48 protein-coding genes and 3 pseudogenes are annotated in these 52,971 nt (G+C 72.9%); 23 read left to right on the top strand and 28 right to left on the bottom strand.

Annotated elements, in window-relative coordinates; all coding sequences use genetic code 11:
* Window positions 1–291 (top strand): annotated as a pseudogene (locus tag ACWGDE_RS05540) (1-acyl-sn-glycerol-3-phosphate acyltransferase); the annotation flags it as partial.
* Window positions 292–414: 123 nt separating this feature from the next.
* On the opposite strand, the gene ACWGDE_RS05535 reads toward ACWGDE_RS05540, so the two are convergent.
* Both ACWGDE_RS05535 and ACWGDE_RS05530 read right to left on the bottom strand, forming a co-directional pair.
* Window positions 415–1,143 (bottom strand): 4'-phosphopantetheinyl transferase family protein, encoded by a 729-nt coding sequence (locus tag ACWGDE_RS05535; RefSeq protein WP_453387667.1) that lies wholly within the window; start codon window positions 1,141–1,143, stop codon window positions 415–417.
* 26 nt (window positions 1,144–1,169) lie between these two features.
* Window positions 1,170–2,123 carry a LysR family transcriptional regulator gene (locus ACWGDE_RS05530; protein ID WP_453387666.1) on the bottom strand — a complete coding sequence of 318 codons (954 nt, stop codon included), beginning with the start codon at window positions 2,121–2,123 and terminating at the stop codon, window positions 1,170–1,172.
* 85 nt (window positions 2,124–2,208) lie between these two features.
* On the opposite strand from ACWGDE_RS05530, the gene ACWGDE_RS05525 reads away from it, so the two are divergent.
* Entirely contained in the window at window positions 2,209–2,838 is a 630-nt protein-coding gene (locus tag ACWGDE_RS05525; protein WP_453387665.1) for an RBBP9/YdeN family alpha/beta hydrolase, read from the top strand.
* Window positions 2,839–2,858: 20 nt separating this feature from the next.
* On the opposite strand, the gene ACWGDE_RS05520 is transcribed toward ACWGDE_RS05525, so the two are convergent.
* A complete protein-coding gene (locus ACWGDE_RS05520; protein ID WP_453387664.1) occupies window positions 2,859–3,074 on the bottom strand; it encodes a DUF6243 family protein in 216 nt (71 codons plus the stop codon).
* A gap of 178 nt (window positions 3,075–3,252) precedes the next feature.
* Between ACWGDE_RS05520 and ACWGDE_RS05515 the strand changes: the two genes are divergently transcribed.
* Window positions 3,253–4,482 carry a serine hydrolase domain-containing protein gene (locus ACWGDE_RS05515; protein ID WP_453387663.1) on the top strand — a complete coding sequence of 410 codons (1,230 nt, stop codon included), beginning with the start codon at window positions 3,253–3,255 and terminating at the stop codon, window positions 4,480–4,482.
* Between the two features lie 36 nt (window positions 4,483–4,518).
* Here ACWGDE_RS05515 and ACWGDE_RS05510 read toward each other — a convergent pair whose 3' ends face one another.
* The 3 genes from ACWGDE_RS05510 to ACWGDE_RS05500 form a co-directional block, all read right to left on the bottom strand.
* Window positions 4,519–4,722 (bottom strand): hypothetical protein, encoded by a 204-nt coding sequence (locus ACWGDE_RS05510; protein ID WP_453387662.1) that lies wholly within the window; start codon window positions 4,720–4,722, stop codon window positions 4,519–4,521.
* Window positions 4,723–4,766: 44 nt separating this feature from the next.
* Complete coding sequence (gene helR / locus ACWGDE_RS05505) at window positions 4,767–6,935, bottom strand: RNA polymerase recycling motor ATPase HelR (RefSeq protein ID WP_453387661.1); 2,169 nt, start codon at window positions 6,933–6,935, stop codon at window positions 4,767–4,769.
* Between the two features lie 264 nt (window positions 6,936–7,199).
* A complete protein-coding gene (locus ACWGDE_RS05500; RefSeq protein ID WP_453387660.1) occupies window positions 7,200–8,135 on the bottom strand; it encodes a LysR family transcriptional regulator in 936 nt (311 codons plus the stop codon).
* Window positions 8,136–8,299: 164 nt separating this feature from the next.
* Here ACWGDE_RS05500 and ACWGDE_RS05495 point away from each other — a divergent pair, with 164 nt between their 5' ends.
* Window positions 8,300–8,797, top strand: coding sequence for an anthrone oxygenase family protein (locus ACWGDE_RS05495; protein WP_453387659.1), 498 nt, complete (start codon window positions 8,300–8,302; stop codon window positions 8,795–8,797).
* A gap of 55 nt (window positions 8,798–8,852) precedes the next feature.
* On the opposite strand, the gene ACWGDE_RS05490 is transcribed toward ACWGDE_RS05495, so the two are convergent.
* Window positions 8,853–10,391: an MFS transporter gene (locus ACWGDE_RS05490; RefSeq protein ID WP_453387658.1), complete on the bottom strand. Its 1,539-nt coding sequence runs from the start codon at window positions 10,389–10,391 to the stop codon at window positions 8,853–8,855.
* Between the two features lie 115 nt (window positions 10,392–10,506).
* On the opposite strand from ACWGDE_RS05490, the gene ACWGDE_RS05485 reads away from it, so the two are divergent.
* The 3 genes and pseudogenes from ACWGDE_RS05485 (at window position 10,507) to ACWGDE_RS05475 (ending at window position 11,962) form a co-directional block, all read left to right on the top strand.
* Window positions 10,507–11,010 carry a MarR family winged helix-turn-helix transcriptional regulator gene (locus tag ACWGDE_RS05485; RefSeq protein ID WP_453387657.1) on the top strand — a complete coding sequence of 168 codons (504 nt, stop codon included), beginning with the start codon at window positions 10,507–10,509 and terminating at the stop codon, window positions 11,008–11,010.
* Window positions 11,007–11,327 (top strand): annotated as a pseudogene (locus ACWGDE_RS05480) (serine hydrolase domain-containing protein); the annotation flags it as partial. The gene ACWGDE_RS05485 and the pseudogene ACWGDE_RS05480, both read left to right, overlap by 4 nt.
* A 74-nt stretch (window positions 11,328–11,401) precedes the next feature.
* The gene (locus ACWGDE_RS05475; protein ID WP_453387656.1) at window positions 11,402–11,962 is read left to right on the top strand and encodes a hypothetical protein; all 561 of its coding nucleotides are present in this window, start codon (window positions 11,402–11,404) and stop codon (window positions 11,960–11,962) included.
* Here the strand turns inward: ACWGDE_RS05475 and ACWGDE_RS05470 are convergent.
* Window positions 11,932–12,342, bottom strand: a complete 411-nt coding sequence (locus ACWGDE_RS05470; protein ID WP_453387655.1) for a Fur family transcriptional regulator — start codon at window positions 12,340–12,342, stop codon at window positions 11,932–11,934. The two genes, ACWGDE_RS05475 and ACWGDE_RS05470, sit on opposite strands and share 31 nt — an antisense overlap.
* A 267-nt stretch (window positions 12,343–12,609) precedes the next feature.
* Between ACWGDE_RS05470 and katG the strand changes: the two genes are divergently transcribed.
* The gene (gene katG, locus ACWGDE_RS05465; protein WP_453387654.1) at window positions 12,610–14,823 is read left to right on the top strand and encodes a catalase/peroxidase HPI; all 2,214 of its coding nucleotides are present in this window, start codon (window positions 12,610–12,612) and stop codon (window positions 14,821–14,823) included.
* A 54-nt stretch (window positions 14,824–14,877) separates the two neighbouring features.
* Here the strand turns inward: katG and ACWGDE_RS05460 are convergent, their stop codons facing one another.
* Entirely contained in the window at window positions 14,878–15,276 is a 399-nt protein-coding gene (locus ACWGDE_RS05460) for a nuclear transport factor 2 family protein (RefSeq protein WP_453387653.1), read from the bottom strand.
* A gap of 90 nt (window positions 15,277–15,366) precedes the next feature.
* Window positions 15,367–15,738 (bottom strand): peptidoglycan-binding domain-containing protein, encoded by a 372-nt coding sequence (locus ACWGDE_RS05455; protein WP_453387652.1) that lies wholly within the window; start codon window positions 15,736–15,738, stop codon window positions 15,367–15,369.
* Window positions 15,739–15,994: 256 nt separating this feature from the next.
* On the opposite strand from ACWGDE_RS05455, the gene ACWGDE_RS05450 reads away from it, so the two are divergent.
* The 5 genes from ACWGDE_RS05450 to ACWGDE_RS05430 all read left to right on the top strand — a co-directional run bounded on the left by ACWGDE_RS05450 (window position 15,995) and on the right by ACWGDE_RS05430 (window position 20,713).
* Window positions 15,995–17,236, top strand: coding sequence for a sensor histidine kinase (locus ACWGDE_RS05450; protein ID WP_453387651.1), 1,242 nt, complete (start codon window positions 15,995–15,997; stop codon window positions 17,234–17,236).
* The gene (locus ACWGDE_RS05445; RefSeq protein ID WP_453387650.1) at window positions 17,233–17,943 is read left to right on the top strand and encodes a response regulator; all 711 of its coding nucleotides are present in this window, start codon (window positions 17,233–17,235) and stop codon (window positions 17,941–17,943) included. Before ACWGDE_RS05450 ends, ACWGDE_RS05445 begins: the two co-directional genes overlap by 4 nt.
* Before the next feature lie 92 nt (window positions 17,944–18,035).
* Window positions 18,036–18,239: a hypothetical protein gene (locus tag ACWGDE_RS05440; RefSeq protein ID WP_453387649.1), complete on the top strand. Its 204-nt coding sequence runs from the start codon at window positions 18,036–18,038 to the stop codon at window positions 18,237–18,239.
* A gap of 199 nt (window positions 18,240–18,438) precedes the next feature.
* Complete coding sequence (locus ACWGDE_RS05435) at window positions 18,439–19,716, top strand: sulfite oxidase (protein WP_453387648.1); 1,278 nt, start codon at window positions 18,439–18,441, stop codon at window positions 19,714–19,716.
* A gap of 139 nt (window positions 19,717–19,855) precedes the next feature.
* Window positions 19,856–20,713 (top strand): DMT family transporter, encoded by an 858-nt coding sequence (locus tag ACWGDE_RS05430; RefSeq protein WP_453387647.1) that lies wholly within the window; start codon window positions 19,856–19,858, stop codon window positions 20,711–20,713.
* Window positions 20,714–20,759: 46 nt separating this feature from the next.
* Here ACWGDE_RS05430 and ACWGDE_RS05425 read toward each other — a convergent pair whose 3' ends face one another.
* From ACWGDE_RS05425 to ACWGDE_RS05400, 6 genes are all read right to left on the bottom strand, one after another.
* A complete protein-coding gene (locus tag ACWGDE_RS05425; protein WP_453387646.1) occupies window positions 20,760–21,347 on the bottom strand; it encodes a MepB family protein in 588 nt (195 codons plus the stop codon).
* Window positions 21,348–21,474: 127 nt separating this feature from the next.
* Window positions 21,475–22,737 (bottom strand): ABC transporter substrate-binding protein, encoded by a 1,263-nt coding sequence (locus tag ACWGDE_RS05420; protein WP_453387645.1) that lies wholly within the window; start codon window positions 22,735–22,737, stop codon window positions 21,475–21,477.
* Window positions 22,734–23,873: a branched-chain amino acid ABC transporter permease gene (locus tag ACWGDE_RS05415; protein ID WP_453387644.1), complete on the bottom strand. Its 1,140-nt coding sequence runs from the start codon at window positions 23,871–23,873 to the stop codon at window positions 22,734–22,736. The genes ACWGDE_RS05420 and ACWGDE_RS05415 overlap by 4 nt, the downstream gene beginning before the upstream one ends.
* Window positions 23,866–24,756, bottom strand: a complete 891-nt coding sequence (locus tag ACWGDE_RS05410; protein ID WP_453387643.1) for a branched-chain amino acid ABC transporter permease — start codon at window positions 24,754–24,756, stop codon at window positions 23,866–23,868. The genes ACWGDE_RS05415 and ACWGDE_RS05410 overlap by 8 nt, the downstream gene beginning before the upstream one ends.
* A complete protein-coding gene (locus ACWGDE_RS05405) occupies window positions 24,753–25,556 on the bottom strand; it encodes an ABC transporter ATP-binding protein (protein WP_453387642.1) in 804 nt (267 codons plus the stop codon). Before ACWGDE_RS05405 ends, ACWGDE_RS05410 begins: the two co-directional genes overlap by 4 nt.
* Complete coding sequence (locus ACWGDE_RS05400) at window positions 25,544–26,341, bottom strand: ABC transporter ATP-binding protein (RefSeq protein WP_453387641.1); 798 nt, start codon at window positions 26,339–26,341, stop codon at window positions 25,544–25,546. The genes ACWGDE_RS05405 and ACWGDE_RS05400 overlap by 13 nt, the downstream gene beginning before the upstream one ends.
* Before the next feature lie 185 nt (window positions 26,342–26,526).
* Between ACWGDE_RS05400 and ACWGDE_RS05395 the strand changes: the two genes are divergently transcribed.
* Entirely contained in the window at window positions 26,527–27,714 is a 1,188-nt protein-coding gene (locus ACWGDE_RS05395; protein WP_453387640.1) for a PucR family transcriptional regulator, read from the top strand.
* Between the two features lie 121 nt (window positions 27,715–27,835).
* On the top strand, window positions 27,836–29,002 hold the full coding sequence (locus tag ACWGDE_RS05390) for a CopD family protein (protein WP_453387639.1): 1,167 nt from the start codon (window positions 27,836–27,838) through the stop codon (window positions 29,000–29,002).
* Between the two features lie 45 nt (window positions 29,003–29,047).
* Here ACWGDE_RS05390 and ACWGDE_RS05385 read toward each other — a convergent pair whose 3' ends face one another.
* The 3 genes from ACWGDE_RS05385 to ACWGDE_RS05375 all read right to left on the bottom strand — a co-directional run bounded on the left by ACWGDE_RS05385 (window position 29,048) and on the right by ACWGDE_RS05375 (window position 33,216).
* Entirely contained in the window at window positions 29,048–30,289 is a 1,242-nt protein-coding gene (locus ACWGDE_RS05385; protein ID WP_453387638.1) for a glycosyltransferase, read from the bottom strand.
* 109 nt (window positions 30,290–30,398) lie between these two features.
* Window positions 30,399–31,838 (bottom strand): rifampin monooxygenase, encoded by a 1,440-nt coding sequence (gene rox, locus ACWGDE_RS05380; protein ID WP_453387669.1) that lies wholly within the window; start codon window positions 31,836–31,838, stop codon window positions 30,399–30,401.
* A gap of 175 nt (window positions 31,839–32,013) precedes the next feature.
* A complete protein-coding gene (locus ACWGDE_RS05375; protein WP_453387637.1) occupies window positions 32,014–33,216 on the bottom strand; it encodes an erythromycin esterase family protein in 1,203 nt (400 codons plus the stop codon).
* A 58-nt stretch (window positions 33,217–33,274) separates the two neighbouring features.
* Between ACWGDE_RS05375 and ACWGDE_RS05370 the strand changes: the two genes are divergently transcribed.
* Entirely contained in the window at window positions 33,275–34,030 is a 756-nt protein-coding gene (locus ACWGDE_RS05370; RefSeq protein ID WP_453387636.1) for a TioE family transcriptional regulator, read from the top strand.
* A gap of 162 nt (window positions 34,031–34,192) precedes the next feature.
* A complete protein-coding gene (locus ACWGDE_RS05365) occupies window positions 34,193–35,083 on the top strand; it encodes a patatin-like phospholipase family protein (RefSeq protein ID WP_453387635.1) in 891 nt (296 codons plus the stop codon).
* 23 nt (window positions 35,084–35,106) lie between these two features.
* Here ACWGDE_RS05365 and ACWGDE_RS05360 read toward each other — a convergent pair whose 3' ends face one another.
* From ACWGDE_RS05360 to ACWGDE_RS05345, 4 genes are all read right to left on the bottom strand, one after another.
* Window positions 35,107–35,760 (bottom strand): GNAT family N-acetyltransferase, encoded by a 654-nt coding sequence (locus ACWGDE_RS05360; RefSeq protein ID WP_453387634.1) that lies wholly within the window; start codon window positions 35,758–35,760, stop codon window positions 35,107–35,109.
* Window positions 35,761–35,929: 169 nt separating this feature from the next.
* On the bottom strand, window positions 35,930–36,631 hold the full coding sequence (locus ACWGDE_RS05355; protein WP_453387668.1) for an aspartate/glutamate racemase family protein: 702 nt from the start codon (window positions 36,629–36,631) through the stop codon (window positions 35,930–35,932).
* 85 nt (window positions 36,632–36,716) lie between these two features.
* Window positions 36,717–37,799, bottom strand: coding sequence for an FUSC family protein (locus ACWGDE_RS05350; RefSeq protein ID WP_453387633.1), 1,083 nt, complete (start codon window positions 37,797–37,799; stop codon window positions 36,717–36,719).
* 204 nt (window positions 37,800–38,003) lie between these two features.
* Window positions 38,004–38,333 (bottom strand): DHCW motif cupin fold protein, encoded by a 330-nt coding sequence (locus ACWGDE_RS05345; protein ID WP_453387632.1) that lies wholly within the window; start codon window positions 38,331–38,333, stop codon window positions 38,004–38,006.
* Window positions 38,334–38,484: 151 nt separating this feature from the next.
* On the opposite strand from ACWGDE_RS05345, the gene ACWGDE_RS05340 reads away from it, so the two are divergent.
* The 3 genes from ACWGDE_RS05340 (at window position 38,485) to ACWGDE_RS05330 (ending at window position 41,992) form a co-directional block, all read left to right on the top strand.
* Window positions 38,485–39,441: a GlxA family transcriptional regulator gene (locus ACWGDE_RS05340; protein WP_453387631.1), complete on the top strand. Its 957-nt coding sequence runs from the start codon at window positions 38,485–38,487 to the stop codon at window positions 39,439–39,441.
* Between the two features lie 156 nt (window positions 39,442–39,597).
* Entirely contained in the window at window positions 39,598–40,596 is a 999-nt protein-coding gene (gene gap / locus ACWGDE_RS05335; protein ID WP_453387630.1) for a type I glyceraldehyde-3-phosphate dehydrogenase, read from the top strand.
* 154 nt (window positions 40,597–40,750) lie between these two features.
* Window positions 40,751–41,992 (top strand): hypothetical protein, encoded by a 1,242-nt coding sequence (locus ACWGDE_RS05330; protein WP_453387629.1) that lies wholly within the window; start codon window positions 40,751–40,753, stop codon window positions 41,990–41,992.
* 65 nt (window positions 41,993–42,057) lie between these two features.
* Here the strand turns inward: ACWGDE_RS05330 and ACWGDE_RS05325 are convergent, their stop codons facing one another.
* The 4 genes from ACWGDE_RS05325 to ACWGDE_RS05310 form a co-directional block, all read right to left on the bottom strand.
* Window positions 42,058–43,890, bottom strand: a complete 1,833-nt coding sequence (locus ACWGDE_RS05325; RefSeq protein WP_453387628.1) for an IPT/TIG domain-containing protein — start codon at window positions 43,888–43,890, stop codon at window positions 42,058–42,060.
* A gap of 378 nt (window positions 43,891–44,268) precedes the next feature.
* Window positions 44,269–45,003: an SOS response-associated peptidase gene (locus ACWGDE_RS05320; protein WP_453387627.1), complete on the bottom strand. Its 735-nt coding sequence runs from the start codon at window positions 45,001–45,003 to the stop codon at window positions 44,269–44,271.
* A 128-nt stretch (window positions 45,004–45,131) separates the two neighbouring features.
* A complete protein-coding gene (locus tag ACWGDE_RS05315) occupies window positions 45,132–48,140 on the bottom strand; it encodes an SGNH hydrolase domain-containing protein (RefSeq protein ID WP_453387626.1) in 3,009 nt (1,002 codons plus the stop codon).
* A 14-nt stretch (window positions 48,141–48,154) separates the two neighbouring features.
* Window positions 48,155–49,882, bottom strand: a complete 1,728-nt coding sequence (locus ACWGDE_RS05310) for a glycosyltransferase family 2 protein (RefSeq protein WP_453387625.1) — start codon at window positions 49,880–49,882, stop codon at window positions 48,155–48,157.
* Window positions 49,883–50,271: 389 nt separating this feature from the next.
* Here ACWGDE_RS05310 and ACWGDE_RS05305 point away from each other — a divergent pair, with 389 nt between their 5' ends.
* Both ACWGDE_RS05305 and ACWGDE_RS05300 read left to right on the top strand, forming a co-directional pair.
* The gene (locus ACWGDE_RS05305; protein ID WP_453387624.1) at window positions 50,272–51,474 is read left to right on the top strand and encodes a serine hydrolase domain-containing protein; all 1,203 of its coding nucleotides are present in this window, start codon (window positions 50,272–50,274) and stop codon (window positions 51,472–51,474) included.
* 125 nt (window positions 51,475–51,599) lie between these two features.
* Window positions 51,600–51,998: a hypothetical protein gene (locus tag ACWGDE_RS05300; RefSeq protein WP_453387623.1), complete on the top strand. Its 399-nt coding sequence runs from the start codon at window positions 51,600–51,602 to the stop codon at window positions 51,996–51,998.
* Here the strand turns inward: ACWGDE_RS05300 and ACWGDE_RS05295 are convergent.
* Window positions 51,995–52,558: a hypothetical protein gene (locus ACWGDE_RS05295; RefSeq protein ID WP_453387622.1), complete on the bottom strand. Its 564-nt coding sequence runs from the start codon at window positions 52,556–52,558 to the stop codon at window positions 51,995–51,997. The two genes, ACWGDE_RS05300 and ACWGDE_RS05295, sit on opposite strands and share 4 nt — an antisense overlap.
* Window positions 52,559–52,870: 312 nt before the next feature.
* Between ACWGDE_RS05295 and ACWGDE_RS05290 the strand changes: the two are divergent.
* Window positions 52,871–52,971, top strand: a pseudogene (locus tag ACWGDE_RS05290) (DNA methylase); the annotation flags it as partial.

Below are 52,971 nucleotides of genomic sequence, written 5' to 3'. Positions count from 1 at the left end.
GACTCCGGTGAGGCCGCGCCGCTGCCCTTCCGAACCGGCCTGGCCCGGCTCGCCCGGACCACGGGCGCGCCCGTACGCCCGGTCGGGCAGGCCGGTGCCCGCCGCATCAGCTCCGGGACGGCGGCCAAGCAGATCGCCGGCGCCCTCACGGCCCCGGCCCGCCGGCCGCGCGTGCACGTCCACGTCGGCGCGCCCCTGATCCTGCCGGAGCACCTCGCCGAAGCGACCGCCGCGGCCCACGGCGCGGTCACCTCGGCCTGGCGGACCGCGGTGACCGGCCTCGCCGCGTGATCCGCGGCGCGCAGGCGTGGAGGCGCGCAGGCGTGGTGGCGCGCAGCGATCGGAGCCGGGCGCCGTCGACCGGCACCGCGTCGGCGTGCTGGACCTTGTCCGAGCCGCCGGCTCCCGAGGCCGTCAGGCGGAACCGCGGTCCGATCCGGAGTCCGGGTCGCGCAGGGCGAGCGCCGCCGCGTACCCGGCCGGGGCCGGCAGGTCGGTCAGGGTCCAGCCGGCGACGGCCGCCGGGGTGTGCGCGGAGCCCACGTAAGGCTCCGTCAGACCGAGCGCCAGGCCCGCACCCGTGGCCTTGAGGTAGGCCTCCTTGCGGGACCACACCCGGCCCATGGCCGCCGGCCGGTCCGCCTCCGGCAGCGCGGTCACCTCCGCGGTCTCCGCCGGATGCAGGCTGGTGACGATGTCGGCCACGGCGGCCGGGCCCGGAATCCCCTCCACGTCCACCCCGACCGGCACCCCGGCGAAGGCCAGGTAGGCCACGTCGTCGCTGTGGGACAGGGAGAAGTGCAGCGAGCCGTCCTCCACGGCGGGCCGGCCGTGCGGGCCTCCGCAGCACGGACACGTCTCGCGGACCAGCACCACCTCCGCGGGGGCCAGCCCGAGGTAGCCGCCGAGCAGTACCCGGAGCCCCACGTGCGAGGCCACGTAGCGCTGACGGTCCTTCTCCCGCAACAGCCGCCCGGCCCGGTCCCGTTCGGCGGCGTCCAGCATCGGCAGGGCCTCGGCGACGGGGTACCCGCCGACGACCTCGGAGGTGGTGGCCAGGGCCCACACCGCCGCGCCGGGGCCCGTCGGCAGAGCGCCGGTCAGCGGTGCGGAGCCGTCGAGCCGGTTCACGTACGTACTCACCCGGACGAGGTTATGGGACGAGCCGGTCACCGCCCTGTCGGGGGGAGGGTGTGCGGGCTGTCCGCGGCCGCCGCCCGCAGGTGTTCGAGGACCGCGGCGAGCACCGGGTCGCTGTCGGAGCCCGTTCGTACGGCCGCGAACACGTGCCGGGTGGGCGCCGGACCCGCGGGGGAGCGCAGGACGAGCCCCGGCCGGTGGAGCGGCTGGACCAGCCGCGGTACGAGCGCGACGCCCATGCCCGCCTCGACGAGGGCGGCGAGCGAGGTCCAGTCGTCGACGGCATGGCGGATCTCGGGGGTGAACCCGTTGGCCGCGCACAGGGACCGGGTGATCGCCCCGCAGCAACTGCGGGGGTCGCCGACGATCCAGGGATCGGCGGCGAGGTCCCGCAGAGGTACGTGCTCCCGGCCGGCGCAGGGGTGGTCGAGGGGAAGGGCCAGATCCAGGGTGTCGACGAGCAGGTCGACCCGGCTGTAGCGGCGGTCGGTGTGGGGCGGAGCCGCCGCGAAGTCCACGGCCACGGCGATGTCGACCTCGCCGCTGTCGAGCCGGGTGAACAGGTCCGGCGGCTCGGCCTGGACCACCATGACGCGTACGTCCGGGTGGTGCTCGGACAACCGGCCCAGGGCGGCGGGGAGCAACCCCGTGATGGCACTGGAGAAGGCGCCGACCGTCACGGCTCCGCGCCGCCCTTCCTGCCAGGCGGCGAGATCGGCGCGGGCCTGCTCCCACTGCGCGGCGATCACAGCGGCGTGCTCCAGCAGGACGCGCGCCTGCCCGGTCAGCCGGACCCCGCGCCCTTCACGCTCGATCAGCGGGACGCCGACCTCCCTGGACAGGGCGGCCACCTGCTGCGAGACGGCGGACGGCGTCAGGTGCAGGGCTTCGGCCGTGCGCGCCAGACTGCCCCGGCGGTCCAGCTCGCGGAGCACGCCCAGCCTGCGCAGATCGATGGTGAAGGCGTTCCTTACCTGTTCCATCGAGAAAGATTAACTGGACCTGAATACTTGCCCCGACCCACAATCGGCTCGCGCGAGACCGGAACCATGACCGAGAACGGGAACCATGACTGAGAACTCGACGGGGCAGAGCTTCCTGCTCCTGCACGGATGGCAGAACCGACGCCCCGCCGGACACTGGCAGCACTGGCTGGCCGGCCGCCTCGCCGAACTGGGGCACCAGGTCGAGTACCCCCAGCTGCCCGACCCGGACCGGCCCGATCCGGAGCGATGGCTGTCCGAACTGATAGCCCGTCTGGACGCGCCCCGCGGACAGCGCTACACGGTCCTCTGCCACAGCCTGGCCTGCGTCCTGTGGCTCCGGGCGGCCGCGCGCGACGCCGTCACGGTCCCGGTCGACCGCGTCCTCCTCGTCGCCCCGCCGTCCGCGCTGCTCCTGGAGCAGAACCCCGAGGTGGCGGACTTCGTGGCTCCCGCGGTGACGTCCGAGCAGCTCGCGGCCGCGGCCGCGTACACCCGGATCGTGGCCGGGGACGACGATCCCTACTGTCCGGAAGGCGCCGCAGCCGCGTACGCCGCACCCCTCGGCCTGCCCGTCGAGGTCCTGCCCGGCGCGGGCCACCTCGGCATGGCCGCGGGCTACGGCTCCTGGCCCACACTCCTGGACTGGTGCCTGGCCCCCTCGAACGACACCCCGGTCCGGGGCCGCTCGGAAATCGCACCGGCGACGGGCTGAGCCCCTGCGGCCGTGGTGCGTCAGCTCTGCGCGGCGTCGCCGTCCGCCGGGCGGGCGCCCTCGGCGGCGCGCGCCTTCTCGAGCATCTTGCGCACCAGCTCAGCCTTCTTGTCGGCCGCACCCTGGCGGTCGAGGTTGCGGTGCGGGCCGTTGTTCTGCCGTTCGGCGCGGGACAGCTTCTTGCGCTGGCCGCCGCCCTGGCCCACGGGGTTGTTTATGTTCTTACTGTCGGTCACGTGTTCACGTTACCCGGTTCCGTCGACCCCGCGCACCAGCCGTTTCGCCGTCCCGGAGCGTCGCTGCCCGCGCGACGGCCCAGGTGGAGCGGCCTCCGGGGCCTCGGCGCGCGACCGTGCAGGTGCGGGCCTACGCTGGTTTCGTTGCCTGGGTCCTCGGACGACAGGAGACCTTGCCGTGAAGCCAACCCACGTCCGGCTCCGCCGGGCCTGCGCGGCTGCCGCCGCCGTAGGCGTGCTCATCGCCCCGGCGGTCGCCGGATCCGCGTACGGGGCGACCGCCCCGGCGCTCGCCGCTCCGGCCGCCCCCTCCCCGGACACCGACGCGGAGTTCCCGCAGCTCACCCCCGCCGTCGCCGCCCGACTGGACGCGGCCGTACGCCAGGTCATGCGCGAGGCGAAGGTGCCGGGCGTCGCCGTGGGGCTGTGGGCCCCGGGCAAGGGAAGCTATGTGAAGGCCTTCGGCGTCGCGGACAAAGCCACCGGCGCGCCCATGACGGCCGATCTCCACGTACGCATCGGCAGCGAGACCAAGACGTTCACGGTCACCGCCCTCCTCCAGCTGGTCGACGAGGGGAAGATCGGCCTGGACGACCCGATCGGCAAGTACGTCGAGGGAGTTCCCAACGGCGACCGCATCACCCTGCGCGAACTCGCGGGAATGCGCAGCGGGCTCTTCAACTTCAGCGAGGACGCGGACTTCATCAAGAAGCTCCAGGCCGATCCGGAACAGTCCTTCACGCCCCAGCAGGTGCTCGACTACTCCTTCAAGAACCCCGTGCAGTTCCAGCCCGGTGCGAGTTGGGAATACAGCAACACCAACCTGGTCCTGCTCGGCCTCGTGATCGAGAAGATCACCGGCCGGCCGCTCCACGAGGTCATCCAGAAGGACGTCATCGCACCGGCCGGGCTGCACAACACGGTCTTCCCGACGACCGCGGAGATACCGAAGCCGTACGCGCAGGGCTACACCGACCAGACCGCCTCGGGCAGGACCGAGAACTCGACCCTGTGGAACCCCTCCTGGGCCTGGGCCGCCGGAGCGATGATCTCCGACATGCAGGACCTGCGCAGCTGGGCCCACACCCTCGCCACCGGCACCCTGCTGAAGCCCGCGACGCAGGCCGAACGCCTGAAGACCACACCGATGAACGTTCCCGGTGACGGCTACGGTCTGGGCATCTTCAACATCCAGGGCTGGATCGGCCACAACGGCTCGATCCCCGGGTACGAGGTCCTGCCCGTCTACCTGCCGCAGGCGAAGGCGACCATGGTCATCGTCCTCAACACCGACAGCACGTACGAGGGCCAGGAGCCGAGCACCCTCTTCGGCGAGGCGGTCACCCGCATCGTGACCCCCGACCACGTGTATCCCGGCCACGAACCGTCGGTGAAGAAGAGCGGCTGACCGCGACGGATCACCGGCACGGCCCGTGCTCTCGGGTCAGCGCAGGCCCCAGCTGAGGCGTTCGCCCAGGCGCGAGCGCATCTCGCCGGCGGCCCGCCGCACCTCCTCGGGCCGCTCGGCCTCGTCGAGCAGCCCGAGGAGCACCATCAACGCCCGGGCCTCGTCATTGCTGACCAGCTTCAGGCGCGGTTCGGTCACCCCGTCGAGGAGTACGTCCAGCAGTTCCCCAGTCTCGTCCATACCGGGAACAACGCGGAAGCCGCCCGCATGTCACACCGGAGGCCTCAGGAACTCGTGAGGACGACGAGTTGCCGGGTCGCGCGGGTCATCGCGACGTAGCGGTCCACGGCTCCTTCGATGCCCTCGCCGAAGCCCTCCGGATCGATGAGGACGACCAGGTCGAACTCGAGCCCCTTCGTCAGCTCCGGCGTCAGCGACCGGACGCGGGAGCTCGCCTGCCACGCACCCTCGCCGATGTCACCGGTACCGATGACACAGGCCGTCCCGTCGGCGTGCGCGGACAGCCAGCCGTCGAGTACGGAGTCCAGGTCCGCGACGGCTCCGTACGTGACGGGGATGCCGCTGCTGCGGATGGAGGTCGGCACGTTGGCGTCCGGCAGCTCGGCCCGGATGGCCGGCTCGGCCTCCGCCATGACCTCTTCCGGCGTCCGGTAGTTGACGCTCAGGGAGGCCACGGTGATCCGGTCCACCCCGGCCCGTTCGAGCCGTTCCCGCCAGGACTCCGTGAACCCGTGCCTGGCCTGGGCGCGGTCACCGACGATGGTGAAGCTCCGGGACGGGCAGCGCGACAGCAGCATCTGCCATTCGGCGTCGGTCAGTTCCTGGGCCTCGTCCACGATGACGTGCGCGAACGGGCCGGCGAGCAGGTCCGGGTCGGCGGCGGGCAGCGCGCCCTCGTCGATCAGGCTGTCCTGCAGGTCCCGTCCGCGCAGCATCCCCAGCGCGCCCTCGCTCTCGTCGATCTCGACGTTCTGCAGCAGGCTGTCCATGACATCGGCCCGGCGCGCGCGTTCGGCCGCTACGGAGGCCTCCTGCTGGCGCTTGCGCACGGAGGCCTCCGCGTCGCCGAGGCGCTGCCGCGCCGCGTCCAGGAGCGGCAGGTCGGACACCGTCCAGGCCCGCGCGTCCTCGCGCTGCAACGCGCGGACGTCGTCCGGGCCGAGCCGGGGCGCGCACTTGCGCAGGTAGGCGGGCACCGACCACAGGTCTCCTACGAGCTCACCCGCGTCGAGCATCGGCCACGCACGGTTCAGGGCCCCGATCAGCTCCCGGTCCTGGAGCAGCGACCTCCTCAGCAGTTCGGGAGGGACGTCACTGTCGTCCTTGTCCATCAGGATCGCGATCAGCTCGTCGCGGATCTGGTCGCGCGCCTCGTTGTGCGGAGTGCCCGGCTCCACCGCTTCGAAGGCCGCCGCCCAGTCGTCGGCGCTCAGCCAGATGTCGGACCAGTGGCTGGAGACCGTCATCCCCTTCGCGGGAGGCTCCTCGTAGATGCCGACGGCCGCTTCGATCGCCCGTACCAGTTCCGCCGACGCCTTCAGGCGGGCCACGGCAGGGTCGCTCTCGACGGCCGCTCCGGCTCCCTCGGGGACGAGGTCGCGCAGGGTGCAGGTCTGCACGCCCTCCTCGCCGAGGCTGGGCAGCACGTCGGCCACGTACGCCAGGTAGGGCTGGTGCGGACCGACGAACAGCACGCCGCCGCGACGGTGGCCGAGGCGCGGGTCGGAGTAGAGGAGGTGGGCGGCGCGGTGCAGGGCGACGACGGTCTTGCCCGTACCCGGACCGCCGTCGACGACCAGCGCTCCGCGGGAGCCCGCCCGGATGATGGCGTCCTGGTCGGACTGGATGGTGGCGAGCACGTCGCGCATCCGGGCCGACCGGTTGCCGCCCAGGCTGGCGATGAACGCGGACTGGTCGTCGAGCGCGGCGTGCCCTTCGAGCCCGTCGGCGGTGAACACCTCGTCCCAGTAGTCGCTGATCCGGCCGCGGGTCCAGCGGTACCTGCGGCGGCTCGCCACCCCCATCGGGTTGGCGTGGGTCGCCGCGAAGAACGGCTCGGCCGCGGGGGAGCGCCAGTCGAGCAGCAGCCGGCGGCCCGTGCTGTCGGTGAGGCCGAGGCGTCCGATGTACACGGGCTCGGAGCCGTCCGCGGGGACGGTGTGTCCCAGGCACAGGTCCAGGCCGAAGCGGCGCAGGGTGCGCAGGCGGCCGGTCAGGCGGTGGATCTCCGAGTCCCGGTCCATCGCCTCCCGGCCGATGCCGCCGGGTGCCTTGCGTACGGCTTCGAGGCGGTCGGACAGTTCGGCGATCGTCTGCTCGAGGCTCTCGGAGATGGCCGCGAAGTGCCGCTCGTCGCGGTCGATCAGGGCCGGGTCGGCCTTGGGGGAGAGGTGGCCGGGAAGGTCGAAGGCGCTGGTGGTCAGGTTGTTCATGTCTTCAGCTCCGTTCCGAAGTCGCTGCCGCGACGGCCGTCGGCGTGCACACCCGTATTCCGGTCCGCGTCTCGACGTCACCGCACCACCTGTAAACCGACAACAGCACATGCACTTCGCGAATCCCCTATTTCTGCAGGTTCTGGCCTCGGCCCGCGATTCTGCCCCAGCACCGGGGCCTTGCGGCAAGCCCCCCACCGCGCTATAACTTGAGAGTGGCAAGGAGTGGGTACACCTCCTTGCCTTTGTTGTTTGCCCTGGGCGCTACTCGGCCCCCGGCGCCTTGAGCGTGGTGCGGAGCAGTTCCAGGAAGGCCGAGGCCGCGGGGCTGGCGGGGCCGTTCGTCCGCCAGGTCAGGCCGACGCGGCCGCGCAGCCGCGGTTCGGTGATCTCCAGCGTCCGCAGTCCGAAGGCCGCCGCCTCGTCGGCGGAGAGCGCCGGGACCACCGCCACGCCGAGCCCTTGGGCGGCGAGCTGTGCGAGGAACCGGGGAGCGGCCGCCTCGAAGGCGATGCGCGGCTGGAACCCCGCCTGCGCGCACGCCCGGTCGAGCACCCCGCGCAGGCCCGTACCGTGCGGCAGGCTGATCAGCGGGCGGTCGCGGAGCTCGGCCAGCGGAACGCAGGTACGGCCGTCGGGCGCGAGGAGGGGATCGCCCGGGGCGACGGCGACGACGAGGGGCTCGTCGGCCAGGACCTGTACGGAGACACCCGGCGGCGGTTCCTCGTCCGGGAGTCCGATCACGGCGATGTCGAGCTCCCCCCGCTGCAACGCGGCGAGCATCCGCTCCGAGGTGTCCTCGGTCAGGGCGATCTCCACCTGGGGGTGGTCCTGGTGGAACCCGGCCAGGATGGCGGCCAGGTCGAACTCGTGGGCCGCGGCCGCCGCCGCGGCGGCCGCCCCCGAGACCAGGCCGAGGGTGACGTGGCCGCGGAGCAGACCGGTGAACTCGTCCGCGGTCTGCCGTACCGCCTCGACGGCGTCGAGGGCCGCCCGCGCGTACGGAAGTACGGCCTCGCCCACCTCCGTGAGGGTCACCGACCGGCCGGACCGGTCGAGGAGCGCGTGCCCGAGCTCCCTCTCGAGCTGCCGGACTTGGGCGCTCACGCCCGGCTGCGCCAGGTGCAGCCGGGCGGCGGCTCGGGTGAAGTTGGCTTCCTCCGCGACCGTGACGAAGTGCCGCAGCTGCCGAATGTCCATAACTGATCATGCTAGTTGCGAGACGTGCAAACTCTTGGACTTATGGAGGCGGACCCGTGAGCCTTGAGGCCATCGGGAACACGGAGCACGGGGAGACCGACCGTGCACGTCAGGGCCCGGACCGGGACCTGATCCGCCGGCACCACGTAACGGAGCCAACGAACTTGCGACGCATCCGACTCCTCCGGGCGAGCGCCCTGCTGGCCACCGGCCTCCTCGCGGGTGCGTTCGGCTACGGGGCGGCCAACCTCGTCCCCACCTTCAACGCCGTACCGCTCGACATGCGGCTGTCGTTCCACGCCGAACTGATGAAGATGAACGGCATCACCATGCAGGCGGCGATGGCCGTTTCGACGCTGAGCTCGCTCGCCCTGGCGGCCCTGACCCGCGGCCGCTCCCGGCTCCTCGCGGGGGCCGCGGGTCTGCTGACCTTCACGTCCTTCCTCGTCACGCGGTTCGGCAACGTACCGATCAACGGCCGGATCAAGGAATGGGCGCGCACCTCGGCCCCGGTCGACCACGCGGAGATCCTGCGGCGCTGGGAGCTGTTCAACAACCTGCGCACGCTCACCGCCCTCGTCGCGTTCGTCCTGCTGATCGTCCTCGTCCTGTGGCAGCCGACGTCGCAGCCCTCGCGGGACCGAGCCGGTACGCCGCAGTAGTACGCGATCGCGAGCTCCCGTTGCCCGGCGCGGGCGGCGCACGGCCGGGGGCGGCTCACACGGCGGCGTGCCGCGCGTCGGCGGTGGCGCCGTGCTGCTCCTCCTCGGGCCTTGCCTTCTCGGGCAGCAGGAAGGTGATCGCGAGGAACACGGCCAGCAGGCAGGCCTGGATGACGAGGGCCCGCTGGAATCCGCCGGTGAAGTCACCGGTCTCGGCCCGGGCGAAGAACGCCGAGCCGAAGACCGCGACCCCGACGGAGCCTCCGACGGCCTGTACCGCGGACAGGACTCCGGAGGCCGAGCCGATCTCGTCGTCGTCGACGGCGCCGAGGACGAAGCTGAAGAGGGCGGCGATCACCACGCCCGCTCCGACGCCGCAGACGGCCACACCGGGGGCCACGTCCCGGATCGAGAACGAGTCGGCGCGCAGGGCGTCGAGCTCGAACCAGAGCAGGGCCGCGCCGGCGAGCTGGACGAGGGGGCCGATCTGGAGCACCTTGCGGCCGATCCTGTCGGCGAGGACGGCCCCGCTGACCGCGCCGCCGATCGCGGTTCCGACCGCGAGCGGCAGGTTGCCGAGCCCGGCCTCGCCCGCGGTGAACTGGCGCCCGATCTGGAGGTAGAGGGTCAGGACGAGCTGGGTGCCCACGAGTCCGGCGAAGAACAGGGCGATGCCGCCGAGCCCGACGGTGAAGGCGGGCTTGCGCAGGAGCGCCGGGGTCACCAGCGGCCGGCGGCCCGCCGCGGCGGTACGGCGCTGTTGCAGGGCGAACAGGCCGAACCCGAGGAGGGAGGCCGCCATGGACAGCCAGGTCCACAGCGGCCAGCCGTCCTCCTGGCCCTGGTTGAGCGGGAGCACCAGCAGGGCGCAGGACGCCACGACCAGACCGGCGCCGACCGCGTCGACCGTGATCGTGGGGTCCCCGGGCTTCTTCGGGACGACCTTCGCGGCGGTGATCAGCGCGGCGATGCCGACGGGCAGGTTGATCAGGAAGACCGAACGCCAGCCCAGGCCGAGGAAGTCGCCCTGGATGAGTCCGCCGCCCAGCACGGGGCCGATGATCCCGCCGAGGCCGAGGACGGGCCCGAAGATGCCGAAGACCTTGGTGAGCTCGGGTCCGGAGAAGTTCTCGCGCAGCAGTCCCAGCCCCTGGGGCAGGAGCATGGCGCCGGCGGTGCCCTGGATCAGCCGGAAGGCGATCAGCGAACCGATGTCCGGGGCGAGTGCGCACAGCAGGGAGGCGGCGGTGAAGGAGGCCAGGCCGAGGAGGAACATGCGGCGGCGTCCGTAGCGGTCACCGAGCCGCCCGCCGACCACCAGACCGGCCCCCAGCGTGAGCGCGTACCCGCCGATCACCCACTGCAGTCCGACGGAGCCGGCGCCGAGGGACTCCTCCAGGTCGGGTCCGGCGACGTTGACGATCGAGGCGTCCAGGAGGTCCATGATCTCCGCGACGAGCATCACGACGAGGATCAGCCACCGCCAGCGGTAGGGCTCGGCGGTCTCGGTCTCGGCCTCGGTCTCGGTATCGGTCCGGACCTCTGCGGTCTCGGGCTCGCCGCTCCGGTCGCCGGTCGGGGACGGATCGCGCATCGATATACCTCCATGGTGAAGTAATTCCACGGTGAAGGTAAAGTGGGGGCGGTAGGTTGTCAAAGCGGGCCGCCGACGCGGGCAGCCCGGCACGGAAGAAGGAGGGCGGTCCTCCATGGAGGAAGCGGAGGAAGCGATGCGCGGCAACGTGGAGGCGCAGCGCGAGCGGCTGATGGAGGGGCTGCGGATCTACGGCGGCCACTACACCGAGCTCGGCCGGCGCTTCGCGGACTGGCTGGGCCTGCACTCCACCGACGCGACCGCGGTGCTGGAGATCTCCGCCGCCGAGGAGCGCGGCACCCCGCTCTCCCCGGCGCGCCTGAGCGAGCGCATCTCCCTGTCCACGGGTGCCACCACCGCGCTCCTGAACCGCCTCGAAGCGGCGGGACACATCACCCGCAGCCGCGAACACACCGACCGGCGTGTGGTCACCCTGCGCAGCGGGGCGCACATCCAGGAACGCGCGGACGAGTTCTTCGGTCCGCTCGCCCACCGCCTGGACGCCGCGATGTCCCACTACCCGCCGGAACTCCTGGAGCGGTTCGAATCGTTCGTGGCCGACCTGAACGCCACCATGGACACCCACCTCGCCGAGCAGGGCGGTGACACGGCCACCTGAGGGCCAAGGGCTGCACGGCGACCCTGGTGCACGTGCTCGCGGAGCGGGGCCTGATCGAGTACGAGGCTCCGGTCGCGCGGTACTGGCCGGAATTCGGGGCGAACGGCAAGGCGGGGATCACCGTCCGGCACGCCCTGACCCACACCGCCGGGATTCCCCAACTACCGCGCTCCCTCACGGTGCCGCAGCTCTGCGACTGGGACACCATGTGCGGGATCGTCGCCGGGCTGCCGCCCCTGTGGGAGCCGGGTTCCGACAGCGGCTACCACGGCTGGACCTTCGGCTGGATCCTCGGGGAGACCGTCCGCCGGATCACCGGGCTCACCCCGGGGCGGCGCTGCGGGAGTACGTCGCGGAGCCCCTCGGGATCGCGGACGAGCTGTACTTCGGGGTGCCGGAGTCCGAACTGCCGCGTGTCGTACCGCTCGTGGAGGGTGGCTGGGAGTCGTACCTGGCCGCTCTCCCGCCGAGCGCACCCGTCACCCGCCTCGTGGCGCCGAACCGGGGCGTGTGGACCACGGCCTCCCTCGCCGGCCGCCCCGGCTATCTGATGGCCGACCTGCCGGCCTGCGGCACCATGACCGCCCCAGCAGCCGCCCGGATGTACGCGGCCCTGCTGGCCGAGGTCGAAGGGGTCCGGCTGCTCCCGCAGGAGCGCGTGGCGCGCGCCGCGGCGATCGCCGTGGAGGGGCGGGACCGGATGCTGGCCAGGCGCCACGCGAAGGGGCTCGGCTACTTCCTGGCCATGCCCGAGATGGGCGGCGCACCGAGCGCTTTCGGCCACCACGGCAGCGGAGGCGGCATCGCCTTCGCCGACCGGGCGCGGCCTGTCCTTCGCCCTCACCCGCACCCGCCTGGTCGACCCCGCGAACCGGACGGCCGTCCTCCTGGCCGACGCGGTCCGCGCGGGTGCCGCGGGGCTCAGGAGCAAGTAGCGCAGAGCCCGCGGTAGGTGACCTCGACCCCGGACACCGTGAAGCCGAACCGCTCCGCGGCGGGGAGATCGGCGAGCGGGTCGCCGCTCGGGTGGACGTCGCGGATCAGGCCGCAGCCGGAGCAGACCAGGTGCTGGTGCGGGTGGTGCGCGTTGGGGTCGTAGCGCTTCGCCCGGCCGTCGGAGGTGACCTCCAGGACCTCACCGAGGGAGACCAGCTCGCCCAGGGCGTTGTAGACCGTGGCCCGGGAGATCTCCGGCAGCCGCTCCACCGCGCGGGCGTGCACCTCGTCGGCCGTCAGGTGCACGTGGTCGCCGTCGAGGACCTCCGCGACCACGCGACGCTGCGAAGTCATCCGCCAGCCGCGCCCTCGCAGCCGTTCCAGCAGGTCACTCATAGCGGCTCACCTTTTCAGGTCGGGCGGACCCCCCGGAGCCCCGGGAATCCGCCGGGGGACATCCGGAATCCGAATGCATACGGGCTTGGTGTCCTTCTTGACTTGGATTCCGTCCATCGTAGGATCGGTTGCGTTGATAGCCAAGGGACAGAACGGTCCAGAGCAGCGCTCGACTGGACGTGTGACCGGGCTCCGGCGCCCCAGCCAGTTCCACCACATGCAGTTCCTGATCACCGTGACCGACTGGTCCGGTCCGGAAGGATTCCCATGTCTGAGAACCACGATGCAATCGTCACGGACGCGAAGGCGGAGGGCGCCGGTGGCTGCCCGGTCGCTCACGGCCGCGCGCCGCACCCGACCCAGGGCGGCGGAAACCGCCAATGGTGGCCGGAACGGCTCAATCTGAAGATCCTTGCGAAGAACCCCGCCGTGGCCAACCCGCTCGGCGAGGAGTTCGACTACGCCGCGGCGTTCAACGCGCTCGACCTCCCGGCGGTCAAGCGGGACATCGCCGAGGTGCTGACCGACTCGAAGGACTGGTGGCCCGCCGACTTCGGCAACTACGGCCCGCTCATGATCCGCATGGCCTGGCACAGCGCGGGCACGTACCGCATCAGCGACGGCCGCGGCGGCGCCGGCGCCGGACAGCAGCGCTTCGCCCCCCTCAACAGCTGGCCGGACAACGGCAACCTCGACAAGGCCCGCCGTCTGCTGTGGCCGGTCAAGAAGAAGTACGGCCAGGCCATCTCCTGGGCCGACCTCATGATCCTCACCGGAAACGTGGCCCTGGAGTCCATGGGCTTCGAGACCTTCGGCTTCGCCGGCGGCCGCCCGGACGTCTGGGAGGCCGACGAGGACGTGTACTGGGGCCCCGAGACCACCTGGCTCGACGACGAGCGTTACACCGGCGACCGCGAGCTGGAGAGCCCCCTCGGCGCGGTCCAGATGGGCCTCATCTACGTCAACCCCGAGGGCCCCAACGGCAATCCGGACCCGATCGCCGCCGCACGCGACATCCGCGAGACCTTCCGCCGGATGGCGATGAACGACGAGGAGACCGTCGCCCTCATCGCGGGCGGCCACACCTTCGGCAAGACCCACGGCGCGGGTCCGGCGGAGAACGTCGGCGACGACCCCGAGGCCGCCCCGTTGGAGGCCCAGGGCTTCGGCTGGGCGTCCACCTACCGCAGCGGCAAGGGCCCCGACGCGATCACCAGTGGCCTCGAGGTCACCTGGACCAGCACCCCGACCCGGTGGGGCAACGAGTTCTTCAAGAACCTCTTCGAGTACGAGTACGAGCTCACCCAGAGCCCGGCCGGCGCGAACCAGTGGGTGGCGAAGAATGCCGAGGCGATCATCCCCGACGCGTACGACGCGTCGAAGAAGCACCTCCCCACCATGCTCACCACCGACCTGTCGCTGCGCTTCGACCCGGTCTACGAGCCGATCTCCCGCCGGTTCTACGAGAACCCGGACCAGTTCGCGGACGCCTTCGCCCGCGCCTGGTACAAGCTGACGCACCGTGACATGGGCCCGGTCGTCCGCTACCTCGGCCCGGAGGTCCCGTCCGAGACCCTGCTGTGGCAGGACCCGCTCCCGGCGCGCTCCGGCGAGCCGGTCGACGCCGCGGACATCGCCTCCCTGAAGGAGCAGATCCTCGGCTCGGGCCTCACCGTCTCCCAGCTGGTCTCGGCCGCCTGGGCCGCTGCCTCCTCCTTCCGCGGCAGCGACAAGCGCGGCGGCGCCAACGGCGGCCGCATCCGCCTGGAGCCGCAGCGCAACTGGGAGGTCAACAACCCGGACGACCTCGCGCAGGTGCTCCGCACGCTCGAGGGCATCCAGACCTCCTTCAACTCCGGGGCCAAGCAGGTCTCGCTGGCCGACCTCGTCGTGCTCGCGGGCTCCGCCGCCGTGGAGAAGGCCGCCGCGGACGGCGGGGTCCGGGTCGAGGTGCCGTTCATGCCGGGCCGCGTCGACGCGACGCAGGAGCAGACGGACGTCGAGTCCTTCTCCGCGCTGGAGCCGTCCTCCGACGGGTTCCGCAACTACGTGGGCAAGGGCAACCGCCTGCCGGCCGAGTACCTGCTGCTCGACAAGGCCAACCTGCTGAACCTCAGCGCCCCCGAGATGACCGTCCTCGTCGGTGGCCTGCGCGTGCTCGGGGCGAACCACCAGCAGTCGACGGCCGGTGTCCTCACCGACCGCCCCGGGACCCTGACCAACGACTTCTTCGTCAACCTGCTCGACCTGGGCACGACGTGGAAGGCGACCTCCGAGGACGCGCACGCCTTCGAGGGCCGCGACGACTCGGGCAAGGTCCGGTGGACCGGCAGCCGGGCGGACCTCGTCTTCGGTTCGAACTCCGAGCTGCGGGCCCTCGCGGAGGTCTACGCGAGCGACGACGCGAAGGAGAAGTTCGTGAAGGACTTCGTCGCCGCCTGGGACAAGGTCATGACCCTGGACCGGTTCGACCTCGTCTGATCCCCCCGCGTCCGGGCCGGCCGGCCGACACCGGCCGGCCCGGACACGGGCGCCTCACTCGGCCACGGTGTCGCCGTGCCGGTGGGCGACGCGCCATTCGCCGTCCTCGCGGCGGTACACCTGAGTAGCCCGCAGCGTGTAGCTGCGCGGCTGCCCGTCGACGGAGGCGGAGGTGTGTTCGAGTCCGGCTGTGTACGCCATGTCCCCCCGGACGTCGTACGCCAGCAGTTCGAACACGTACGAGGTGCAGTCGGAGAAGCTGCCCGCGAGGGACGCGAAAAGGTCGTCGAGCTCTCGCAGGCCATGGGCGTTGCGCCATGCCCCCAGCACGCTCACGGGCTCGCTGCGCGACCAGAGCGCCCGGCGCGGGGCGGCGTCCCCGTTGTGCAGCGCGAGCTCCGCCTGGTACAGCTCGGTCCTGACCCACGCCAGGAAATCTTCGCGTTCGGTCATGCATTCATCATGCACCCCGCGGGCCCGAACGGGCGCGGGCACCGGTCCGCAGGGGGTGCGGAGCGGTGCCCGGGCCGGTCGGGGTGTGGGTCAGCAGACCGGGTTCTTCAGGGCGCTCCACGTCTTCGGGCCGACGATGCCGTCGACCGGCATGTTGCACATGGTCTTGACCCGGTTCTGGAACTCGCGCACCGCGCGGTCGGTGTCCGGGCCGAAGCTGCCGTCGACGCCGGAGGAGCCGATGTTGACGTTCCAGGTCTTGAGCAGACACTGGGCCTGCTTGACCGCCGCCCCGCTCGAACCCCGGCGGATCGTCGGCTGGGAGTCGGTGTAGTTGCAGCCGCGCGAACCCGTGACCGAGGAGCCGGAGTTCGTGGCGGCCGAGGCGCCCGGCGCCAGGGCGACGCCGCCGAGCAGGGCGGTCGTGGCGACGAGGAGCGCGAGACGCTTGCGTACGATCATGGTCAATCGTCCTTTCATTGCGGACCGGTTCCCCCGATGGAGATCCCCCGAGCGGTCGACGGTCCTGTTGCGGAGCCGGTGGTCATCCGGCTCCGTCCTGCCGAGGCCCGAAGCTACGGGCCACGGACCCGGCCCGTCGTCCCGTCCGGGGTGGATACCCGTCGCCAACCTCCGCCCCAGGGTCCCGGTTCCTCCAACCCCGGGTTGAGACCGGAAGTTGGAGGTGCGGAGTCGATCCACGGGCTACGCTGCGGCGATGCGGATCCGCCCCTCTTACATGGATGCGCTGACGGCCGTCGCGCAGACCGGTGTCGCCGTACTGCTGGGCCGGGAGGCCGTACAGCAGGGCTGGCCGGCGCTCGACCTCGCGGGATACCTCCTGGTGGGGCTGGTCAACATTCCGGGAGCCGTCCGGGCCAAGGCCCCCGTCGCGGTATGCCTGTTCGTGCACCTCGCCTGGTTCGTGTACGTCACCGCCGGCTACTGGCCCGTGGTCAACTGCCTCGGCCCCATGCTCGGCGTGTACACGGTGGCCGCCCTCTGCCCGCGCCGCACCTCGCTCGCGTGTGCCGCCCTGATGAGTGCCATCTGGATCTACGGAGGGCTCCTCGGGAACGGGCCCGGCGGCGGCTCCATGGCCGCCGTCGTCGCGCAGGCCGTCGTCTTCCCGGCCCTGCTCTGGCGGTTCGGGCTGCTCGCCCGGCGTGCGGCCGACCTGGCCCGGGAGCTGCGCCTGGAGCGGGACGAGCGGGCCCGCCGGGAGGTCGCCGAGGAACGCGGGCGCATAGCCAGGGAGTTGCACGACATAGTCGCGCACCACATGTCCGTCATCTCGGTGCAGGCGGGTCTGGCCGGCTTCGTCTTCTCCTCCGCGCCCGAAACCGCGCGGGCGGCCCTGAGCACCATCGAGGACACCAGCGCCGAGGCGCTCGACGAACTGCGGCGCATGCTCAGCCTGTTGAGGGCGAGCGACCTCGAGGACGGGCGGCCCGGCGACCCGGGGACGGACGGGCCCGGCTGGGACGGGAGCGGGGACCGCGACGCGCCGATGCCGGGACTGTCCCGGCTCGACGAGATGGCCGAGCGGGTCCGGGCCGTCGGGGTGGCGGTCGAACTGCGGGTGACGGGCGAACCGCGGCCGCTGGCCCCGGGAGTGGAACTGTGCGCGTACCGGGTGGTCCAGGAGGCCCTCACCAACGTGATCAAGCACGCCCGGTACGCCAGCGTCGTCGTCGAACTCGACTACCGGCCCGCGCACATAGGCGTCACCGTCACCGACGACGGCGCGGGATCGGGAGAGGGGAAGAGGGAGGAGGGAGGTGATCCGGCCATTGTGCTGCCCGGAAGCGGGCACGGGTTGATCGGAATGCGCGAGCGGGCCAAGCTCTACGGAGGAACGATCGGCATCGGGCCGCGCAGCGAGGGAGGTTACGCCGTGTGCCTCACGCTGCCGACTTCCGCACGCACCGTACCGCGGGGGGATGATCGCCCGGCATGACCGGATCCGCACCACTGAGGGTGCTCGTGGCCGACGACCAGTTCCTCATCCGGGCCGGACTCGTGGGCCTGCTCGAAGCGGCCCCCGGCTTCAGTGTCGTCGGGGAGGCCGCCGACGGCGCCGAGGCCGTCGAACTCGCCGTCCGCACCCGGCCGGACGTGATCCTGATGGACATCCGGATGCCCGGCATGGACGGCATCACCGCCACCGAACGGATCCTCGCCGAGACCCCGCCGCCCCAGCCGCGCGTACTGATCCTGACCACCTTCGACCTCGACGAGTACGTGTACGGGGCGCTGAAGGCCGGGGCTTCGGGCTTCCTGCTCAAGGACTCGGGCCCGCAGCGGCTGCTCGCCGCGATCACCGCGGTCGGCAGCGGCGACGCGCTCTTCGCGCCCACGGTCACGCGCCGGCTCGTGGAGGCGTTCGCGCTGCGCGGCACCGGCCGCGAGGGCGGCGGCGCGGGCGAACCGGCCGGGGCGGGCGCCGAGATCCTGGAGGTGCTGACCGGCCGGGAGATCGAGGTACTGGAACTCGTCGGTCAGGGGCTGGCCAACGCGGACATCGCGTGGCGGCTGTTCATCAGCGAGGCGACGGTCAAGAGCCACCTCAACCGCACGATGAGCAAACTGGGCCTGGAGAGCCGGGCCCAGGCGGTGGTGACGGCGTACGAGAGCGGCCTGGTGGTGCCGGGCCGCAACGGCTGAGCCCGGAGTGCGCGGAGGCGTCGACTTGTCAGCGTCCGCGTGAGGCGAGTACTGCGTCCGCAGCGGGACATGTTCCCGCGTATGAAATCGTGGTGGGAAGTGCAGGGTTCCTGGCGCTACTCGTCGCCGGGGTCGTCGCCGCGGCGGGCCTGTACTACACCGACCGCACCCTGCGGCACACCCGCGAACGGGACCGCGAACAGGTCGAGTTGACCCGGGAAGGGCAGGTCACCGACCGGTACGTGGAGGCCGTCAAACTGCGCGCCCCCGCATCGAGCACCGCGGACCGCCCGTGAAGGCGAGCTCGTCCTTCCGCGCCCCCGCTCCGGGTGATCGGCAACGGCGTCAGTGATGAGTCATATGAGCCCGTTTCGGCGCTCGCGCGCGGTATTTCGGCCGTTTCGCAGGTGTGTGGCCAGTGCGGCGGGTCGGCTTCGGTGCGTGGGGTAGGGCTTCTCGCGTTCTTCGGGAATCGCGATCAAGGAGTGTCTCCTCATGCCCTTCGACCAGTCGGACGAGAGCCGGTACGACCGTGCGCGCCTGCGGCAGTGGGCCGGCGGGCGCGCCCGGGCGGCCGGGGTGGACCGTCGTGACCTGCTCAGGCTCTTCGCGGCGGGCGCCGCGGCCGGGTCCCTGGGGCTGGGGGCGGCCGGCGTCGCCGAAGCCGCCGGAACGGGCGGGGGAGGAGCCGCCGCGCCCGGGATCGTCAAGCCGCTGCCGCCCGAGCTGTTCACCGTGCGGGGCACGAACGCGGAGACCAACTTCGCGGCCCTGCGCGGTACGGGGCCGCTGACTCCCCTCGACCGGTTCTTCGTCCGCAACCACACCGTCACCCCGCACCTCGACCGGGACGGCTGGCGGCTGAAGGTATGGGGCGACGCCCTGTCCGGCGCCCCGGCGGAGTTCTCGTACGACCGGCTGCGCGCGCTGCCCGCCGTCGAGCGGACCCTGTTCATCGAATGCGCGGGCAACGGCCGGAGCTTCTACACCACGCAGCAGGGCCAGCAGGTCACCGGGACCGCGTGGACCCTCGGCGCGATCGGTGTGGCCCGCTGGCGCGGGGCCCGGCTGTCCGACGTACTGCGACGGGCCGGGGCGACCCGGGATGCCGTGGACGTGCTGCCCCGGGGCCTGGACGACGAGGTCGTCGCGAACGGCGTGAACCTGGGGCGGGTGCGGCGCCCGCTGCCGGTGTCGAAGGCGCTGGACGACGTGATCCTCGCGTACGAGATGAACGGCGAGCCCCTGCCGCCCGACCACGGCGGGCCGGTCCGGCTGGTCGTGCCGAACTGGGTCGGGATCTCCTCGATCAAGTGGGTCGGGGACATCGAGGTCAGCGGGCAGCCCCTGTACACGCCGTGGAACACCGACATGTACCGGCTGTTCGGGCCGGGCCAGCCGCCGCAGGGCAGTGCCCCGCTGACCCGGCAGACCCTCAAGAGCGCCTTCGAGCTGGAACCGGGCGCCACCGTGCCGGCGCACCGCACGCGGCTGCTGACCGGCCGCTCCTGGTCCGGCGCGGCCCCGGTGCACCGGGTGGAGGTCAGCACCGACGGGGGTACGCGCTGGCAGCGGGCCCGGCTGCACGACGTACCGCGCCGCGGCGGCTGGGTGCGCTGGTCGGTGCCGTGGACGCCCCGGACCCCGGGCGCGACGGCCCTGCTGGCACGGGCCACCGACGCCACCGGGCGCACGCAGCCCGAGACGGCCGCCCACAACACGCAGGGCTACCTCTTCGACGCGGTCGTACGCCACCCGGTGACGGTGGTGTGACGGCGGAACCGGGCATCGCGGCCCGGACGTGACCTCGTGCGCGGCCGCGTGGGACTGGACGGGGGAATGAGGGGCGCCGGGCGGCTGCGGGGCGGTGTCGGGGTGGGGAAGTCGCCGCGGGTGCGGTGAGGATCGGGGCATGGGCTTCGTACTGCCGGTCCTCTTCGCGCTGTTCGCGGCGCTCAGCAACGCGCTCGCCACGGTGCTCCAGCGGCGGGCGGCGCTCACCGTGCCGCAGAGCGACGGCTTCCGCTTCGGGCTGGTCCTCGACCTGCTGCGCCGGCCGCTGTGGATCGGCGGCATCCTGGCGGTGATCGCGGCCGGTGTCGGGCAGGCCGTGGCGCTGGCCACGGGCGCGCTGGCCCTCGTACAGCCCTTGTTCGTAATGGAGTTGCCGCTCGCGCTGCTGATCGCCTCGCTGCTGGCACGGCGCCGGCTGCCGGGGGCGCTGTGGCTCGCGGTGGCGGGGGTGGTGGCCGGGCTCGGGATCGTACTGGTGGCCGCCTCGCCCGCGGGCAACCGTACGGACGTCCCGGCCGACCGCTGGGTCCTGGCGCTCGCGGCGTCCGCGGCGGCGGTGGCGGGACTGGCCGCGGCCGGACTGCGCAGGCCGCCCGGCCGGATGAGGGCCGGCTGCTTCGGCGCGGCCACCGCCGTCTGTTACGCGCTCACGGCCGCACTGATGAAGTCGGCCGTGCACGTGCTCGACGACGAGGGCATCGGCGCGTTCCTGAGGACCTGGGAGACCTACGCCTTCGCCGCGAGCGGCATCTGCGCCCTGCTGCTCCTCGAACACGCCATGCAGGGCGGCCCGCTGGTCGCCTCGCAGCCCGCGCTGACCCTCGGCGACGCGGGCGTGAGCGTGGCGCTGGGGGTGCTCCTGTACGAGGAACACCTGCGGGCCCACTGGTGGTTGGTCCCCCAGCTGGTGGGCCTGGCCCTGATCGGCGCGGGCGTGCTCGCCCTGGCCAGGAGCGGGGAGGGCGCCGCCCCTTGAGACGCGGCCCGCGTCACCCGGCCGGCAACGGACTGCGGACCAGCGACTACGGACGGTAGAGCGATCGGGCGCGGGCCGGGTCGGCCGGGGCGCCGTCCTGGGCGAAGTGCAGGAAGTGGGCCAGCTGCCAGGTCTGCGCGCTGCCGGCCTGGCGGTTGGTGGTGGTCACCCAGGGCGGGTAGACGCGGAAGGCGCGTTTCCCGCCGACGCCGTTCACCGATACGACCCCGTGGCGGCGGAGGGAGTCCACGGGGAAGACGAACTGGCCGAAGTGCTCCTGGTCGCGCGTGCTGACGACGAAGAGGTCGACCGGATCCGCGGCGTCGAAGGGCTGGATGGGCCCGGCCTCGGACCTCTTCCACACGGTGACGAACTGTCCGGCCTTCGTCGGGGTCGTCTTGGCCACGCGGAACCGGACGGCGAGGCCGTCGACGGTGAAGGTGTGGGCGGCGTACGCGGCGCCCTCGGCCTCGGGGACCGGCTGCGAGCAGGCGAATCCGCAGGGGTCGTAGACGAGCGCCTTCGCCGCGAGGAGATCGCCGTGGAGCGGGGCGCCTTCCGCCGACCAGGGCGGGAGGTCCGTGGCGCGGAAGTCGGTGACCCGGGGGTCTGCCGGGTGTTCGCGGATAGCCATGATCCGTACACCTTGTCACGGTGCGCGGGCCGAGGCGCGCCCCGGCCCTGCGCGCGGCACGGCGGAGCGGGCCTCCGGGCGCCGTGGGGCGTCCGAAGGCCCGTCCGTCCCCGGTGTGCCGGTGGAATCAGGAGGCCGGTGCGAACTTCGCCGCGGCCGGTGCCGTCGAGGCCTCCTTCACCACCTTCATGCCGCCCGGGACCGTCGCGTCGGGCTTCATGATCACGCTCTGTCGGGTGGAGGGGGCCTTGGGGTCCGAGAAGTCGTGGGTGATCCCGAAGCCGTTGTCGTAGGCCTTCAGGCTCAGCAGCGCCTTGCGGATGCCCTCGCGGGTCAGGTCCTTGTCGGCGCAGGCCTTCTTCAGCACCTCCCCGAAGAGGGAGCCGGCGGTGTATCCGGCCACCACGCCGTTGTCGAGGGCGGCGTCCGGGTACTCCGCCTTGTACGCGGCGGCGAGGGCGGCCGGGCCGGCCTCGGTGGATCCGATCGGCAGCGCGGAGGAGGCGACGTAATAGTCCTTCTGCAGTGCCGCGCCCGCCGGAGTGGCCAGCAGCTGGGGCGAGAAGGCCGAGTTGTTGCCGACGAACGGCACGTTCCACCCTCCGGCCGCGGCGACCCCGATGAGCGAGGCGGCCTGCCGGGGGCCGGCGCTGATGACCACGGCCTTGACCCCGGCCTGTTTGAGGGCGGCGACCTGGGCGGTCATGTCGTTGTCGGTGGGCTTGATCTTCTGTTCGACGACGGTCAGCCCGGCCTCCTTGGCCGCGTGCTTGGCGCCGGTGAGCGCGTTCTCGCCGTAGTCGCCCTCGAAGTAGACGTGCCCGATCTTGTCGCCGGAGGCGATCCGCTTCTGGTCGAGCAGGTAGCCGATGGCGTTGACGGTCTCGATGTCGTACGTCGCGCCCACCGTGCGGATGTACGGACTGCCCAGCAGCGAAGCGGACCAGGCCTGCGGAATGACCAGGCCCTTGTCCTGGCCGTCGATCCGCTGCTTGACGGCGGCGACGAACGGGGAGCCGATGAACTGGGTGAAGCCCAGCACCGTGGGCTCCAGCTCGGTGTAGGCGGCGAGGGCCTTCTGGGGGTCGTAGCCGTGGTCGCGCACCGTCAGCTCGATCGTGCGGCCGCAGACGCCGCCGGCCGCGTTGGCCTGCTTGGCCCAGAGCTGCTGGCCCTGGGTGACGCTCTTGCCGAGCGAGGCGTAGACACCGGTCATGTCGGTGAGCGCGCCGAGCTTGATGGACGTGTCGCTCACCCCGGCCCCGGCCTTGACCCCGCCCGCCGCGGGTTTGTCGTCGCCGCCGGTCTTGGCCTTGCCGCTGCACCCGGCGGCGCCGGTGAGGACGAGCGCGGCCGCCAGGGCCGCGGCAGGGAGTCTTCTTCTGTTCACGTTCGCTCCTTCGGGAGTGTGGTCCGGGTCCGGACGATCCGGTTGGTGCCGCCGATCCGGGTGATGCCGCCGATCCGGGACAGGCCGCCAGGCAGGAACAGGACGACCACGACGACGGCCGCGCCGTAGAGGTAGCGGGAGGCCTCGCCCGGGGAGACCCCGCCGGTCCCGGGGGCGGACACCAGCGGGAGGGCGTCGCTGTACCGGGTGAGCAGTTGGGGGAGCAGGGAGACGAAGGCCGCACCGGCCACGGCGCCCGCGACCGTGCCCAGGCCGCCGATGACGATCATGGCGAGGTACTCCAGGGACAGGACGATGCCGAAGTAGTCGGGCACGGTGCGCTGGAAGACCAGGGCGAGCAGCACCCCGGCCAGGCCCGCGTACATGGAGGACAGGACGAAGACGGCGGCCCGGGTCCGGGCGACCGGCACCCCCATCACCCCGGCGGCGATGCGGTGGTCGCGCAGCGCGTTCATGGCCCGGCCGGGCCGGCCCCGCAGGACACCGCGCGCGAACAGGGCGCCGCCGAGGAGAGCGGCCAGGGCCACGTACCAGAGCTTCTCGGCGGACCGGAAGGGGACGGCCGCGATGACGGTCTCGGTGTCGTCGAAGGTGAGGCCGAAGAGGGACAGCGGCTCCACGACGCGGCCGTTGAAGCCGCCGGTGAGGCTGGTGGCGTTGAAGAGCAGGTGCTGCCCGATGAAGATCAGCGCGAGGGTGGCGATGCCGAGGTACGCGCCGCTCAGACGGCCCGCGATCGGGCTGAAGAGACCGCCCGCAGCCCCGGCGAGGGCGACCGCGAGGACCGCGGCGAGCCAGCTGGGCAGGCCCAGCCCGACGAGCGGGTGGCCGCCGGCCGTGCTGCCCTCCCCGGCGAGCGCGCAGTATCCGTACGCGCCGACGGCGAGGAAGAAGGCGTGCCCCATGGACAGTTGGCCGGTGGCTCCGGTCAGCAGGTTGAGCCCGATGGCGCCGATGGCGGCGGCCATGGCGAAGAGCCCGGCCTGCAGCCAGAACCGGTCCAGGTAGAACGGCAGCGCGAGCAGTACCGCGCCGGCGGCCGCCGCCGACACCGTGCGCGCCCGCAGACTCCCGGGCCGGAGCCGCCCGGGTCGGGTGGCCGTGGTGTCAGACACGGGCGAGCTCCTTCGTGCCGAAGAGTCCGGCCGGACGGACCAGGAGGACGGCGACCATCACCACGTACGGCGCGAGGTCGCCGATGCCCCGGCCCAGGAAGGTCAACTGGCCCTGGTAGCCGGTGGCCAGTGCCTCGGTGACGCCGACGATCATGCCGCCGGCCAGGGCGCCGGTGGTGGAGTCGAGCCCGCCGAGGATCGCCGCGGGGAAGGCCTTGAGCGCGGCGAGGGAAGTGGCACGCTCCAGGCCGGGCGTCGGGAAGACGGTGAGGAAGAGCGCGGCGACTGCGGCGAGCGCCCCGGCCACCGCCCAGGCGGCGAGCGAGACCCGGCCCAGGCGCACGCCCATCAGGGCGGCCGTCTCGGGCCGTTCGGCGGCGGCGCGCATCGCCACGCCCCAGGAGGTGTGGCGGAACACGAGCAGGAAGACGGTGATGAGCAGACCGGCGGCGAGGATGGCGGCGATCCGGGTCTGCGCCAGGGTGACGGGGCCGAGATGGACGACGCGATCGCCCCAGGGGTCGCCGAGCGGGAGCACGTCGGTGCCGATGCGCCGGGTGAGGTCGGTGATGAGGAGGATGTCCACGCCGATGGTGACGATGGCCAGCACGCTCTGGTCCTGGCCCCGGTAGCGGCGCATCACCAGGAACTCGATCGCCGCCCCGACCCCGGCCGCGGCGAGGGTGCCGGCCGCGAGGGCGGCCCAGAAGCCGATCTCCTCGTGCAGGGTCGCCGTGACGTACCCGCCGGCCAGCAGCAGCGAGGCGTGGGCGAAGTTGACCACCTCGGTGGCCTTGAAGATGATCACGAAGCCGAGGGCGATCAACGCGTAGACGGAACCCATGGAGATTCCGCCGAAGAGCAGTTCGAGGAAGGTGCTCACGCGGCCGGGTCCTCCGCTCCGAGGTACGCGCGGACCACCGCGGGATCGTTCTGCACCTGGGCGGGAGTCCCGCCGCCGATGCGTCTGCCGAAGTCGAGTACGGTCACCGCGTCCGCGAGCCGCATCACCACCCCCATGTCGTGTTCGACCAGCACGATCGAGATGCCGAGCCCGTCCCTGACGCCCGCGATGACCGCGGCCGTGCGGTGGCGCTCGTCCGCGGTCATGCCGGCGACGGGTTCGTCGAGGAGCAGCAGCCGGGGCTCCATGCACAGGGCCCGGGCCAGCTCGACGAGCTTCTGCTTTCCGTACGGGAGGGAGCCCGCCGGGGAGCCGAGGTCACCTTCGAGTCCGACGAACGCGGCGATCTCCCGCACGCGTTCGCGGTGCAGGCGGTCCTCGCGCGCGGCGGCGGGCAGCCGCAGTCCGGCGGCCAGGAACCCGGACCGCATCAGCCGGTGCCGGCCCAGGAGCAGGCTGTCGGCGACGGTGGTGTGCGGGGGGAGCGCCAGGTTCTGGAAGGTGCGGGCGATGCCCAGGGCGGCCACGTCGTGCGGGGCCAGGCCGGTGAGCTCGGCGGTGCCGAAGCGCACGCTGCCGCCCGTGGCCCGGTACACCCCCGAAAGCACGTTGAAACAGGTCGACTTGCCCGCCCCGTTGGGCCCGATGACGGCGTGGACGCTGCCCGGGTCGACGGTGAAGGAGACGGAGTCCAGGGCGGTCAGGCCCGCGAAGCGGACGGTGACGTCGGTGACGGCGAGCGGCGGGGGAGGGGACCAGGCGTCGGTCACGCGGACCACCTGCGCAGCTCGCGGGGCGCCCCGGCGGGGGCCGGCGCCGGTCCGGGCCCGTCGCTGATGCCGAGGTAGCGGCGGCGGACCTCGTCCGAGGCGGCCAGTTCCGGGGCCGGGCCGTCGAGGGTGACCTCGCCGACCTCCAGGACGTAGGCGTGGGAGGACAGGCGCAGCGCCAGGGCCGCGTTCTGCTCGACGAGGAGGACCGACGTGCCGGAGGCGTTGATCTCGGTGACGGTCTCCGCGATGGTGGCGGCCATCCTCGGGGCCAGCCCGAGGGTGGGCTCGTCGAGGAGCAGCAGCCGGGGGCGGGCCATCAGGGCCCGGCCCAGGGCGAGCATCTGCTGCTCGCCGCCGGACAGCAGTCCGGCGCGCTGCCGCGCCCGTTCGGCCAGGACGGGGAACAGCTCGTGCACCCGGGCGAGGGAGCGGGCCACGTCGGCGCGGGACCCCGAGCGGCCGCCGAGCGCCCCGGACCGGAGGTTGTCCGCGACGGTCATCCGCGTGAACACCTGCCGTCCCTCGGGTACTTGCACCACCCCGGCGGCGACCACCCGGTCCGGGCCGAGCCCGTCCAGCGGCCGGCCGTCGAAGCTGATGCTCCCGCTCGTCACGGCGCCCCGGTGGAACGCCAGCGTCCGGGACACCGCGCGCAGCAGCGTCGACTTTCCGGCCCCGTTCCCGCCGAGTACGACGACCACCGCCCCGGCGGGCACGTCGAGCGATACGGAGCGCAGCGCCCGGACCGGTCCGTAGCCGGCCGACAGCGCCCGCACCTGTAGCGAAGCCACGTCCTCTCCCTCCTGTGGACGGCGTTGTGCTGGCGCACACCCCAGCACCGGACCCGGCCGCCGTCCACGTCCGGATGCGGAATCGCTGCGGATGACCAGCAGCGACGGCGGCGCGTTGTGCAAGCGCACAGACCTGGTGCGCGCGCCGCTGACGGGGGCCCGGGCGGGTGACATCCTCGGCGGCCATGGGCGGACGCAGAACGCGCACGGAACAGGAGTGGTCGGTCCTGCTGTCGGCCGCGGACGAGCTGCTGGGCAGGATTCCGGTCCTCACGGACCAGCTCATCGAGGACCTGGCGGGACACTCGCCGCTGTTCGACCTCGCCGTCCCCCGGGACGAGCACTGGCAGCAGGTCAGCGAGGCCATGCACTACGGGATCGAGGCGTTCGCCGCGCGCAGGTCCGCGCCGCGCAAGGACCTCGCGTACGCCGAGGAGCTGGGCCGCAGACGTGCCGAACAGGGGCTGCCGCTGGACCTGCTGCTCTACGCGTACCGGAGGGCCGGACGCTTCACCTGGGACGCGCTGCTGGACATCGTCACGGAGAAGGAGCCGGAGGCACTGCCCGTACTGGCGCGGGCGGCCGGGGCCATGTGGGCCGGCATCGAACAGCAGGCGACCGCCACCGCAGAGGCCTACCGGACGGCGGAGCTGGAGATGCGCCGGCGCAGCGACGAGCGCGTACAGGCCCTGCTGGACGCCCTCCTGGAGGGGGACGCCACGCCGGGGCTGGCCGCCCAGGCGGCGCTCGCCCTGGACCTGCCGGAGCAGGGGAGGTACGCCGTGGTGGTGCTGCCGGCGGACCGGGGCGACGCGGTGCACCGGGTGGTGGCTGCGCGCGGGATGCGGCTGTTCTGGCGGATGCGCACCGAGCGGGAGCTGGCGGTCGTGGCCCTGGGCGACTGCTCGCCGGCCGATCTGGCGGCGGAGCTGGCCGACCGCTGCCCGGGACCGGGCGGAATCAGCCCGGCCGTGGACGGACTGGCCGAGCTGGGCCGGGCGCGGCGACTGGCGGAGACGGCGCTGCGGACCTGCGGGCAGGACGAGCGGGTGCTGGTGCAGTTGACCGACCGGCTGCCCACGGCCCTGGTGGTCCGACAGCCGGAGCTGTCGGCCGAGTTGGTCCTCTCGGTCCTGGGGCCCCTGCTGGAGCTGGATCCGGCGGACCGGGCGATGCTGCTCGAGACCCTGGACGCCTGGCTGGCGGCGGAGGGCTCCGCCGGCCGTGCGGCGAGCCGCCTGTACTGCCACCGCAACACGGTCTTCAACCGCCTGCGCAGGCTGGAGCACTTGACGTCGCGCTCGCTGTCCCGGCCCCGGGACCTGATCGCGCTGACCCTGGCGCGGGACGCGTACCGGCTGTCGGGAGGATGACGCGGGGGAGCGTGCGCCGCACGGGTGCGCCGCACGGGTGCGTCGTACCGGTACGGCGAATTCCGGTCATGTGCGGGACACCCCTTGAAAGGCGGCCGTGCACTTAGGTTAGCCTTCCCTTATGCTCTCCGTATCTCTGGCCGCAGAGGCCGGCTACGCCGTGCCCCCGCTGTGGCGCATCCTCACCAAGTCCGGCTACTTCGTCGGCCTGTCCGCGGCCATCGGCGCCACCGTGACCTACGCGGCATCCATCCGCCCCGCCCTGCGGGCAGCGGACGGCGATGGCGCCGACGCCGAGGTCATGAGACGAAGAGCCGCCGGGTACCTCGCCTGGGCCGGCGTGGTCCTGCTGGTCGCCGGCTACTTCCAGCTCGCCGGCCGCGTGGCCCGGGCGGGCAAGGGCATGCCGTTCGGCGACGCCCTCGCACCGGGACGGATCCAGGACTTCCTGCTCGCCCCCGCGGCGAAGGGGGCCTGGATCGCGCAGGGCACGATCTACCTGGCGCAGAACCTCGTACTGCTCCTCGCGTCCGCCGTCCTGATCTCCCTGTTCCTTCCCCGGCTGCGCCGGCACGTCAACGCCCTCGCGCTGACCGCCCTGCCGCTGTCGCTCGCGGTGACGCTCATCGCCGCGGTTCCGGCCACCAGGCCGAAGGACTCCGACAAGTGGCTGGACCTCGTGTTCAGCCAGACCCACATCATCAGCGGCGTGGTCTGGGCCGGCGGCCTGACCCTGCTCGCCACCCTCGCCGGCGCCCGTCGCCGCCTGAGCGAGGAGGCGGGCGCGCTGTGGGCCGACATCTGGCGCCGCTTCGCCTTCGTCGCCCTGGTCTGTGTCGGTGCGGTGTTCACGTCCGGCCTCTGGCTCAGCTGGAAGCACGTCGGCTCCATCAGCCAGCTCTGGACGACGACCTACGGACTCGTCCTGCTCGTGAAGATCCTGCTGGTGCTCGGCATGGTCACGGCCGGCGGCGTCAACCAGTTCTGGCTGATGCCCCGCATCGCGCAGGCCCGCCGCGAAGACTCCACCTCCTCGCTGCTGCACCTGACGCTGCGGCACTTCCCGAAGGTGGTCTGGGGCGAAGTGGTCCTCGGGGTCGCCGTCCTGGCGGTCGTCCCCTTCCTCAGCGGCTCGGCCCGCAACGAAGCGGGCAGCCCCGCGGCGGTGTCCAGCGGCAGCGTCTTCGCGATGGGAGCCGTCCTCGTGCTCGCCCTCGCCGCTTCGCTCTGCATCACGGTCAGGACCTCCGACGCGTTGGCACGGCGTACGGCTCCGGCGGTTTCCTGACCCCCGCCGCCCGGGCACCCGGTCCGGGATGCCCAGGCGGTCGGATCACGCGGAAACCGGCGGAGCCTCCCGGCCGGCCGTTTCGAGCAGCAGTTTCGCGGCCACCATCGCGCCGTCGGTCCGGAACGTGCCGGCCACCCCGGCCGCCCGTGCCCGGGTCTCCGGGGTCAGGGCCGTCGCGAGTGCGGCCGACAGGGACTCGACGGTCGGAGTCGGGCCGTCGTGTGCCGCGCCGATGCCGAGGCCGGCCACCCGGGCGGCGAAGTACGGCTGGTCCGCGCCCTGGGCAACCACCACCTGCGGGGCACCGGCCCAGGTGGCCGTCGTCGTCGTGCCCGCGCCGCCGTGGTGCACGACGGCGGCCGAACGGCGGAACAGCGCCTGGTGGTTGACCTCACCGACGACGAAGCAGTCGTCCTGGCCGTCGATCAGGTCCAGGCCGGCCCAGCCCCCGGAGACGACCGCGCGGCGTCCCTGCGCGCGGATCGCCTCGATGGCCACCCGGGCGACGTCCTGCGGATCGCGCAGGGGAATGCTCCCGAAGCCCACGTACACCGGCTCGGTTCCGGCGTCCAGGAACGCCACCAGCTCGGCGGGGAGCGGGCGTTCGTCCGGCAGCACCCACGCACCGGTCTGCACCACGTCGAGGTCGGCCGGCCGCTGCCACGGGGCCAGGACCGGGTCCGTGGCCAGCCAGGGGCGGTCGGTGAAGGCGTAGTCGCGGACGTTGTCCAGCGGCGGCAGGCCCATCGACGCCCGGTGATCGTTGACCGCCTCGCCGAACACGGCCTGCGCGTCCTGGATGTCCCGGTCCCACAGGACCCGGTTGTCGGTCACGTCCGACGGGAGCGGCCGGCCCGGCCGCGGCATCGGCGGGTGGTGCGGCGACGGCAGGCTGACCGGCTGGTAACTGGCGTACACGTAGGGGATGCCCAGCTTCTCGGACGCCGCCCGCACACCGGCCACGGCCGGTACGAGTCCGGTGGCCAGCAACACGTCGCAGTCCGCGCCCGCCACGGTGGCCGAGTCGTAGAACGCGGCGACCAACTCGGCGGCGCGCCGGGGAACACCGCCCGGCGACGGCGGGGTCTTCCCCGTCACCAGATCGCGCACCGACGCCCCGGTCGCCACCATCTCCACGCCGACTCCGGCCAGCCGCTTCGCGAACTCCTCGTCCGGCGGCGCGCAGACCCGTACCTCAGCGCCCAGTTCCAGCAGTCTCACCGCGAGGCCCACCAGCGGTTCGACGCCCCCGCGCGAGTCGTAGGCCGACAGCAACACACGCATTCCCGTACTCCCGTTTCCGTGATTCCCGGCCGCGGCCGTGGCCGCTCCGGCACTCGGTCAAGACCCTGCCCCGCCCCCGCCCCCGCCCGTGCGGTCGACGGCCGCGCGTTCAGCCGGCGGCAGCACCGAACCACTTGGACAGGTGGCCGAGCAGGTCCTGTTGATCTTCACCGACCCACGCTACGTGGCCGTCCGGCCGCAACAGCGCCGCCGGCACGTCGAGTTCCTCGCTGGCGTCGACCACGTGGTCGACCCGGTCCGCCCAGCCCTCGGCCGACAGCCGACCGGTCCGGTCGAGGAGCAGCCCGCGCCCCTCGTGCATCAGCGAGTACAGGCGCCCGCGCTTCAGCTCCACGTCCCGCATCCGGCGGCCGAGCAACTCGTGTCCCTCGCCGAAGTCGTAGCGGACCCCGACCGCCGTGATCATCTCCGTCAGGTACCGGTTCACCTCCTCGAAGTCCATGAGTTTCGAGAGCAGCTCCCGCAGCGCCGTCGCACCGGGATCCGTCCCCAACATCGCCATCTGCGCACGGGTGTTGCCCAGCACGGCGGCGCCCACCGGGTGACGCTCGGCGTGGTAGCTGTCCAACAGCCCCTCCGGCGCCCAGCCGTTGACCTCGGCCGCCAGCTTCCAGCCGAGGTTGAAGGCGTCCTGCACGCCGAGGTTGAGACCCTGGCCGCCGGTCGGCGGGTGGATGTGCGCCGCGTCGCCCGCCAGCAGCACCCGGCCGACCCGGTAGCGCTCGGCCTGCCGGGTGGCGTCGCCGAACCGGGACAGCCACCGCGGCGAGTGCACGCCGAAGTCGGTGCCCGCCAACGCCCGCAGCCGCTCCTTGAACTCCTCCAGGGTCGGTGCGGCCGCACGGTCCTCGGCCACGCCGTCGGCGGGCATGATGACCCGGTACGTCCCGTCCCCGTTGGGGATGGTGCCGAAGCGCATCTCCGTCTTGCGGACCTCCGCGGCGACGGCGGCGACCTCCTCCGCCGATTGGGTCATCTCCATGTCGCCCAGCAGCGTCTCGACCTTCGAGGGCTCCCCGGGGAAGCCGACGCCGAGCAGCTTGCGCACCTCGCTGCGACCGCCGTCGCATCCGACGAGGTAGCGCGAGCGCAGGTGCGTACCGTCCGCCAGCTCGACGGATACCCCGGCCTCGGCCCCGTCCGCGGCCTGGCTCAGTCCGACGACCTCGCACCCGCGCCGGATCTCGGTACCGAGTTCGAGCGCGCGCTCGCCCAGCAGCCGCTCGGTGACCGGCTGCAGGGTGGACAGGCCGTACGGGTGCGCCGTGTCGACCTGCTCCGGCCACGGCTTGAGGATGCCCCCGAAGTTGCCGCCGACCTGGAACTTCTCGCCGACCGCGAGGAACCGGTCCAGCAGACCGCGCTGGTCCGCGATCTCGACGGTGCGCACGTGCAGGCCGCGACCGCGGGACTGCCGGGTCGGCTCGGTCAGTTTCTCCAGCACCACCACGTGCACGCCGTGCAGCCGGAGCTCACAGGCCAGCATCAAACCGGTCGGTCCACCACCGGCAATGATCACGTCGATCAACACAAACCCCCGTCCATCGCCACAGGTCGTGGCCACGAACGGAGATTCTGCGGCACCCCCGGGGCCTTGTGGCAAGCCCCCCGGTGCGCTATATGTTGAGAGTGGCGAGGAGAGCTTTCATCTCCTTGCCTTTGTTTTTTTGCCCGCCCGCGGCGGCGGGGCGACCTCCTCGGGCTCAGGTCTGCGGGACGTCCTTGACGAACACGAGGCCGTCGCTGTCCGCCAAGTGGGCCGGGTCGAGCGGGGCGTAGCCGAACCACGGGGATACCCGGGGCGCGGGCAGGGGCTCGCCCAGGGCGGTGGCCAGTCGTCGGGCGTCGACGAGGTGGCTGTGCTCCGGGAGTGCGTAGAGGAGTCCTTCGACGGTGTCCGGCGGCGGCGCGTCCACACCCTGGTGGCGGATCGTGCCGAGGGCGGTGGCCACGAAGGCGTACTCCGCTCCGAGCCCGGCGCTCACCAGCGCACCGGCGCTCCACCACTCCAGCAGGTCCCCGCCCATCCGCATCGCGCTCTTCTCCCGCTGGAGGTGGGAGTTGTGGGCGTGGACGAGCACCGGGCCCCGGGCGGCGACGGCCAGGAGGTTGTCGGCCATGATCAGGCCCCGCAGGCTCACGAGCCGGGCCAGGCGGGCCGGTGAGGTGTCGGCCATCCGGGAGTGGTAGCGCAGCAGGCCTACGGCGGAGCGCCCGTACAGGCGTGCCCGGTCCTGGTCGTCCCGCGAGGTCGCCGTGAGCAGGCGCGGTGTCTGCTCTTCGAGCAGCGCCACCAGATCGTCGGCGAGCACCCGCAACTCCGCGGCCTCGGGCGAGCGGCCCGCGGACCGGGCCGGTTCCATCATGGCGGCGGGCTCGGTCCACCGGTCGTCGGCGCCGAGCAGGCGGTCGAGCGTTTCCGCGGTGCAGGGGAGCAGGTCCGCGTCCACGTGGGCCGCGAGGTGGCCGTGGAGTGCGGTGAGGGCCTGACGGGGGCTCGCGGCGCCGGTGATCTCCAGCGGGCCGTCGATCCCGGCGAAGCGGAGCCGGTCCGCCGCGGGCCGGCCCTCGTTGAAGGCGCGCATCCAGCGCACGAGCTCGCGGTTGGCCGCGGAGGCGCCCCAGCCGTGGCTGAACCCGTGCTCCATGACCTCGTCGAGCGTGCCGGTGCCCGAGGTGACGTGGTCGTCCACGATCAGGCCCGCCATGCAGTCGCTCTCGATCGCGATCGTCCGGTAGCCCTCCTGCTCGACGAGCTGCCGGAAGAGTTCGTTGCGCAGGTCGAGAAGGGTGTCCTCGCCGTGCGTGGGCTCACCGAGGGCGAGCAGCCGGGGCCGGGCCGCAAGCAGGCCCATCACGGCTTCGGCATCGACGGTGCGGGTGGTTTCCTTGATGTCAGTTGCCATGGCTTCAACGGTATCGTTGAACCTTCGGTTGAAACTTTTGCGCGATATCGGCGGGGCGATGGGTAAAAACCTTCAAAGCGGTGAACGCCTGAGGCCGATCGATCTGGCGCGCGGCCACGGTCTGTCCACGCAGGCCGTCAGGAACTACGAGGAGGCCGGGATCCTGCCGGCCTCCGGGCGCAGCCCCCACGGCTACCGCACGTACACCCCGCTGCACGCGCGGGCACTGGGCGCGTTCCTCGCGCTGGTGCCCGGGCACGGGCACCGGACGGCGGCGGCGATCATGCGGGCGGTGAACGAGGGTGCCACCGACGAGGCGTTCCGGCTCGTCGACGAGAGCCATGCCCAGCTCCTGGAGGACCGGCGGACCCTCCGGGCCGTGGAGAGCGCGCTCCGTGACCTGGAGGCCACCGACATGGCCGGGTCGGACATGGCCGGGCCCGCCGCGTCCGGCATGCTGACCTCAGCCGGCGGCACGTTCATCGGGCCGCTGGCGGGGAAGCTCGGCATCCGGGCGGCGACGCTGCGCAAATGGGAGCGCGCCGGGCTGGTGCACCCCCGCCGGGACCCGAAGACCGGATACCGCGTCTACGACGAGGCCGACGTACGGGACGCCCGCCTGGCCCACCAGCTGAGACGGGGCGGCTACCTGCTGGAGCAGATCGCCCCGCTGATCGACCGGGTACGGGCGGCCGGCGGACTGGAGCCGCTGGAGGCGGCCCTGCACGGCTGGAACGCCCGGCTGACCGCCCGCGGCCGCGCGATGCTCGCGGGGGCCGCCGAGCTGGAGGGGTACCTCCGCGAACGCGAGTGACCGTCCCCACCGGGTGGAACGCCGAACGAGGTGTGCTTGACCTGAAGTTCGGTCGAGGTCCTAACGTCGATCGAGTCGAACCGGTTGACCACTCGGCATCCGGCATCCGGCATCCGGCATCCGGCACTCGGCACCCGACACCAGACGACAGGGGACGCACACGTGAATCTCGACACCGCAGTCACATTCGACCGGGCACTCGTACTGGGCCCGGGAGGTCCGGTCGGCACGGCGTGGATGGCCGGGCTGGCCGCCGGACTGCGCGGCAGCGGGGTCGATCTCGGTGAGGCCGATCTGACCGTCGGCACGTCGGCCGGTGCGATCGTCGGCGCGATGCTGGCCACCGGACAGGACCTCGACCGGCTCGACGCCCAGGTGCGCGTGCCGAGGGCGGACGCCCCCGGGCGCGAGGCCGAACCCGCCCTGATCGGCGCCGTGTTCGCCGTGCTCGGCGAGCCCGGGCTGGAACCCGGTGAGGCCCGGCGCCGGGTCGGCCGCATCGCCCTCGACCACGCCGACTCCGACGCGGCCTCGGCCTCCGAAGCCGAGCGGGCGCTGCTCGCGGGCCGGGCCGCTCTGATCGGCGCGAACGCCTGGCCGGAACGGCAGTTGCTGATCGCCGCGGTGGACGCGGCCTCGGGCGAGCCCGTGGTGTGGGACCGCACCAGCGGTGTACCGCTGGTGCACGCGGTCGCCGCGAGCAGCGCCTTCCCCGGTGCCGAGCCGCCCGTCTCCGTCCAGGGGCGGCGGTACATGGACGGCGCCCTGCGCGCGGGGACGAACGCGGACCTCGCGGCCGGAGCCGGCACCCTGGTCGTCATCGAGCCGATGGCACACCTGTTCCCGCGCGAGCGGCTCGAAGAGCAGTTGGCCGTCGCGGGGGCGCGGACCGTGGTGACCGTGGGTCCCGATCCGGACGCGGTACGGGCCTTCGGCCCCGATCTGCAGGACCTGGCGAACTGGCAGCCGGCGTACCGTGCGGGCCTCGACCAGGCCGTCGCCACTGCCGAACGGCTGCGCTCCGTATGGAAGTCCGCCGGCGAAGGGCGCTGACCGGCTCCGGAACCGCACCGGGTTCAGGCGGGGAGATCCGCCCCCGCTCGCCGGCGTTCGAGGGCGCGGGCCGTGCGCTCTTCGAGTCCGGACCGGCAGTCCGGCCACTCCGCCGAAGTGATCGAGAAGATCGCGGAGTCGCGGAGCAGACCGTCCTCGCCCGGCGCCCAGGAACGGGACCAGTTCCGCAGCACGCCCTCGAAGCGGGCGCCCACTCCTTCGATCGCGGCCCGCGACCGACCGTTGCGCGCGTCCGTCTTCAAGTCGAGGCGTTGCACGCCCCAGTTCTCGAAGGCGTGCCGGAACAGCAGGTACTTGGCTTCGGTGTTGAGGCCCGTGCCCTGGGCCGACGCCGCGAGCCAGGTGAAGCCGACCTCGATCGCGAACAGGCCGTCCCCGGTCGGCCACGGCCGCGGATCCCAGTAGGCCGTGACGCCGACCGCCCGCCCCGAAGCCCGGTCCACCTGTGCGTACGGGGCCAGCTTTCCGGCGGCGGCCCGGGCGAGCTGGGTGTCCATGTACCCCTCGACCTCGGCCGCCGTGGGCACCCACGTGTACCGGTAGGACTCCCGGTCCGCGTCGGCGGCCGAGGCCAGGTCCGGCGCGTGCCGCGGCGCCAGCGGCTCCAGGCGTACGAGCTCGCCTTCCAGGACCGGCCCCTCGAGCCTGAAACCCATCGATCACCCATCGTCGCCGGACGGTCGGGGCCATGGTCACGGCCTCCGACCCCGGCTCCGAAGAGTTCCAGAACGATCAGGCCGTGTCGCGCGAATTCCGTGCGGGACAGGACCAGTTGGCCGGCGAGGGCGGCGCTCAGAGTCGGGGCCGGCCCGCGGGGGGATGCACTCAACCGGCGTCTTGGGCCAGGGCGGCGTCGACCGCGGCCTCGGCGTGCAGGCGCGCGGTGGGGAAGACGGGTACGGGGCTGTCCTCCGGCCCGATGAGGAGCTCGATCTCGGTGCAGCCCAGGATGATGCCCTCGGCGCCCCCGGCGACGAGGTCTTCGACGACCCGGCGGTACGCCGCGCGGGACTCCTCGCGGACGACACCGAGGCAGAGTTCCTCGTAGATCACCCGGTGCACGAGCGCGCGTCCCTCGGAGTCCGGGACGCGCACGTCGAGCCCGCCCGCCGCGAGCCGGCCCCGGTAGAACTCCTGCTCCATGGTGAAGGCCGTGCCCAGCAGCCCCACCCGGCGCAGCCCCGCGGCGCGGACGGCGGCCGCCGTGGTGTCCGCGAGATGGAGCAGCGGGACGGAGGCCGCCGCCTCGACGTGGTCGGCGACCTTGTGCATGGTGTTGGTGCAGATGAGCAGCAGGTCCGCGCCGGCGGCCTCGAGCGACCGGGCGGCGCCGGCCAGCACCTCGCCCGCCTCCGCCCAGCGGCCCTGGACCTGCAACTGCTCGATCTCGGCGAAGTCCACGGAGTAGAGCACGCAGCGGGCGGAGTGGAGACCGCCGAGCCGCTCGCGCGTGCGCTCGTTGAGGATCCGGTAGTACTCCGCCGTCGACTCCCAGCTCATCCCGCCGATCAGCCCGATCGTCTTCATGCTCGTGCCCACGCTCCCGCTCCTCGTACGTCGCCCCCGAGCATTGATCATAAGCCAGTTGTCGGTGGTGGCCATTGCCCATAAGTCATCCTTTGATGCCCTGTGGGTGGGGCGGCTGGTCGAGTTCGTCGAGGATGCGGTGGAAGGGGCGGCGCAGGACCACGGCGACGGGCTGGAGGTCTTCGCGGGAGTAGGCGGCGAGGTCGTCGCGTGCGGCGAGCACGGCCGGTCGGGGATCGGCTCCGGACAACGCGTGCTCGACGGCCCGCGCGGTGAGGGCGGCCAGTTCGGGGAGTCGGCGCCCGGCCCGGGCGACGTCCGGGGCGAGGTCGTCGCGGCCGGTGAACGCGGCGGCTTCCCCGGCCAGGACCACCAGGTGAGGGGTGACCCGGTCGGCGGTGGCGATGCGCCGGGCCTGGAGCCGTACGGTGGCGCGCTGATGGCGGCGCAGGGGGTTGAACCTCATGGCGCGCTCGGCTTCGCGGGCGCGCACGGCGCTCGCGTGCACCGCTTCGGCGTGGGCGTTCACCCGCACGAGGTTGTCGAGGGCGGCGGCCGGGTCGGCGCCCAGGACGGCCGCGGTGCCGTGGAGGGACCGGGTCAGCCGGACGCGGCAGTCGTCGGCGACGACCGTCAGGACCCGGTGCGGATCGGGCGGCCACAGCAGCGGGGCGAGCAGGATGGTCACCGCCGCGCCCTCGGCGGTTTCCCAGACGCGGTCCAGTGCGTAGGCGTCCGGCGAGGTATTGGCGAAGACCAGCAGGGAGGACGCCGCCACCTGGATGTTCAGCCCGCCCCCGGCCCGTACGACCATGCCGATGCCCAGCCCCAGGGCCACCACCAGGGCCAGCGCGGCGGTCGAGGGGCGCAGTACGTTCAGGACGGCGATCCCGATCAGCACGCCCGCCACCACGCCCGCGGCCCGCTGCAGCGAGGTGCCCAGGGCCGTCATCGGATCGCCGCGCAGGGCCACCAGCGGGACGATCGCGGCGAAGACCGGTGGCTGGTCGGCTCCCAGCCACAGCGCGACCTGCCAGGCGACGGCGACGGTGACCACGATGCGGGCCGCGGCCGGACCCTCCGTCCGCAGGAGTTCCCGGGCCCGGCCGCCTCGCGGCCCTCGTCCGCGTCCTGGTCGTCCTGCGGGGGAATCAACGAGGTGGGTCATCGGAGCCCTTCGGTGTGGCGTCCGCGCTCGCCCGCCCGGTGCTCCAAGCTCCGCCCGCCCGTACGCCGTTGGTCCTTCGTCGCCACGAGGGTGACGGACCAGCACAGCGTGCAGCGGGCCGGCGGTCCAACGCGTCCATTACGCCGAAGGCGGCATGTCACGGCGCCGGCGGGGGCGGACAGCCTCCCCGGCGGAGAGACCCGCTCAGTCGACGATGAACAGGCGGGCGCCGTCACGGGTGCTCGAGCGGTGCGACCGGGTGTCGTCGCCGACCTGGTAGCTGCTGCCGGCCTCCAGGGTGACGCTCTCGCCCCCGGCCAGTTCGGTGGTGAGCGTTCCTTCCAGGACCAGGAGGATGTGGCCCCGGTCGCACCAGTGGTCGGCGAGGTAGCCGGGGCTGTAGTCGACCATCCGCACGCGCAGCGAACCGAACTCCCGGGTGCGCCAGGTGGCGGTGCCCGTCTCGCCGGGATGTTCGGTGGCCTCGACCCGGGACCAGTCCGTGGTCCCGAAGGGTATGTCGATCATGTCCATGCGCGGATCCTAGTGGCCGGGGTGCGCGCGGGAGCTGCCCGTGCCCCGAACCGTCACACGCCCTCGCGGCCGCCTGCCCCCGCATGTCCGGCCGCCACGCGGCGGGCGGGCCAGGGCCGGGAGGTCGTGGGGGCCCGCGTAACCTCGTTCCGTGCCTGCCTCCCGCCCCCATCACGTCGCCGTCCTCGTCCTCGAAGGTGCGAAGCCCCTCGACGTCGGCATTCCCGCGCAGGTGTTCACGACCCGCGCGAGCATGCCGTACGAGGTACGGGTGTGCGGTGCGGAACCCGGGCTCGTGACCGGTGGCGACGGGCTGTCGTACGCCGTCGCCCACGGCCTCGAAGCCCTCGCCTGGGCCGACACCGTCTTCGTCCCCGGCTACCGTTTCCCGGACCGCGAGGATCCGCCGCAGGCCGTCGTCGAGGCACTCATCGCCGCCCACGCCCGGGGCGCGCGGCTCGCGGCCATCTCCACGGGGGCCTTCGCGCTCGCCGCCACGGGCCTGCTCGACGGCAAGCGCGCCACGACGCACTGGCACTACGCCCGGGCGCTCGCGGCGAAATGGCCGCTGGTCCGGGTCGACGAGAACGTCCTGTTCGTCGACGAGGGCAGCATGCTGACGTCGGCCGGCGCCGCCTCGGGCATCGACCTGTGCCTGCACATCCTGCGCACCGACCTCGGCGTGGCCGCGTCGAACCACACGGCCCGGCGGCTGGTCGCGGCCCCCTACCGCAGCGGCGGCCAGGCGCAGTACGTGCCGCGCAGCGTGCCCGAGCCGCTCGGTGAGCGGTTCGCCGCCACCCGCGAGTGGGCCCTGCACCGGCTCGGCGAGCCGCTCACCCTGGAGGTGCTCGCCCGGCACGCCGCGGTCTCGCCGCGCACGTTCTCGCGGCGCTTCGCCGACGACACCGGGTACACGCCGATGCAGTGGGTGATGCGCGCCCGCATCGACGTGGCCCGCGAACTGCTGGAGCTTTCGGAGCGCAGCGTCGAGCAGATCGCCGCGGACGTCGGCCTCGGTACCGGGTCGAACCTGCGGCTGCACTTCCAGCACATCCTGCGCACCACGCCGAGCGAGTACCGGCGCACCTTCGCCCGGGGCGAGTGATCGGGTGCCGGCCCCCGTCCGCAGCCGCCTGCCTGCCTGCCCGTCCGCCCGCGTGGCGCGATCCTTGCGGACCGTGGCGATCTCGCCGCTGTCACAGGCGCCCGCGGCAGGCGAACCTGGTGGCGAACCCAAAGGGACAGGGAACAGGGACACACCATGACTCGTATCGCCATCAACGGATTCGGCCGCATCGGACGCAACGTGCTGCGCGCGCTGCTCGAACGCGACAGCGCCCTCGAGGTCGTCGCGGTCAACGACCTCTCCGAGCCCGCCACCCTCGCGCGCCTGCTCGCCTACGACACGACGTCCGGCCGGCTCGGCCGCCCGGTGACCGTGGACGGGGACGTCCTCGTCGTCGACGGCCGCCGCATCAAGGTCCTCGCCGAGCGCGAGCCGGCGCAGCTGCCCTGGGCCGAGCTCGGCGTGGACATCGTGCTCGAGGCGACCGGCCGCTTCACCTCCGCCAAGGCCGCCCGCGCCCACATCGACGCCGGTGCCAAGCGGGTGCTGGTCAGCGCGCCGGCCGACGGCGCCGACATCACGCTCGCGTACGGCGTGAACAGCGACGCGTACGACCCGGAGCTCCACACGATCGTCTCGAACGCCTCCTGCACGACCAACGCGCTCGCGCCGCTGGCCGCGGTGCTCGACGAGCTCGCCGGCATCGAGCACGGTTTCATGACGACGGTGCACGCCTACACGCAGGAGCAGAACCTGCAGGACGGTCCGCACCGCGACCCCCGCCGCGCCCGCGCCGCCGCCGTCAACATCGTGCCGACCACCACGGGCGCCGCCAAGGCCATCGGCCTCGTGCTGCCGAACCTCGACGGCAAGCTCTCGGGCGACTCGATCCGCGTGCCGGTTCCGGTCGGCTCGATCGTCGAGCTCAACACCACCGTCGCCCGCGACGTGACGCGCGAGGACGTGCTGGAGGCGTACCGCACGGCGGCGCAGGGCCCGCTCGCCGGTGTGCTCGAGTACTCGGACGACCCGCTCGTGTCGTCCGACATCACGGGCAACCCCGCCTCGTCGATCTTCGACTCGGCCCTCACCCGCGTCGAAGGCCGCCACATCAAGGTGGTCGCCTGGTACGACAACGAGTGGGGCTTCTCGAACCGCGTGATCGACACGCTCGAGCTCCTCGCCTCCCGCTGACGGCGGGATCCGGGCGATGAGCCCACGGACCCCAGGCGGCCACGTCCCGAAGTGGCCGCCTGGGGTCCCCGCTTGGGCTGTCCTCCGTGATGTCCCACGACATCCCGCGATATCCCGTGGCGCCCGTGCCACGACTCGGGCAGGGTGCCGGGTGATGACCGGTGAAGAAGCGATCCCCTCCGCCCACTACGTCTCCATCGGCACGGTCGAGGGCCTCCTCCAACGGGGGCGCGGACTGGGCGCCGTACGGGCCCTGAGGGATCCCCGGGCGGCCGCGCCCTTCGTGTACGACGGGATCGGGCGCGACTGGCGCTGGGACGGGTTCGACGCCCGCGCCCGCTATCTCGCAGCGCTGGTCCGAGACTTGAGGCTTTCGCCGACGCCGGTGGTGCAGTTGCTTGCCGGGGACGAGAGCCGGTGCGAGCGGGCGGCGGACGTGCTGGAGCTGCTCGCCCTCGCCGGCTGCGAAGAGTCCCGCGAAGCCCTGCGCTCCCATATCCGCGAGGGCGCGCACTGGGTCGGCGTACTGGAGTCGGTCTCCCGGTGCTGGCCCCCGGAGTGGTGGGAGGACCTGGGCGAGGTCGCCCGGGCACGGATCGGCGGGGAGCCCGAGCCGCCGGGGTTCACCGAGCCGTGGACCCGGTTCGGCATCGAGGTCCGCAGGCCCGGTCCGGGCCGGGACCTTCCCGATCTGAGCGGCCGCACGGACGCGGAACTGCTCGACCGGCTGGCCGGGCCGGGGGCCGATTCCTGGCTGGACGACGGCAGGGTCGACGCCCTGCGCGAGCTGTGCCGCCGGGAACCGCTGGAGGAACTCCTCCCGCTGGTGCCCTCGCTCGCCATCTCGGACGGGGAGAGCCCTCTTCCCGGGCTCAGAAGGGCAGTGGACCGCCTCGGCGCCACGGCCGTCCCGGCCGCGCGCCGCTGGGCGAACGACGAGCGGCAGTGGCTGGCCCGGCTCGGCTCGGACGTCCTCGCCGATCACCTGGGCCCCGAGGTGATCCCGGTGCTCGTGGCCGAACTCGCCGGCCAGTGGAAGGCCCGCGCCTGGTGCGGCCCCTCCGCCACGGCGCGGCGGCTGGCCCGTTTCGGGCCGGAGGCCGCAGGAGCGGTCCCGTACCTGCGCCGGTTCTGGCTGAGCACCCCGCATTCGTACGAACGGGCCGCCTACCTGGAGGCGTTGGCCGCGATCGACACGGACGGGCTGGACCACGTCCACACCGAGTCGCTCTGGGACTGCGAGGAGAGCGCCCGGCTGCTGGGCATCGCCCGGGCGCCGGATGGCCCCGAAGCGCTGGAGCGGATCGCCGCGCTGCGTGACGACCCGATGGAGACCCCCGGCGTACGGTCCGCCGCCGGAGCCCGGTCGGCGGACGTGAGTCTCACCCTACGGTGAAGGGTGAGACTCACGTCCCTGGAGGCGGGCCGCCTACCGGTCGTGCCGGGTGCCCGCCGGGCGGGTCAGGGGCAGGTGACCAGGAGGACGGAGACGACCGTGCAGGTGGCGGTCGCGCTGTCGTTGAGCGGGTTGGGGTCGGTCGGAGCGGACACCGTGCGGGTGCCGGTGACCGATACGCGGCCCAGCGAGAGCAGGTGCAGCGGTACGCGGAAGGTCTTGGCGGAGCTGCCGCCGTTGGCGATGGAGCCGTAGGCGCAGGTCACGGTGGACCCGCTCGTGGTGCATCCCGGGGACAGGGTGTTGGCGGACGCGCCCGCCGGCAGGCTCGCGGTGAGCGTGGCCGAGGTGACCGTGCCGGGGCCGGTGTTGCGCGCGGTGAGGGTGTAGGTGATGTACGGGACCAGCAGGCTCAGGCCCGGCTGCGCGGTCACGTCGACGTCGATGTCGGCGGGCGGGAGCTGGTAGGTGTACCGGCCCGCGCCGACGACGGCGCTGGTGCCGCCGGGCGTGGTGACCTGGACGTCCACGGGACCCGCGGCGTGGGCGGGCGCGGTGGCCGTGCACGCGGTGGCGGTGCAGGAGAGTCCGGTGGCCGGGTTGCCGGGGCCGAAGGTGAGCGCGGTGGCGCCGCTCAGGCCGGTGCCGTTGACGGTGACGACCGTACCGCCGTCCGTGGTGCCGACGGCCGGGCTGAGCGAGGTCAGCACGGGCAGCGGAATGTAGGAGTACCGGGCGTCCGGGGTCGGTGTGCTGGTGCCGCCGGGCGTGGTGGCCTGTACGTCGACCGTCCCGGTCCCGGCCGGTGAGGTGGCGGTGCAGGAGGTCGCGGTGCAGGTGACGCCGGTCGCGGGGTTCCCCGGGCCGAACGTGAGGGCGGCGCCCGTCAGGTTCGTGCCGGTGACCGTCACCTCCGTGCCGCCGGCCGCGAGCCCGGTGTTCGGGCTGACGGCGGTGACCGTGGGCGCGTTGCGGGTGAAGGCGAACACGATCCGGCCGTCTCCGGCGTTGGCCCCTTCGGTCAGGGTCGAGGGTGAACCGGGAACCGTGCCGGAGACCAGGCTGGATCCGCCTCCCCCGCCTCCTCCGCCGCCACCGACGGTGCCGTATCTGCCGCCGGCGCCGCCCCGGCCGCCGCCGCCGTACCCGGCTCCGCCGCGCCCGCCCGCGCCCGTCGGGCTGAAGACGCCCTGGCCGGCGGCGCCCCCGAGGCCGTTCGGGTAGGAGCCCGGGGAGCCGTTCGGGCCGTCGTTGTCCGTGCCGTAGCCGCCGGTCCCCGCGGCTCCGCCGGCGAAGGCGGTGCCCGGGCCTCCGCCCGTACCGCCCTGCGCGTCGGGCACCAGGCCGTTGCCGTCGGCTCCCGCGCTGCCGCTGTCACCGCCGGCGGCTCCCGGGTAGGCGGGGGAGCCGATGCCGGGGCCGCCCGCCCCGCCGCCCGAACCGGCGGTCAGCAGCGGGGTGTTGGTGGCGGTGGTCACCGCGACGAGGGCGCCGCCGGATCCGGGCACGCCGAACTGCGCGCTCGCGGTGGCGTTGGCGCCCCGTCTGCCGACGGTGACGTTGAAGGTCTGCCCCGGCGTGGCGGGCAGGGTCGCGACCAGGTGCGCGCCCTTGCCGCCGGGGGTGCCGTCGGCGGCGTTCCCGCCGCCCGCGCCGTCGAGGGTCACCACGCCGCTGGAGACCGCGTCGGGCACGGTGACGCTCCCGGAACCGCCCGCCGAGCAGGTGATCGTGGTGGTGGCACCGGACACGACGGGGGCGGCGCAGACCCCTTCCGCGGATACGGGGGCCGCGAGAACCGTCAGCCCGCCGGCGGCCAGCGCGGAGGACGCGGTCACCGCCAGCAGCCGATGCCGCCACCGGGTGCGCGGTCCGTTTAACAGAGCAGTCGAAGACATCGAAGTCTCCCCCCTCTCGCCTCCGTCCGGCGGCGGCCGGAGCCGAAGACTCCTGGGAAACCGCGGCCGTACGGTCCAGCACGACGAGCGCGATGGCCGCCCCGTACGGCCGCACGTACGCGCACACGCACGCGTGCTCGGCCGTACGCACGGCGCGGGCCGTCCGCTCGCCGGCACCCCGGGGAGCCCGCCGCGAGGGCGACGGCCCAGTGGTACCGGCGGAAGCATCGCAGCGGCCGACGCGCGGTGGGCGGCGAATGCCGGATCGTCATGCGGAACCGGATCGGAATGCTCCGAACAACCGATCGGGCTCGCGGGAACTTCTCGTACGAACTTCCGAACGGACTGCCGGGCGGACTGCCGAGGGGACTCGCTTCGTCAGGCGCCGGCGACGGCGTCGACGAGGTGGGGGCCGTTGTTGCGGACGCTGTTGACGGCCGTGGACACCGGGTTCACCGTGAGCCGGCCGTCGGCGGGGGTGTGCAAAAGGGCGCGGAGGTCCGTCGTGTCCTCGTGGGACGGGTCGAGCCAGGCCTCGTAGTCGTCCGGGCCGAGGGCGAGCGGCATCCGCGGGTGGATGCGGCCGGCCGCGTCGGTGGCCTCGGTGGTGATGATCGTCGCCGTGGTGAGCCAGGCCGCCGGATCGTCCTGGTCGGTGACGGAGGGGTCGCGCCAGAACTCGTACAGCCCGGCCATGGCCATGACGGATCCGCTCTCGGGCCGGATGAAGTAGGGCTGCTTGTAGGCCTTGGCCGACGCGGTGGCCGGCACGGCGACCCACTCGTAGAAGCCGTCCGCGGGCAGCAGGCACCGGCGTTTGGCCAGGGCCCGGCGGAACGCCGGCTTCTCGTGGACGGTCTCCACCCTCGCGTTGATCATCCGCGAACCCACCGCCGGATCCTTGGCCCAGGACGGCACCAGGCCCCACCGCACCGGCCGCAGCCGCCGCTGGACCTCCCCGGTGTCCCGGGCGGCGCGCTCCAGTACCGCCCACACCTCGTCGGTGGGCGCGACGTTCCAGGAGGGCCCGAGGACCCGGTCGGGATCGAGGTGGGCGTCGAAGAGGCCCGCGAGGTCTTTCGGTGCCCGGGAGGAGGCGTATCGGCCGCACATGCCTCCACTGTCCCACCCTTCACGCGCCGGGCGGGGCTGAGCACGCCGGGGCGGGCCGGTGCGCCGCGACGGGTCCGGGCCGCGGTGGGGGCGGCCGCCGGACGGTCGGGGTGCACCGGCCCGCCGGGCTACGCGGATCCGGGCCGGGTGGAGACCGTGACGTGGTCGACCCGCATCGGGTGGCCCGGTTCGGTGTCCGGGCCCGGGGCCGCGCCGTCGGCCCGGGGCAGGTTGCCGCCGATGGCCACGTTGAGGATCACGAACAGTCCGTGGTCCACCGCCCGCTTCCAGGTGTCCGGGTCCATCCGGGAGGCGGCCACCCGGTGGTGCACGCGGCCGTCCAGGTACCAGCGCACCTCCTCGGCGCCGGGTGCGAGGTCGACCTCGACGGCGTACGAGTGGAAGCCCGCGCGGCAGCCGTCGCACGGCTTCGGGCCCGAGGTCAGCCCCGTCGGCTCCTGGCACGGGCCGCCCGCGAGGACCCCGCAGTGCATGGTCGCGAAGACGGTGTCCCGTCCGTTGACGGACTCCATGACGTCGAGTTCCCCGATGCCGGGCCAGCCCGTGTACCCGTCGCGCAGCGGAGCGCCGAGGGTCCAGAACGCCGGCCAGTAGCCCGCCGCCTTCGCGCCGGTCACGTCGGGCAGGGCGATGGAGGCCTCGATGCGCAGGGTCCCGCCGGGAGGCGCCGCGAAGTCCGAGCGCCGGGTCTCGATCCGCCCCGAGCTCCACCGGCCGTCCGTGCGGGTGGGGACGATCTCCAGTGCCCCCTTGCCGTCGAGGCGGACGTTGTCGGTCGAGTCGGTCATGGTCTCGATCTCGCCCGTGCCCCACTGGGGTGCCGGGCAGCCGGGATAGCACGTACCGGTGTCGTGGAGCCAGTTGGCGGCGGACGGACGGCTGCCCGCGGGACCGTCGAAGTCCTCGCGCAGCAGCTGGGTCCACCCCGCCGCCCCGGGCGCGCCCACCGGGGGTAGGGCCCCCGCTTCCGTGAGCAGCCGTTCGAGCCGGGGGGTCAGGACGACGGCCGCGACATTGGTCAGGTGGGAGTCGTCCCGGTAGAGCAGGATGCGGTCCAGTACGGCCGGGCAGGTCGGGCCGTCGCCCGGGCACAGGACCGGGTTCACGCTGACGCCGAGTACGCCGGGCAGCGCGCCGGAGGCGATCTTCCGTGCCAGCGGATCGGGCTGTCGGGCCTTCGCCCGGTCGAACGCGCAGGCGGCCGGCGCCTCGGGGCTGCCGGAGACGCAGGCGGGGACGTCCGTGCCGGGCACGGGGGTGTCCTCGATGTAGACGATCGGCGCGCCGATCGCCCGCAGCGGTGCGAGGGTCTTCTCCCAGCCCGCGGCCAGGAGTTCGGAGTCCGCGCTGTAGCGGTTGAGCGAGGCGATCACGATGAGACGGGGCTTCGGCCCCTGCCGCAGCCGGTCCAGGGTGTCGGCCCGCCAGGTGTCGCACTCCCGGTAGGCGCGGCCGAGCTGGGGGTTGTCCACGGCCAGTTCGGGCAGCGGGCAGCCCTGCTTCACGAACTCCTGGAGCGCCCAACCCCGTTGTGAGGCCATGGCCAGCGCCGCCGAGAACCACTGGCCGGCGTGCGAGTCGCCGAGCAGCACGATCCGGTCCGGGCTGTCCACCGCGCCGAACAGGCAGTCCGGGCTGCGGGTGACGGCCGGGGCGACCTCGCAGGCCCCGTCCGGCGGGAAGTCCTTGCGTGCCTGGGCCGGTCCGGGCACCACGGGGCCGTCCTCGAGGGGCGCCCCGGCGGTCCGGGCGAGCAGGTGGGGGCCGGAAGCGGCGCCCGGGGGCAGTCCGTTCATCTCCACGGGCGCGGCCGGACCCAGCAGGTTCAGCGTCGTGGTGCCCACCACGAGCGCGAGGACGACGGGCAGCACGATGGCCGTGACGCCCACCGACAGTCCTCGGCGCGGGAGTTCGGAGACGGTACGGCTGCGGCGCAGCGGCCGCTCGACCCAGCGCATGGTGGCGTAGGCCGGCAGTACGGCGGCCAGTGTGAGCGCCGTCTTCACCGGCCAGCCCTGGCTGCCGAAGCGGGCCTCGGCCAGGACGAGCACCGGCCAGTGCCACAGGTACAGGTTGTAGGAGAGCCGCCCCACCGCACGCGGTGCGCGGCCCGCCAGCAGCCGGCCGACCCCGTGGGCGCCCATCGCGTCGCGCTCGCCCCGGCCGGGTATCGCGGCGAGGATCACGGCGGCGGTGGCCAGCGTCGGCACCAGGGCCGCGTAGCCGGGGTAGGGGGTCGAGGCGTCGTACGACACGACGCACCAGACGATCGCCGCGCCACCGGCCCAGCCGCACAGCAGCCGCAGCGGCCGGGGGCCGCGCATGAGGTGCCAGGGCAGCAGGGCGAGCAGCGCGCCGACGCCGAACTGCCAGACCCGCGAGGGCGTCGCGAGGTAGGCGAGCGAGGCCGAGTGGTCCGTCCAGTGCAGGGACAGCGCGAACGAAGCGAGGACCAGCGGTACGGCGACGAGGGCGACGGCGGACCGTACGGCGCGCCCGCGCCGCGAGGCCCGGGCCGCGCCGAGCACGATCAGGGCCAGCAGCGGCGCCCACAGGAGGTAGAACTGCTCCTCCACGGCCAGGGACCAGAAGTGCAGCAGCGGGCTCTGGTCGTGCCCGGCGGCCAGGTAGTCGGTCCGCTGGGCGACGAACCGCCAGTTGGCGGCGGATAGCGCCGCCGCGACCACGTCGTGCTCCAGGTCGGCGCGGCGCAGCGGAACGGTCAGCCAGGCTCCGGCCAGGGCCACCGCGCCGAGGACGACGGCGGCGGACGGCAGAAGCCTGCGCGCCCGCCGGGAGAAGAAGTCCAGGAGCCCGATCCGGCCCGTGGTGATCGCCTCCCGGACGAGGAGGCCGGTGATGAGATAGCCCGAGACGACGAAGAAGACGTCCACGCCGACGAATCCGCCCGCCAGCCCGGGAATCCCGGCGTGGAAGGCGAGGACCGCGAGGACGGCGACGGCGCGCAGCCCCTCGATGTCGGGGCGGAAGGCGGAGCGGTGCGGGCTGGGCCCGGACTCGCCGCCCGAGCCCGACGGGGACGCCGGGGGTCCGGGCGGCGGTGCGGCCGCGCGCGTCAGATCGCGGCGCGGGCCGGGTGCCAAGGGGAACGGCATGGTGGTGAAGCCTTTCAACTCAGCCAGGGAAGCATCGGGTTGACCCACCCGGATGCCAGCAGGCCGGTAAGCAGGAGGACGGCCGAGACGGCGAGGGTCTCGGGCCAGCGGCGGGGCAGCATGCCGGTGCGGGGGAGCGGCAACACCCTTACGAGGGCCCGCAGTCGGGCGGTGCCGGGAGCGGCCTCGCCGGAGCCGGCCGCACGCCCGGAGGGCGCCGCCGGCCGCAGCTCGGTGATCAGGTCGCGGATCAGGGGGCCGTTGATCTGGCACTGCACCAGGAAGTACAGGAGCAGGCCCCAGTTGGGCTCCCAGCCGTTGCGGGCCACGGCCAGCGCCAGGCCCGCGGCGGCCGCGCCGTTGGAGAGGACGAGCCAGAGCAGCGAGACCCCCACCACCCGGCGGGCCATCCCGCCGGAAGCGGCGGAGCTCCGGATGCCGGTGGGCACCCAGTCGGCGCTGCGGCCGCGCAGCGTGTGCAGGAAGGCGGTGGCGGCCGCGACGCTCGTCAGGACGTTCGCGCGGATCACCTCGATCCGCCATCGGGTCCTGCTGATCCGCGGCAGCAGCACGTGCCAGAGCCACAGCGGGGCGAGCAGCGGCAGGACGTGCCAGGGCCGGATGTGGTCCGGGTACCAGAACATCATCACCAGGGGCGGCAGCGGCGCCGCGAAGGTGTTCACGGCGGCGGCCAGGTACCCGACGATGCCCTCGTAGAAGCACAGCCTCATCCGCCAGGGCGCGCCCATCCGGCGCAGGACGGGGGTGCCGAGGAGGTGGAGGTTGCCCATCGCCCAGCGGTACTGCTGGTTGACGAACGAGGTGACGCGGTCGGGGGAGGTGCCCTTGGCGACCAGCACCGGTACGTACAGGGTGCGGAAGCCCTGTTCGTGGAGGGCGAGGCCGGTGTACAGGTCCTCGCTGTGGTCGAGCCGGGCGAAGCCGCCGGCCATGTCGATGGCGCGGCGCCGGTAGACGGCGTTGCTGCCGCAGCAGATGGCGGCGTCGCTCGCGTCCCGGGACGGCTGGATCCAGCGGAAGAACCACTCCTGGGCGGAGCCCGCGGCCCGCTGGATCCAGTCCATGGTCTCGTCGGTGTCGAAGCACTGCGGGCTCTGGACGATGCCGACGGCCGGGTCGGCCAGGTACGGGACGAGGTGGCGCAGGAAGTCCGGCCGGGGCGCGAAGTCGGCGTCGAGGATGGCGATGAACTCGGCGCCGCTCAGGGTCAGCGCGTGGTTGAGGTTGCCGGCCTTCTTGAGGTGCCCCCGGTCCGGGCGGACGACGTACTCGTAGCCGTACGAGGCCGCCAGCGCGGCGACTTCGGGCCGGTCGGCGTCGTCCAGTACCCACGTGGTCAGCGCGCCGGGCCAGTCGACGTCCGCGACGGCGCGGTAGGCGTTGGCCAGGACGGGCAGCGGTTCGCCGCAGGTCGGCAAGTACAGGTCCACGGTGGGCAGTCGGGCGGGCTGCCAGGCGTGTACGAGCACTTCGTGCGAGGGCCGGGTCAGCCGGCGCTGGCGCAGGCTGTTCACCGAGGAGAGGGTGAGGGCGACGACGTTGAGCCCGAGGACGGCGAGGAAGGCCCACAGGGCCGGGGTCCGCAGCGCGAAGGTGAACATGGTCGCGGCGGTGAAGACGAAGGCGAGCGAGGTGCTGATGAGGACCCAGCGTCGTTGCGGGCCGAAGTACCAGTAGAGCTCTTCGTCGGAAGGTGGTTGCGGAAGATGATGAAAGGTCATAAAGCCCCCCACGGCTGTTTTTGTGCGCCCGTGTCAGGTGGCCACCATAGCGTCAAAGGTATAGACCAATTATTGCAGGACGATCAACAGATGGAATGAGCCACGGGTTTGGCGCGTCCGAGATGGTCCAGACCTCTTGAACGCCATTCGACCGGCCGCACCCCTCCCCGCCGGGAAGATGCAAGTCACGCGGGGGTGAACAGACCGGAAAGCTTGCGCGCGGGGCGCGGGGCCGGAGGGGCGTCCGGAGCGTCCGGACGCGGTGGCCTAAGAGTTCCGTCCGGCGACGAGTGGCCATGGGCAACTCTTCCCCCGTGATCTATAGTCCGGCCGGTCCGCAGCCCAACGGCGGGGCCGGGGACGTGACTTCTCAGGGGATGGGGATCCAAGTGCTCACACGATCGGGAATCAGGTCGGCCCTGCTGGCGACGGGTCTCGCGGTGACGGTGTCCATGTCGGTGACCGCGTTCGGCACCTCGGCCGCCACCGCCGTCGAGCCCGCGCCCGCGGCTTCGCACGCGGCGACCCAAACGGCGATCGACACGCTCAGGACCAGTCACGGAGCCCCGGGCTCGGGAGCCGTCGTCCGCGACGGCGACGGCCTGTGGAGCGTGTCCAGCGGCACTCGGGCGATCAACCAGAACCTGCCCTTCGGCCCGGACCACAAGGTGCGGGTCGGCAGCCTGACCAAATCGTTCACCGCCGCCGTCGTCATGCAACTGGTCGCCGAGGGGAAGGTCGACCTCGACGCCTCCGTCGAGACGTACCTGCCGGGCGTGGTGCGGGGCAACGGCTACGACGGGAACACCGTCACCGTCCGCCAGCTGCTCAACCACACCAGCGGGATCTTCGACTACCTCGAAGCGAAGCAGGCCGATCTGTGGGACTACATGGTCGTCCAGCAGAACAGGACGCACACCCTGGCCGAGCTGGTCTCCTGGGGACTCTCGAAGCCGGCGTACTTCGCCCCGGGAACGGGCTGGCACTACTCCGGCACCAACTACATGCTGCTCGGCATGGTCATCGAGAAGGCCACCGGCACCACGTACGGCCAGGCGGTCAACTCCCGGATCATCACCCCGCTCGGCCTGACCAACACCTACCTCCCCGCACCGGGTGACCCGAGCCTGCCCCCGGGCCACGTGCGCGGCAACCTCGACCTGGGTCTGATCTGGGTCGACATCACCGAGCGGGTCGAGCCGAGCATCGGGCTCTCCGGCGGCGGCCTGGTCACCAGCGGAGCCGATGCCACCCGCTTCTTCCAGGCGCTCATGGCCGGCCAGGTGGTGCCCCCGGCGCAACTGGCCCAGATGCTCGTCCCCAACAACGCCCCGGGCAGCACCGCCCCGAACTACGGCCTCGGCCTGGACAAGTTCTCCCTTCCCTGCGGAGGCGAAGCCTGGGGCCACTACGGCATCTGGCCCGGCTACCAGACCATCGCCGCGGCCACCACCGACGGCCGGGCCGCCTTCGTCGAGGTCAACGACCTCGGAGTGAAGGACCTCGACGCCATGGCCGGCAGCGGGAGCGGAAGCGGCGGCGGCGTCGACCGGAGCGTCACCCTGCTCACCGCGCTCTGCGACAAGAGCTGACCGACGGGCGCGGGGCGGGCGGCGGCTCGGCTCGGTTAGCCTGGCGCGATGTCCCTACCTCGGCGGTCCGGCACCGCGACGTGCGAGCCGATCGCGGGCGACACCGCAGTGACCCAGGAGCGGGCATGAGCCGCTGCATGTTCGTGCTCCGGTACCGGGACGGGGAGCCGGAGCCCTTCGACATGGACGTGGTGCGCGAGGTCCTGGAGCCGTACATCGTCGCCGCCGGCGCGGACTTGCGGGACGGCGTACTGCTCCGGGCCGCCGACGGTCACGAGTTCGAGGTGGACGTCAACGACGTCTGCCTGGCCGTGAACCGCTTTCCGCCCGGACAGTTCTTCGACATCCTCGCCGAGCTCGTCGACCGTCTGGAGGCGAGCGTGACCCTGATGGACCGGCCCGTGATCCTGCGCAGGGAGGAGGACCGCGGCCACCTTCCCGCGGAGGCACGGGAAGGCTCCACCGTGGTCGCCATGACCGGCCGGGCCATCGAGGCCTTCGCCGGCGGGACGAGGTCTACCTAGATCTTCCCTTCGAGCAGGCGTATCCGGTGCCCCAGCACCCGGCCCACCTCCGCGATGAACTCCGGGCGGAGCCGCGGGCCGTTGCGGAACTCGAAGCCCAGGGAGGCGAAGGCCAGGCGGTTCTCCTCCCACTCCCACTCGGTCAGAGGGGACGGGCGATCGCACGCCGGGCACCGGACTTCGGCCGCTCCCGTGCCGTGCCAGGTCTCCATCGCTGCGGCGAAGAGATCGAATACGCCCTCGGGCTGCGCCCACAGCTCGTCGCCGATCGCCTCCGTACAGCGGGGACAGATCGGTGCCCCGTCGGAACCCAAGCAGCCGAAGAAGACGGTACGGCCGGTCACGACGGCCAGCCCGTCCCAGGCCGGCAGGTCCCGCTCGTCCGTCACCCGCGAGGACCGTGGCCCCGCCAGGTACACCGGCTGGCCGTACCCGGGGTGGGTGAGCTCCGGGAGCACGATCTCCTCGGCGACCAGCCACGCCACCACACGCTCCGCGAACGCCCCGGCCTCCTCGGCCGTCGCGTCCACGTCGACGATCGTCTGCAGGTAGTCGCCCATGGAATTCCCCCGTCCGTGCTGCCCGTACCAGTGATCGAAACGGTACGCCGAGGGTCTGACAGCCCCCGATGCGTTTCGCCGCCGCCCGCCGCGCCCGATGTCGTGACCTTCGTACCGGAGGCAGGGACCTGCGGCCATCGATCCGAGGACCACTGGCACGGAAATGATCGATCGGAGGGGCGTCCAATGGAGGGGTGGCCACGCGGCACGGCTCGGCAGGTTCGGAGGTCCTGGTGATGGCTGAGGAGAAGCACGGTTTCTGCACCCTGTGCAAATCGCGCTGCGGCGCGATCTACACCATCGAGGACGGCCGCCTCACCGCCGTGCCAGGACGGATGCGCGCTGACCGTAGGCACCAACCGGTCCATGGGTTGGGGCCGCACCCACGTCCAGCTCATCCCCGAACTGCGGGT

Source organism: Streptomyces sp. NPDC054956 (assembly GCF_053609185.1).
Note: the sequence above shows the minus strand (reverse complement) of the source record. Positions and strands in the feature narration are given on the sequence as shown.

Excerpts from the sequence above, each read along its gene's own strand:
- ACWGDE_RS05375 (WP_453387637.1), bottom strand. The coding sequence starts at position 33,216 with ATGGCAACTGACATCAAGGAAACCACCCGCACCGTCGATGCCGAAGCC.
- ACWGDE_RS05470 (WP_453387655.1), bottom strand. The coding sequence starts at position 12,342 with ATGAGTGACCTGCTGGAACGGCTGCGAGGGCGCGGCTGGCGGATGACT.
- ACWGDE_RS05360 (WP_453387634.1), bottom strand. The coding sequence starts at position 35,760 with ATGGGTTTCAGGCTCGAGGGGCCGGTCCTGGAAGGCGAGCTCGTACGC.
- ACWGDE_RS05300 (WP_453387623.1), top strand. The coding sequence starts at position 51,600 with ATGAGCCGCTGCATGTTCGTGCTCCGGTACCGGGACGGGGAGCCGGAG.
- ACWGDE_RS05450 (WP_453387651.1), top strand. The coding sequence starts at position 15,995 with ATGCGGATCCGCCCCTCTTACATGGATGCGCTGACGGCCGTCGCGCAG.
- ACWGDE_RS05345 (WP_453387632.1), bottom strand. The coding sequence starts at position 38,333 with ATGGACATGATCGACATACCCTTCGGGACCACGGACTGGTCCCGGGTC.
- ACWGDE_RS05325 (WP_453387628.1), bottom strand. The coding sequence starts at position 43,890 with ATGTCTTCGACTGCTCTGTTAAACGGACCGCGCACCCGGTGGCGGCAT.
- ACWGDE_RS05490 (WP_453387658.1), bottom strand. The coding sequence starts at position 10,391 with ATGCGCGATCCGTCCCCGACCGGCGACCGGAGCGGCGAGCCCGAGACC.
- ACWGDE_RS05370 (WP_453387636.1), top strand. The coding sequence starts at position 33,275 with ATGGGTAAAAACCTTCAAAGCGGTGAACGCCTGAGGCCGATCGATCTG.
- ACWGDE_RS05460 (WP_453387653.1), bottom strand. The coding sequence starts at position 15,276 with ATGACCGAACGCGAAGATTTCCTGGCGTGGGTCAGGACCGAGCTGTAC.
- ACWGDE_RS05435 (WP_453387648.1), top strand. The coding sequence starts at position 18,439 with ATGCCCTTCGACCAGTCGGACGAGAGCCGGTACGACCGTGCGCGCCTG.
- ACWGDE_RS05485 (WP_453387657.1), top strand. The coding sequence starts at position 10,507 with ATGGAGGAAGCGGAGGAAGCGATGCGCGGCAACGTGGAGGCGCAGCGC.
- ACWGDE_RS05500 (WP_453387660.1), bottom strand. The coding sequence starts at position 8,135 with ATGGACATTCGGCAGCTGCGGCACTTCGTCACGGTCGCGGAGGAAGCC.
- ACWGDE_RS05295 (WP_453387622.1), bottom strand. The coding sequence starts at position 52,558 with ATGGGCGACTACCTGCAGACGATCGTCGACGTGGACGCGACGGCCGAG.
- katG (WP_453387654.1), top strand. The coding sequence starts at position 12,610 with ATGTCTGAGAACCACGATGCAATCGTCACGGACGCGAAGGCGGAGGGC.
- ACWGDE_RS05510 (WP_453387662.1), bottom strand. The coding sequence starts at position 4,722 with ATGGACGAGACTGGGGAACTGCTGGACGTACTCCTCGACGGGGTGACC.
- ACWGDE_RS05395 (WP_453387640.1), top strand. The coding sequence starts at position 26,527 with ATGGGCGGACGCAGAACGCGCACGGAACAGGAGTGGTCGGTCCTGCTG.
- ACWGDE_RS05310 (WP_453387625.1), bottom strand. The coding sequence starts at position 49,882 with ATGACCTTTCATCATCTTCCGCAACCACCTTCCGACGAAGAGCTCTAC.
- ACWGDE_RS05315 (WP_453387626.1), bottom strand. The coding sequence starts at position 48,140 with ATGCCGTTCCCCTTGGCACCCGGCCCGCGCCGCGATCTGACGCGCGCG.
- ACWGDE_RS05355 (WP_453387668.1), bottom strand. The coding sequence starts at position 36,631 with ATGAAGACGATCGGGCTGATCGGCGGGATGAGCTGGGAGTCGACGGCG.
- ACWGDE_RS05530 (WP_453387666.1), bottom strand. The coding sequence starts at position 2,123 with ATGGAACAGGTAAGGAACGCCTTCACCATCGATCTGCGCAGGCTGGGC.
- ACWGDE_RS05525 (WP_453387665.1), top strand. The coding sequence starts at position 2,209 with ATGACTGAGAACTCGACGGGGCAGAGCTTCCTGCTCCTGCACGGATGG.
- ACWGDE_RS05320 (WP_453387627.1), bottom strand. The coding sequence starts at position 45,003 with ATGTGCGGCCGATACGCCTCCTCCCGGGCACCGAAAGACCTCGCGGGC.
- ACWGDE_RS05390 (WP_453387639.1), top strand. The coding sequence starts at position 27,836 with ATGCTCTCCGTATCTCTGGCCGCAGAGGCCGGCTACGCCGTGCCCCCG.
- ACWGDE_RS05330 (WP_453387629.1), top strand. The coding sequence starts at position 40,751 with ATGACCGGTGAAGAAGCGATCCCCTCCGCCCACTACGTCTCCATCGGC.
- ACWGDE_RS05425 (WP_453387646.1), bottom strand. The coding sequence starts at position 21,347 with ATGGCTATCCGCGAACACCCGGCAGACCCCCGGGTCACCGACTTCCGC.
- ACWGDE_RS05385 (WP_453387638.1), bottom strand. The coding sequence starts at position 30,289 with ATGCGTGTGTTGCTGTCGGCCTACGACTCGCGCGGGGGCGTCGAACCG.
- ACWGDE_RS05455 (WP_453387652.1), bottom strand. The coding sequence starts at position 15,738 with ATGATCGTACGCAAGCGTCTCGCGCTCCTCGTCGCCACGACCGCCCTG.
- ACWGDE_RS05350 (WP_453387633.1), bottom strand. The coding sequence starts at position 37,799 with ATGACCCACCTCGTTGATTCCCCCGCAGGACGACCAGGACGCGGACGA.
- helR (WP_453387661.1), bottom strand. The coding sequence starts at position 6,935 with ATGAACAACCTGACCACCAGCGCCTTCGACCTTCCCGGCCACCTCTCC.
- ACWGDE_RS05430 (WP_453387647.1), top strand. The coding sequence starts at position 19,856 with ATGGGCTTCGTACTGCCGGTCCTCTTCGCGCTGTTCGCGGCGCTCAGC.
- gap (WP_453387630.1), top strand. The coding sequence starts at position 39,598 with ATGACTCGTATCGCCATCAACGGATTCGGCCGCATCGGACGCAACGTG.
- ACWGDE_RS05445 (WP_453387650.1), top strand. The coding sequence starts at position 17,233 with ATGACCGGATCCGCACCACTGAGGGTGCTCGTGGCCGACGACCAGTTC.